Annotated in this window: 57 protein-coding genes (1 of these 57 running past the window's edge); 30 read left to right on the top strand and 27 right to left on the bottom strand. The window is 66.9% G+C overall.

From position 1 onward, the window contains the following. Window positions 1-678 carry the 3' portion of an acetyl-CoA C-acetyltransferase gene (locus B146_RS0113900; protein WP_019997059.1) on the top strand. Its footprint begins 606 nt before the window's first position, so 678 of the gene's 1,284 nt are visible here — the last part of the coding sequence; its start codon lies off the left edge, out of view; the stop codon is at window positions 676-678. Between the two features lie 14 nt (window positions 679-692). Continuing rightward, window positions 693-2,786 carry a 3-hydroxyacyl-CoA dehydrogenase NAD-binding domain-containing protein gene (locus tag B146_RS0113895; protein WP_019997058.1) on the top strand — a complete coding sequence of 698 codons (2,094 nt, stop codon included), beginning with the start codon at window positions 693-695 and terminating at the stop codon, window positions 2,784-2,786. Window positions 2,787-2,831: 45 nt separating this feature from the next. Here the strand turns inward: B146_RS0113895 and B146_RS0113890 are convergent, their stop codons facing one another. Continuing rightward, window positions 2,832-3,674 (bottom strand): fumarylacetoacetate hydrolase family protein, encoded by an 843-nt coding sequence (locus B146_RS0113890; protein ID WP_019997057.1) that lies wholly within the window; start codon window positions 3,672-3,674, stop codon window positions 2,832-2,834. Window positions 3,675-3,817: 143 nt separating this feature from the next. Here B146_RS0113890 and B146_RS0113885 point away from each other — a divergent pair, with 143 nt between their 5' ends. Next, window positions 3,818-5,614, top strand: a complete 1,797-nt coding sequence (locus tag B146_RS0113885) for an acyl-CoA dehydrogenase (protein WP_019997056.1) — start codon at window positions 3,818-3,820, stop codon at window positions 5,612-5,614. Next, window positions 5,614-6,360: a crotonase/enoyl-CoA hydratase family protein gene (locus B146_RS0113880; protein WP_019997055.1), complete on the top strand. Its 747-nt coding sequence runs from the start codon at window positions 5,614-5,616 to the stop codon at window positions 6,358-6,360. The genes B146_RS0113885 and B146_RS0113880 overlap by 1 nt, the downstream gene beginning before the upstream one ends. Here the strand turns inward: B146_RS0113880 and B146_RS26125 are convergent. The 7 genes from B146_RS26125 to aroC form a co-directional block, all read right to left on the bottom strand. Further along, entirely contained in the window at window positions 6,310-6,972 is a 663-nt protein-coding gene (locus tag B146_RS26125; RefSeq protein ID WP_019997054.1) for a DedA family protein, read from the bottom strand. The two genes, B146_RS0113880 and B146_RS26125, sit on opposite strands and share 51 nt — an antisense overlap. A gap of 1 nt (window position 6,973) precedes the next feature. After that, a complete protein-coding gene (locus B146_RS0113870; RefSeq protein WP_019997053.1) occupies window positions 6,974-8,200 on the bottom strand; it encodes a class I SAM-dependent RNA methyltransferase in 1,227 nt (408 codons plus the stop codon). Next, entirely contained in the window at window positions 8,197-8,955 is a 759-nt protein-coding gene (locus tag B146_RS0113865; RefSeq protein WP_019997052.1) for a TlyA family RNA methyltransferase, read from the bottom strand. The genes B146_RS0113870 and B146_RS0113865 overlap by 4 nt, the downstream gene beginning before the upstream one ends. A 22-nt stretch (window positions 8,956-8,977) precedes the next feature. Continuing rightward, window positions 8,978-10,894 (bottom strand): 1-deoxy-D-xylulose-5-phosphate synthase, encoded by a 1,917-nt coding sequence (dxs, locus tag B146_RS0113860; RefSeq protein WP_019997051.1) that lies wholly within the window; start codon window positions 10,892-10,894, stop codon window positions 8,978-8,980. A 161-nt stretch (window positions 10,895-11,055) separates the two neighbouring features. Next, on the bottom strand, window positions 11,056-11,325 hold the full coding sequence (locus tag B146_RS0113855; protein WP_019997050.1) for an exodeoxyribonuclease VII small subunit: 270 nt from the start codon (window positions 11,323-11,325) through the stop codon (window positions 11,056-11,058). A gap of 26 nt (window positions 11,326-11,351) precedes the next feature. Beyond that, complete coding sequence (locus B146_RS0113850; protein ID WP_019997049.1) at window positions 11,352-12,278, bottom strand: histone deacetylase family protein; 927 nt, start codon at window positions 12,276-12,278, stop codon at window positions 11,352-11,354. 44 nt (window positions 12,279-12,322) lie between these two features. Then, on the bottom strand, window positions 12,323-13,417 hold the full coding sequence (gene aroC / locus B146_RS0113845; RefSeq protein ID WP_019997048.1) for a chorismate synthase: 1,095 nt from the start codon (window positions 13,415-13,417) through the stop codon (window positions 12,323-12,325). Between the two features lie 174 nt (window positions 13,418-13,591). Here aroC and B146_RS0113840 point away from each other — a divergent pair, with 174 nt between their 5' ends. Continuing rightward, entirely contained in the window at window positions 13,592-13,816 is a 225-nt protein-coding gene (locus B146_RS0113840; RefSeq protein WP_019997047.1) for a DUF1344 domain-containing protein, read from the top strand. A gap of 12 nt (window positions 13,817-13,828) precedes the next feature. On the opposite strand, the gene B146_RS0113835 is transcribed toward B146_RS0113840, so the two are convergent. The 4 genes from B146_RS0113835 to B146_RS0113820 form a co-directional block, all read right to left on the bottom strand. Further along, window positions 13,829-14,422 carry a histidine phosphatase family protein gene (locus tag B146_RS0113835; RefSeq protein WP_019997046.1) on the bottom strand — a complete coding sequence of 198 codons (594 nt, stop codon included), beginning with the start codon at window positions 14,420-14,422 and terminating at the stop codon, window positions 13,829-13,831. 10 nt (window positions 14,423-14,432) lie between these two features. Continuing rightward, window positions 14,433-15,251 carry an enoyl-ACP reductase FabI gene (gene fabI, locus B146_RS0113830; protein ID WP_019997045.1) on the bottom strand — a complete coding sequence of 273 codons (819 nt, stop codon included), beginning with the start codon at window positions 15,249-15,251 and terminating at the stop codon, window positions 14,433-14,435. Between the two features lie 121 nt (window positions 15,252-15,372). After that, window positions 15,373-16,320: a DnaJ C-terminal domain-containing protein gene (locus tag B146_RS0113825; protein ID WP_019997044.1), complete on the bottom strand. Its 948-nt coding sequence runs from the start codon at window positions 16,318-16,320 to the stop codon at window positions 15,373-15,375. 179 nt (window positions 16,321-16,499) lie between these two features. Beyond that, a complete protein-coding gene (locus B146_RS0113820) occupies window positions 16,500-16,925 on the bottom strand; it encodes an RT0821/Lpp0805 family surface protein (protein WP_019997043.1) in 426 nt (141 codons plus the stop codon). 75 nt (window positions 16,926-17,000) lie between these two features. Between B146_RS0113820 and pdxH the strand changes: the two genes are divergently transcribed. Beyond that, window positions 17,001-17,618, top strand: coding sequence for a pyridoxamine 5'-phosphate oxidase (gene pdxH, locus B146_RS0113815; protein WP_026358599.1), 618 nt, complete (start codon window positions 17,001-17,003; stop codon window positions 17,616-17,618). 48 nt (window positions 17,619-17,666) lie between these two features. On the opposite strand, the gene tldD is transcribed toward pdxH, so the two are convergent. Then, on the bottom strand, window positions 17,667-19,082 hold the full coding sequence (gene tldD, locus B146_RS0113810) for a metalloprotease TldD (protein ID WP_019997041.1): 1,416 nt from the start codon (window positions 19,080-19,082) through the stop codon (window positions 17,667-17,669). A 106-nt stretch (window positions 19,083-19,188) separates the two neighbouring features. After that, window positions 19,189-19,683, bottom strand: a complete 495-nt coding sequence (locus B146_RS0113805) for an invasion associated locus B family protein (protein WP_019997040.1) — start codon at window positions 19,681-19,683, stop codon at window positions 19,189-19,191. A 308-nt stretch (window positions 19,684-19,991) separates the two neighbouring features. Between B146_RS0113805 and coxB the strand changes: the two genes are divergently transcribed. From coxB to rnhA, 11 genes are all read left to right on the top strand, one after another. Next, complete coding sequence (gene coxB / locus B146_RS0113800) at window positions 19,992-20,936, top strand: cytochrome c oxidase subunit II (protein ID WP_019997039.1); 945 nt, start codon at window positions 19,992-19,994, stop codon at window positions 20,934-20,936. 20 nt (window positions 20,937-20,956) lie between these two features. Beyond that, window positions 20,957-22,564, top strand: coding sequence for a cytochrome c oxidase subunit I (gene ctaD / locus B146_RS0113795; protein ID WP_019997038.1), 1,608 nt, complete (start codon window positions 20,957-20,959; stop codon window positions 22,562-22,564). 117 nt (window positions 22,565-22,681) lie between these two features. Then, the gene (locus tag B146_RS0113790; RefSeq protein ID WP_026358597.1) at window positions 22,682-23,614 is read left to right on the top strand and encodes a heme o synthase; all 933 of its coding nucleotides are present in this window, start codon (window positions 22,682-22,684) and stop codon (window positions 23,612-23,614) included. Window positions 23,615-23,616: 2 nt separating this feature from the next. Then, window positions 23,617-23,772, top strand: a complete 156-nt coding sequence (locus B146_RS0113785; protein WP_026358596.1) for a hypothetical protein — start codon at window positions 23,617-23,619, stop codon at window positions 23,770-23,772. Beyond that, on the top strand, window positions 23,765-24,373 hold the full coding sequence (locus tag B146_RS0113780; RefSeq protein WP_019997035.1) for a cytochrome c oxidase assembly protein: 609 nt from the start codon (window positions 23,765-23,767) through the stop codon (window positions 24,371-24,373). The genes B146_RS0113785 and B146_RS0113780 overlap by 8 nt, the downstream gene beginning before the upstream one ends. Before the next feature lie 77 nt (window positions 24,374-24,450). Beyond that, window positions 24,451-25,332: a cytochrome c oxidase subunit 3 gene (locus B146_RS0113775; protein WP_019997034.1), complete on the top strand. Its 882-nt coding sequence runs from the start codon at window positions 24,451-24,453 to the stop codon at window positions 25,330-25,332. Window positions 25,333-25,421: 89 nt separating this feature from the next. Further along, a complete protein-coding gene (locus B146_RS0113770) occupies window positions 25,422-25,817 on the top strand; it encodes a DUF983 domain-containing protein (protein WP_019997033.1) in 396 nt (131 codons plus the stop codon). Then, on the top strand, window positions 25,801-26,589 hold the full coding sequence (locus B146_RS0113765) for an SURF1 family protein (RefSeq protein ID WP_081630992.1): 789 nt from the start codon (window positions 25,801-25,803) through the stop codon (window positions 26,587-26,589). Before B146_RS0113770 ends, B146_RS0113765 begins: the two co-directional genes overlap by 17 nt. A 54-nt stretch (window positions 26,590-26,643) precedes the next feature. Further along, window positions 26,644-27,672, top strand: coding sequence for a 4-hydroxy-3-methylbut-2-enyl diphosphate reductase (gene ispH / locus B146_RS0113760; protein WP_019997031.1), 1,029 nt, complete (start codon window positions 26,644-26,646; stop codon window positions 27,670-27,672). A gap of 1 nt (window position 27,673) precedes the next feature. Beyond that, window positions 27,674-28,645 (top strand): homoserine kinase, encoded by a 972-nt coding sequence (locus tag B146_RS0113755; RefSeq protein ID WP_019997030.1) that lies wholly within the window; start codon window positions 27,674-27,676, stop codon window positions 28,643-28,645. Between the two features lie 13 nt (window positions 28,646-28,658). Continuing rightward, on the top strand, window positions 28,659-29,123 hold the full coding sequence (rnhA, locus tag B146_RS0113750; RefSeq protein WP_026358595.1) for a ribonuclease HI: 465 nt from the start codon (window positions 28,659-28,661) through the stop codon (window positions 29,121-29,123). Between the two features lie 8 nt (window positions 29,124-29,131). Here rnhA and B146_RS0113745 read toward each other — a convergent pair whose 3' ends face one another. Together B146_RS0113745 and B146_RS27830 are read right to left on the bottom strand one after the other, a co-directional pair. After that, a complete protein-coding gene (locus B146_RS0113745) occupies window positions 29,132-29,617 on the bottom strand; it encodes a peroxiredoxin (protein ID WP_019997028.1) in 486 nt (161 codons plus the stop codon). A 15-nt stretch (window positions 29,618-29,632) separates the two neighbouring features. Continuing rightward, window positions 29,633-30,322, bottom strand: coding sequence for a protein-disulfide reductase DsbD domain-containing protein (locus B146_RS27830; protein WP_019997027.1), 690 nt, complete (start codon window positions 30,320-30,322; stop codon window positions 29,633-29,635). A 214-nt stretch (window positions 30,323-30,536) separates the two neighbouring features. On the opposite strand from B146_RS27830, the gene B146_RS0113735 reads away from it, so the two are divergent. Then, a complete protein-coding gene (locus B146_RS0113735) occupies window positions 30,537-31,145 on the top strand; it encodes a YqgE/AlgH family protein (protein WP_019997026.1) in 609 nt (202 codons plus the stop codon). Window positions 31,146-31,188: 43 nt separating this feature from the next. On the opposite strand, the gene B146_RS0113730 is transcribed toward B146_RS0113735, so the two are convergent. From B146_RS0113730 to thrC, 4 genes are read right to left on the bottom strand one after another with little or no spacing between them, the layout of a single operon-like run. Further along, window positions 31,189-34,065, bottom strand: a complete 2,877-nt coding sequence (locus B146_RS0113730; protein WP_019997025.1) for an EAL domain-containing protein — start codon at window positions 34,063-34,065, stop codon at window positions 31,189-31,191. 32 nt (window positions 34,066-34,097) lie between these two features. Further along, on the bottom strand, window positions 34,098-34,739 hold the full coding sequence (locus B146_RS0113725; protein WP_019997024.1) for a GNAT family N-acetyltransferase: 642 nt from the start codon (window positions 34,737-34,739) through the stop codon (window positions 34,098-34,100). Window positions 34,740-34,749: 10 nt separating this feature from the next. After that, entirely contained in the window at window positions 34,750-36,057 is a 1,308-nt protein-coding gene (locus B146_RS0113720; protein ID WP_019997023.1) for a M16 family metallopeptidase, read from the bottom strand. Next, complete coding sequence (gene thrC / locus B146_RS0113715) at window positions 36,054-37,463, bottom strand: threonine synthase (RefSeq protein ID WP_026358593.1); 1,410 nt, start codon at window positions 37,461-37,463, stop codon at window positions 36,054-36,056. The genes B146_RS0113720 and thrC overlap by 4 nt, the downstream gene beginning before the upstream one ends. Before the next feature lie 143 nt (window positions 37,464-37,606). Between thrC and B146_RS26115 the strand changes: the two genes are divergently transcribed. Further along, window positions 37,607-38,188 (top strand): PQQ-binding-like beta-propeller repeat protein, encoded by a 582-nt coding sequence (locus tag B146_RS26115; protein ID WP_155897506.1) that lies wholly within the window; start codon window positions 37,607-37,609, stop codon window positions 38,186-38,188. Window positions 38,189-38,206: 18 nt separating this feature from the next. On the opposite strand, the gene B146_RS0113705 is transcribed toward B146_RS26115, so the two are convergent. Then, complete coding sequence (locus B146_RS0113705) at window positions 38,207-38,890, bottom strand: HAD family hydrolase (protein WP_019997020.1); 684 nt, start codon at window positions 38,888-38,890, stop codon at window positions 38,207-38,209. A gap of 330 nt (window positions 38,891-39,220) precedes the next feature. Here B146_RS0113705 and B146_RS0113700 point away from each other — a divergent pair, with 330 nt between their 5' ends. Continuing rightward, entirely contained in the window at window positions 39,221-40,354 is a 1,134-nt protein-coding gene (locus B146_RS0113700; protein WP_019997019.1) for a site-specific DNA-methyltransferase, read from the top strand. A 12-nt stretch (window positions 40,355-40,366) separates the two neighbouring features. Here B146_RS0113700 and mutY read toward each other — a convergent pair whose 3' ends face one another. After that, window positions 40,367-41,446 (bottom strand): A/G-specific adenine glycosylase, encoded by a 1,080-nt coding sequence (gene mutY / locus B146_RS0113695; protein WP_019997018.1) that lies wholly within the window; start codon window positions 41,444-41,446, stop codon window positions 40,367-40,369. Window positions 41,447-41,548: 102 nt separating this feature from the next. Here mutY and B146_RS0113690 point away from each other — a divergent pair, with 102 nt between their 5' ends. The 7 genes from B146_RS0113690 (at window position 41,549) to B146_RS0113660 (ending at window position 50,493) form a co-directional block, all read left to right on the top strand. After that, window positions 41,549-42,301 carry a glycosyltransferase family 25 protein gene (locus tag B146_RS0113690; protein ID WP_026358592.1) on the top strand — a complete coding sequence of 251 codons (753 nt, stop codon included), beginning with the start codon at window positions 41,549-41,551 and terminating at the stop codon, window positions 42,299-42,301. Beyond that, a complete protein-coding gene (locus B146_RS0113685) occupies window positions 42,298-43,518 on the top strand; it encodes an O-antigen ligase family protein (protein ID WP_019997016.1) in 1,221 nt (406 codons plus the stop codon). Before B146_RS0113690 ends, B146_RS0113685 begins: the two co-directional genes overlap by 4 nt. After that, window positions 43,515-44,063, top strand: a complete 549-nt coding sequence (locus B146_RS0113680) for a DUF721 domain-containing protein (protein ID WP_019997015.1) — start codon at window positions 43,515-43,517, stop codon at window positions 44,061-44,063. Before B146_RS0113685 ends, B146_RS0113680 begins: the two co-directional genes overlap by 4 nt. 127 nt (window positions 44,064-44,190) lie before the next feature. Further along, complete coding sequence (locus B146_RS26110) at window positions 44,191-44,976, top strand: DsbA family protein (RefSeq protein ID WP_019997014.1); 786 nt, start codon at window positions 44,191-44,193, stop codon at window positions 44,974-44,976. A 153-nt stretch (window positions 44,977-45,129) separates the two neighbouring features. Further along, on the top strand, window positions 45,130-47,805 hold the full coding sequence (ppdK, locus tag B146_RS0113670) for a pyruvate, phosphate dikinase (protein ID WP_019997013.1): 2,676 nt from the start codon (window positions 45,130-45,132) through the stop codon (window positions 47,803-47,805). Between the two features lie 116 nt (window positions 47,806-47,921). After that, the gene (locus B146_RS0113665; protein ID WP_019997012.1) at window positions 47,922-49,559 is read left to right on the top strand and encodes a long-chain-fatty-acid--CoA ligase; all 1,638 of its coding nucleotides are present in this window, start codon (window positions 47,922-47,924) and stop codon (window positions 49,557-49,559) included. A gap of 64 nt (window positions 49,560-49,623) precedes the next feature. Continuing rightward, complete coding sequence (locus B146_RS0113660) at window positions 49,624-50,493, top strand: DUF1499 domain-containing protein (RefSeq protein WP_019997011.1); 870 nt, start codon at window positions 49,624-49,626, stop codon at window positions 50,491-50,493. Between the two features lie 9 nt (window positions 50,494-50,502). On the opposite strand, the gene B146_RS0113655 is transcribed toward B146_RS0113660, so the two are convergent. After that, the gene (locus B146_RS0113655) at window positions 50,503-51,408 is read right to left on the bottom strand and encodes an MBL fold metallo-hydrolase (RefSeq protein ID WP_019997010.1); all 906 of its coding nucleotides are present in this window, start codon (window positions 51,406-51,408) and stop codon (window positions 50,503-50,505) included. Between the two features lie 78 nt (window positions 51,409-51,486). Here B146_RS0113655 and trhO point away from each other — a divergent pair, with 78 nt between their 5' ends. Then, complete coding sequence (trhO, locus tag B146_RS0113650) at window positions 51,487-52,398, top strand: oxygen-dependent tRNA uridine(34) hydroxylase TrhO (RefSeq protein ID WP_019997009.1); 912 nt, start codon at window positions 51,487-51,489, stop codon at window positions 52,396-52,398. A gap of 108 nt (window positions 52,399-52,506) precedes the next feature. Continuing rightward, window positions 52,507-52,881: a hypothetical protein gene (locus tag B146_RS0113645; RefSeq protein WP_019997008.1), complete on the top strand. Its 375-nt coding sequence runs from the start codon at window positions 52,507-52,509 to the stop codon at window positions 52,879-52,881. A 53-nt stretch (window positions 52,882-52,934) separates the two neighbouring features. Here the strand turns inward: B146_RS0113645 and B146_RS0113640 are convergent, their stop codons facing one another. From B146_RS0113640 to B146_RS29025, 4 genes are read right to left on the bottom strand one after another with little or no spacing between them, the layout of a single operon-like run. Next, entirely contained in the window at window positions 52,935-53,921 is a 987-nt protein-coding gene (locus B146_RS0113640) for a metal ABC transporter substrate-binding protein (protein WP_026358591.1), read from the bottom strand. 29 nt (window positions 53,922-53,950) lie between these two features. Further along, entirely contained in the window at window positions 53,951-54,820 is an 870-nt protein-coding gene (locus B146_RS0113635) for a metal ABC transporter permease (protein WP_019997006.1), read from the bottom strand. Then, window positions 54,817-55,551 carry a metal ABC transporter ATP-binding protein gene (locus B146_RS0113630; protein ID WP_019997005.1) on the bottom strand — a complete coding sequence of 245 codons (735 nt, stop codon included), beginning with the start codon at window positions 55,549-55,551 and terminating at the stop codon, window positions 54,817-54,819. The genes B146_RS0113635 and B146_RS0113630 overlap by 4 nt, the downstream gene beginning before the upstream one ends. A gap of 5 nt (window positions 55,552-55,556) precedes the next feature. Then, window positions 55,557-55,709, bottom strand: a complete 153-nt coding sequence (locus B146_RS29025; protein ID WP_155897505.1) for a hypothetical protein — start codon at window positions 55,707-55,709, stop codon at window positions 55,557-55,559. 130 nt (window positions 55,710-55,839) lie between these two features. Between B146_RS29025 and B146_RS28350 the strand changes: the two genes are divergently transcribed. Further along, window positions 55,840-56,015: helix-turn-helix domain-containing protein (locus tag B146_RS28350; RefSeq protein WP_155897504.1), on the top strand; the 176-nt coding region annotated here is incomplete at its 3' end.

Below are 56,015 nucleotides of genomic sequence, written 5' to 3'. Positions count from 1 at the left end.
CATCGCCGTCTGGCCAAAGCGCAGAGCGAAGGCACCCTGGTCGGCGAAGTTCTGCCCGCCTTCGCACGGGACGGGCGCGTCTACGATCACGATGACGGCGTGCGACCCGATTCGACGGCCAAGGCCCTGTCCGGTTTGAAGCCCGTTTTCGAGCGGCCCTATGGCAATGTCACGGCCGGCAACTCCTCGCAGATCACCGATGGCGCGAGCTGGACGATCCTCGCCAACGAGGACGCCGTGCGCGAGCATGGGCTGGAGCCGATCGCGCGGATCGTGGACGCGCACTGGGCGGGGCTCGATCCCTCGATCATGGGTCTCGGTCCGGTCGTGTCGATGGCCGGCCTTCTGCGCAAGCGCGGCCTGACGCTCGGCGATATCGATCTGTTCGAGATCAACGAGGCCTTCGCGGCGCAGGTCCTCGCCTGCCTTCGCGCCTTCGAAAGCGACAAGGTCGGCCGCGAGGTGCTCGGCTTCGACGGCGCGCTCGGCACGATCTCGCGCGATCGCCTGAATGTCGATGGCGGCGCCATCGCGCTCGGCCACCCGGTCGGCACCAGTGGAAACCGCATCACGCTGCATCTCGCCCGCGCCATGCGCAAGCGCGGCGCGCGCCTCGGCCTCGCCTCGCAATGCATCGGCGGCGGCCTCGGCGGTGCCATGCTCCTCGAAGCGGCGTGAAGGGAGAACGTCCCATGGATACGATGCTGAACGTGCTCGAGGATCGCGCCCTCGAACCGTCGGTCGCGCGCGATGCCGCGCCAGAGGGCAATTGGCGCATCGCCCGCGACGACGAGAACATCGCCTGGCTGGTGCTCGACCGGCCGGGCAAGTCGGTCAACACGATCGATCGCAGCGTTCTCGAAGAACTGGACCTGCATCTCGCCGCGCTCGAAGCCGACCGGCCGCGTGGCCTCGTGATCCGATCCGCCAAGCCCGGCGGGTTCGCGGCGGGCGCCGACATCAACGGCTTCGTCGGCGCCTCGCGCCAGGCGGTTCGCGAAATGCTGGGCGAGGGGCATCGCGTTCTCGACCGGCTCGCCGCACTGCCCTTCGCGAGCGTCGCGGTGGTGCATGGCCATTGCCTCGGCGCGGGGCTCGAACTCGCGCTCGCCTGCCGGATGCGGATTGCCGTGTCGAACGCGACGCTCGGCTTCCCGGAAGTGATGCTCGGTCTCCATCCCGGGCTCGGCGGAACCTTCCGCTCCATCGCGCTGGCCGACCCGGTGGAGGCGATGAGCCTCATGCTGACCGGCAAGTCCGCGCCCGCCCGCAAGGCCAGGAAGATCGGTCTGGTGGATGCCGTGGTGGAAGAACGGCATGTGAATAACGCCGTTCACGCCGCGATCTTCGGCGATCTCGTCCGGCCCGATCCGAGCCTTCGCTCCAAGGCCTTCTCGCTCAAACCCGCTCGGGCCTTCGCGGCCCGGCAGATGCGCGCAAAGGCCCGAGAGAAAGCCCGACCCGAGACCTATCCCGCCCCCTTCGCCCTGATCGACCTTTGGGAAGAGCATGGCGGGCGCCCCGATCGGATGCGCGAGGCCGAGCTGGAAAGCTTCGCCAAGCTCATCGAAACGCCGACGGCGCAGAATCTCGTGCGCGTCTTCTTCCTGCGCGAGACGATGCGCGGTCTGCGCCGGGGCAAAAGCGGCATCCGGCGTGTGCATGTGATCGGCGCGGGCGCGATGGGCGGCGACATCGCCGCCTGGGCCGCTCGGGAAGGCTTCGCGGTCACGCTGCAGGATATCGCGCTGGAGCCGATCGGCCGGGCCGTGAAGTCCGCGTCGAAAATGCTGGAAGCGACGCTCAAGGACCCGCTAAAGGTTCGCGACGCGTTGGATCGGCTCGTGCCCGATCCGGAAGGGCAGGGCGTTCTCGGCGCCGATCTCGTGATCGAGGCCGCGCCGGAAAAGATCGATCTCAAGCGAAAGATTCTGCAGGACGCCGAATCGCGCATGAAGCCCGGCGCGATCCTGGCGACGAACACGTCGGCCCTGCCGCTGCCTGACCTGGCCGAAACCTTGGCGGACCCGTCCCGCTTCGTCGGCATCCACTTCTTCAATCCGGTGTCGCGGATGCAGCTCGTGGAAATCGTGCGCCACGAGGCCGTCTCGGACGAGACGCTGCGCCGCGCGACGGGCTTCGTCGTGGAGCTTTCGCGCCTTCCGGCTCCCGTGCGCCCGAGCGCTGGCTTCCTCGTGAACCGCGCGCTGACGCCCTATATCGCCGAAGCGCTGAAAATGGTGGACGAGGGCATTCCGAAAGAGCGCATCGACGCGCGCGCCGAGGAATTCGGCATGCCCATGGGGCCGATCGAACTCGCCGATCAGGTCGGGCTCGACATCGCCGTCGAGGTTGCCGACACGCTGCGCGAGCGGCTTCACATGCCGCTGCCCGAAACGCCCGGCTGGATGCACGAGATGATCCGCGAGGGTCGGCTCGGCCGCAAGACCGGGCGCGGGCTCTACGACTACGACGCGGACGGCAAGCCCAAGAAGGCCAAGCTCGAAGCGCTGCCGGACGGCTCGCCCGACGACGCGGCGCTGATCGACCGGCTGATCCTGCCGATGCTCAACACCCTGGTCGCGGCCTTGCGCGAGGGCGTCGCCGAAAGCGAGGAGATCGTGGACGGTGCCATGGTGTTCGGCACGGGGTTCGCGCCCTTCCGGGGCGGGCCGATGCGCTATGCGCGCGAGCGGGGCGTCGACCAGATCGTCGCGCGGCTGACCGAACTCGAAACCTCGCACGGGACGCGGTTCCGGCCCGACAAGGGTTGGGATCGTCTCTGATCCCTCCGATCGGCCCTCCCATCGCGCGGGCCGATCCTTCGCGGCTTATCCCTGGATGCAGACATAGTCCTGCTGGCCAAGGCCGTCGCAGCCCAGGATCATCCGGTCGCCCGGCGCCAGAAAGCGGGGCGGATCGTGCGAGAGACCAACCCCCGCCGGCGTGCCGGTCATGATCACGTCGCCCGGCTCCAGTCGCAGAAAGCGCGACAGATAGGAGATGAGATAGGGGACCTTGAAGATCATCCGGCTCGTTTCGCCCTCCTGCATCCGCTCGCCGTTCACGTCGAGCCAGACGGTGAGGTCGTGATAGTTCGGGAGTTCGTCCGGCGTCACGAGCCACGGGCCGATCGGCGCGAACGTGTCGTGCGACTTGCCCTTGAACCACTGCCCGCCGCGCTGCAGCTGGAAATTGCGCTCGGTCAGATCGTTGGAGAGGGTGAAGCCGGCCACATGCTGCATGGCGGCTTCGACGCTGATATATTTGGCGGTGCGACCGATCACCACGGCGAGTTCCACGCCCCAGTCGGTCCGCGTGGACAGGCGCGGAATCTCGATCGGATCGTTCGGACCGCTGACGGCGGTCGCCGCCTTCATGAAGAGGGTCGGCTCCGGATTGACCTTGAAGCCGGCGAGCCGCGCGCTCTCATGATAGTTCGGGCCGACGCCGATGATCTTCCTGACGTCGCTGACCGGCGGCCCCAGACGGCTTCCGGCCGGGGCTTCGGGGAAACGCGTGATATCGAGCGAACGCAGCTTTTCCAAGGCCACGGGATCGATGAAGCCGTCCCGCCAGTCCTCGACCTCGGAAGACAGATCTCGGATGCGTCCTTCGCTGTCCAGAGCCCCTGGCTTCTCGGCGCCTCTCGCGCCGAACCGCACCAGCCGCATTCTCGCTACTCCCACGCTGCCTTGGGGCGGGAAATGGAACAGGCGGCGGGTTCTTCCAACCTTTTGTTTTGACGTTTACGTTCAAGTCCTGAATTGGTTCTTCAGCCGGCATCGGACCCGGCGCGCCTTGGGAGGAAAACTCGGTGTACCAAGCCCCGATCGACGACATCGCCTTCACCCTTCGCCACATCGTCGGCCTGGATCGGGCCATGGCGGAGGGCCGCGCGGGCGACCTCAGCGACGATCTCCTCGACGCGATCCTGGCCGAGGCGGCGCGCTTCGCAGAAGGCGAGATCGCGCCGCTGGCAGCTGGCGGAGACCGCGAGGGTGCGCGCTTCGCGGACGGGCGCGTGACCATGCCCGCCGGCTGGAAGGCGCTCTACCACGCATGGCGCGATGGCGGCTGGAACGGGCTTTCGGCGCCGGTGGATCATGGCGGGCAGGGCCTTCCGCTGTCCCTCGCGGTCGCGGCCTCGGAAATGTGGAACGGCGCTTCCATGGCCTTCGGCATCGGTCCGACGCTGACCATGGGCGCGATCGAGGCGCTGGAAGCGCACGGTTCGGACGAGTTGAAGGACCGCTACCTGTCGAAGCTCGTGTCCGGCGAATGGATGGGCACGATGAACCTCACCGAGCCGCAGGCCGGCTCGGACCTGTCCACCCTGCGCACCCGCGCCGAACGCAGCGGCGACGGCACCTACCGGATCTTCGGCCAGAAGATCTACATCACCTATGGCGAGCACGATCTGACGGAGAATATCGTTCATCTCGTCCTCGCCCGCCTGCCGGACGCGCCGGAGGGCGTGAAGGGCATCTCGCTGTTTCTCGTGCCGAAGTTCCTGCCGGGCGAGGACGGCGCGCTCGGCGCCCGCAATGACGCTTTCTGCCACGCGATCGAGCACAAGCTCGGCATCCACGCCTCGCCGACCTGCACGATGATCTTCGGCGACGGACGCGGCGACAGCGGCGAGCCGGGTGCGGTCGGCTGGCTCGTCGGGGAGGAGAATCGTGGCCTTGCCTGCATGTTCACGATGATGAACTCGGCGCGGCTCTTCGTCGGCACGCAAGGGTTGGGCGTCGCCGAGGCGGCCTATGGCAAGGCGCTCGCCTATGCGCGCGAGCGCCGGCAGGGCCGCTCCACGCTTCTCGCTAGGGATAGGGCCGAACCGGCCTCGCGCGACATGTCGCCGATCATCGAGCACCCCGACGTCGCGCGCACGCTGCTGACCATGAAGGCGCTGGTCGGCGCGGCCCGCGCCATCGCCTATAGCTGCGGCCATGCGCTCGATCAGGCCGCTCAGGCGACGAGCGAGGACGAAGCGCGCTTCTGGCGCGAGCGCGCCAATCTCCTGACACCGCTCGCCAAATCCTTCCCGACCGATGTCGGCGTCGACGTCGCCTCCATGGGCATCCAGATCCATGGCGGCATGGGCTATGTCGAGGAGACGGGCGCGGCCCGACTTCTGCGCGATGCGCGCATCGCGCCGATCTACGAAGGCACGAACGGCATCCAGGCGATCGATCTGGTGACCCGCAAGCTCCCGCAATCGGGGGGCGAGGCGGTGCGCGCCTATCTCTCCGAACTGCGCGATATCGCCTCTGACGCCGGCGGGCGCAACGAGCCGGGCTTCGCGGCGCTGGCGCAGCGGCTGAACGAGAGCCTTTCCGACCTCACCGAGGCGACCGACCAGCTTCTCGTCTGGCTCGGCGAAGGCCGTACGGGGGACGCGCTGGCCTATGCCACGCCCTACCAGCGGCTCTTCTCGCTGGTCGCCGGCAATTGCTATCTCGCCAAGGGCGCGCTGGCCGAGACCGAGGGCACCGCCCGCCTGTCGCTCGCGCGCTTCATGGCCGATACGCTCCTCAGCGAAACGGGCGGGCTGAAGCGTCAGGTCCTCACCGGTGTCGAAGGTCTGAACGCAGCCAGGGAGGCCCTGTGATGAGCGAGACCGATCTCATCCAGCGCGACGTTCGCGACGGCGTCCTGTCGCTGCGCATGAACCGCCCGGACAAGAAGAACGCGCTGAACCGGGCCATGTATGCCGGTCTGTCGGACGCGCTGGAAGCGGCCAATGGGGACGAGACGATCCGTGCCGTCCTCCTTCTCGGCGGCGCTGGCGCCTTCTCCTCGGGCAACGACATCGCGGATTTCGCCGGTTTCGATGCCAAGGCGGGTCTCGGCGAGGTGATGCGCTTCCTGCGGGCGCTGACGGCGCTCGAAAAGCCGCTCGTCGCGGCCGTGGACGGGCTGGCGGTCGGGATCGGCACGACGGTCCTGTTCCATTGCGACCTCGCCTATGCGACCCCGCGCTCCACCTTCCGCACGCCGTTTCTCGACCTCGGTTTGGTGCCAGAAGCCGGTTCCAGCCTCCTGGCGCCGGCGACCATGGGCTATCAGCGCGCCTTCGCGCTCCTGGTGCTCGGCGATGCCCTTTCGGCAGAACAGGCGCGAGAGGCGGGCCTTGTCCTGGCGGTCAGCGATGCGGCGGAAGACGAATCGCGCCGTGCCGCCGCTCGCCTTGCGGCCAAGCCGCCCGAGGCGCTTCGCATCGCGCGTCGGTTGATGCGCGGGGATGGTGCCGCCCTGAACGAGCGGATCGAAGCGGAGGCTCGCGCCTTTGCCGAGCGCCTGACCTCAGCCGAGGCGCGGGCCGCCTTCGCCGCCTTCCTGGGGCGAAGAGGCTGACGAATCAGGCGCTTCCTGAAGTTTCCTGACGCTCTTGCGGAACTTGAAGATCGTCGCGGCCGTGAAGAACAGGAACACGGCCGCGAGCGCTGCATAGGCCCAGGGGCTGCCATGAAGATAGGTGTTGATCCGGTCGCCTAGAATATACGAGCCGAACCCGTAGGCGCTCGACCAGAGCGCGGCGCCGAGCGCGTTGTAGAGCAGGAACTCCCAGCAGGGGAAACGCAGCGTGCCCGAGACGAAGCCCGCGAGCTGACGCAGGATCAGGACGAAGCGCGCGATCAGAACGATCGGCGGCCCGACGGTGCGGAAGCGATCTTCCACGAGCTTGAACTTCTCGGGCGTGACCCGGAAGCGCGCGCCGTAGCGATCCACGAAGCGGCGCCCGAAGCGATGGCCGATATAATAGCCGAGATTGTCGCCCATCGTGCCGCCGAACCAGGCGGAGAACACGACGCCCCAGACATTCAACTCGCCATGGCCGGCCATGATGCCGGCCGCGATCAGGATGCTTTCACCGGGAAAGGGCAGACCTGTCGATTCCAGGAAAATCGACACGAAGACGGCGACATAGCCGTAAGTCTGCAGAAACCCGGTGAGCGTTTCCAGCATTTCAGCGCTCGAACAGGGCGACCGCTTCGACGTGGTGCGACCAGAGAAACTGGTCGATCGGCGTCACCGACAGAAGCTTGTAGCCGCCCTCCACGAGGATCGCCGCGTCGCGCGCCAGCGTCGTCGGATTGCAGGATACGGCGGCGACGCGCTTGACGGTCGAGCGCGCGAGTTCCCGGCACTGGGCCTCCGCGCCCGCGCGCGGCGGGTCGAACAGGACGCCATCGAACCGCGACAGGTCCCTGGTGGTCAGAGGGCGGCGGTAGAGATCGCGGCGTTCCGTGGTGATCGGCTTCAGGCCCGGCACGCCGCGATGCGCGGCATCGAGCGCGGCGAGGGCCGGCGTGTCGAATTCGACGCCGTGAACGGCCTGACGCCGCGCCAGCCGCAGCGTGAAAGTTCCGACACCGCAGAAGAGATCGGCCACGCGCTTGGCTTTCGCCAGATGCGCCAGCGCCACCTCGGCCATCGCGCGCTCGGCCTGCGCCACCGCCTGAAGAAACGCGCCGGGCGGCAGCGAAACGCCGAGCCCGTCCACGTCGAGGCGCGGGGCTTGCGGCTCGACGATCGTCTCGCCGTCCACCGACAGCCGGGCGATGCCGGGCGCCAGCGCGAGTTCGAGGACGCGCTGGCGCAGCCGCCCATCGACCTTCGCCGCGTCGGAGACGGCGATGTCGAGCCCGGCGGCGGTGTGCGTCACCACCATGCGAAGCTCGCGCTTGCGATCGATCAGCGCGACGGCCAGCTTTTCCAGAAAGGCGAGGCGCGTCGCGATCTCCGGCACCACGACGAGACAGGTGTGGATCGAGACGATGCGGTGGCTGAGCGCCTCGTGAAAGCCGAAGAGAACGCGGTTGTCTATGCGCAGCGCCGAGAACACGGCGCGGCGGCGCGAGGCGGGCGCACAGGGCACGAGGTCCGCCACTTGTGCGTCCAGGCCGGCGCGACGGAAGGCCTCCGTCACGGTGCCGCGCTTGAAGCTGCGATAGGCGTCCTCGCTCATATGCTGCAGCTCGCAGCCGCCGCAGACGCCGAAATGCGGGCAGGGCGCGGGCACCCGCTCGGGCGACGGCGTCTCGACACTCAGCAGCCGGGCCCGCGCGCCGTCGCGACTGACGGTGACCGTCTCGCCCGGTAGCGTGAAGGGGACGAAGATCGCGGCGCCGCCTTCATGGGCGATGCCGTCGCCCTTCTGGCCGAGCGTTTCGATGGTGATGCGATCGCTCATGCCTTGCGTCCTACGAGGAGATATTCGCGGTTGCCGTCTCCGCCGTCGATCGGCGAGGGAACGGGGGGATGGGCGTTCCAGCCCTCGGTCTCGCGCAGCCAGAGGGCCATGTCCTCGGCGATCCGCTGCCCCAGCGCTGCGTCGCGCAGAAGACCGTTCTTGCCGATCGCGTCGCGCCCGGCTTCAAATTGCGGTTTCACCAGAAACACGCCGTCCGCGCCCGCTCGCGCCAGCGCCAAGGCGGGCGGAAGCGCGAGACGCATGGAGATGAAGGATACGTCGCAGACGACGAGATCGATGGCGTGGCCGCCGAGATGCTCGGCCGTCAGCTCTCGCGCGTTCAACCCTTCGAGGCAGGACACACGCGGGTCATCCTTCAGGCTCGGGTGCATCTGGTCGTGGCCGACATCGATCGCCACCACATGCGCCGCTCCGCGCCGGAGCAGGACTTCGGTGAAGCCGCCCGTGGAGGCGCCGACATCGAGCGCGGTGCGCCCCTCCACCGCGATCCCGAACGCATCGAGCCCCGCCGCGAGCTTCAACGCCGCGCGCGACACATAGTCCGCCGCCGGGTCGGTGAGGGTGATCGAAGCATCGGAGCGGACGAGCTGTCCCGGCTTGGTCACGGGCTCTCCGTCCACCCGCACATGACCGCGCAAGATCGAGTCGCGCGCGCGGGCGCGGCTCGGCGAGCGGCCCGTCTCGGCCAGGAGCAGGTCGAGACGAACGCGCGTGTCGGCGGAGGGCGAGGCCATCAGAGGAGGCGAGACCGGGGCATCAGGCCTGCAGCACGCGCCGCGCGCCATCGCCCAGCGCACGGAACACGGCGTCGACGATGCCGGCCTTGTCGAGACCCGAGCCCTTCACCATCGCCTCGGGCGCGGCATGGTCGACGAACCGATCGGGCATGGTGAGCGGGCGCACCTTGAGGCCATGATCGAGAAGGCCATTGCGGGCGAGATGCTCCAGCACCTGCGCCGCGAAGCCGCCCGAGGCGCCTTCCTCGATCAGCACGAGAACCTCGTGATGGCGCGCGAGCTGAGCGATCAGCTCGCCGTCGAGCGGCTTGGCGAAGCGCGCGTCGGCCACCGTCGTGGAAAGGCCGAAGCCCTCCAGATCCTCGGCCGCCGCGACGGCGTCGGCCAGGCGCGAGCCGAAGGACAGAAGCGCGACCTTGGTGCCCTCCCTGACGATGCGGCCCTTGCCGATCGGCAAGATCGAGCCCCGCTCCGGCAGATCGACGCCGGTGCCATTGCCGCGCGGATAGCGGAAGGAGATCGGGCCGTCGTCATAAGCCGCCGCCGTGCGGATCATGTGCCGCAGCTCGGCCTCGTCCGAGGCGGCCATCACCACCATGTCCGGCAAGGGGCACAGGAAGCCGGTGTCGAACGAGCCCGCATGGGTCGGGCCGTCCGCGCCCACGAAGCCGGCGCGGTCGATGGCGAAGCGCACGGGCAGATGCTGGATCGCGACATCGTGGACGATCTGATCGTAGGCGCGCTGCAGGAAGGTCGAGTAGATCGCGACGAACGGCTTGTAGCCTTCGGTCGCCAGACCCGCCGCGAAGGTGACGGCGTGCTGTTCGGCGATGCCGACATCGAAGGTGCGCTTGGGAAAGGCCTGCTCGAACAGATCGAGGCCCGTGCCGTCCGGCATGGCCGCGTGGATCGCGATGATCTTCTCGTCCTCGCGCGCTTCCTGCACGAGGCTTTCGGCGAAGATCTTGGTGTAGGTCGGCGCGTTCGCCTTGGGCTTCGACTGCGCGCCGGTCACCACGTCGAATTTCGACACGCCATGATATTTGTCGGCGCTGGCTTCTGCGGGCGGGTAGCCCTTGCCCTTCTTGGTCACGACGTGAACCAGAACCGGACCGTTGCTCGTGTCGCGCACGTTCTTCAGAACGGGGAGCAGGTGGTCGAGATCGTGCCCGTCGATCGGCCCGACATAGAAGAAGCCGAGCTCCTCGAAGAGCGTGCCGCCGGTGAGCAGGCCGCGCGTATATTCCTCGGTGCGCCGCGCACCCTCGCGCATGAATTCGGGGAGATGCCGGGTGAAGGCCTTGGCCCGCTCGCGCAGCGAGCGATAGGCCTTGCCGGACACGAGCCGCGCCAGATAGGCGCTCATCGCGCCGGTCGGCGGGGCGATCGACATGTCGTTGTCGTTGAGGATGACGACGAGCCGCGCGTCGAGCGCGCCGGCATTGTTCATCGCCTCATAGGCCATGCCGGCGCTCATCGCGCCGTCGCCGATCACCGCGATCACATTGTTGCGACGCCCGTCCAGCTCGCTCGCCACGGCCATGCCGAGGCCTGCGGAGATCGAGGTCGAGGAATGGCCCGCGCCGAACGGGTCGAACTCGCTTTCCGTGCGCTTGGCGAAGCCCGACAGGCCGCCTTCCTGGCGCACGGTGCGCATCGCCTCGCGCCGCCCGGTCAGGATCTTGTGCGGATAGGCCTGATGGCCGACATCCCAGATCAGGCGGTCGCGCGGCGTGTCGAACACGGCGTGGATCGCGACCGTCAGTTCCACGACGCCGAGCCCGGCGCCCAGATGCCCGCCCGTCTTCGACACGGCGTCGATCAGATCGGCGCGCAGCTCGTCCGCCACCTGCCGCAGTTCGGAGTGCGGCAGCTGGCGAAGGTCCTCGGGCGAGGCGATCCGATCGAGAAGCGGCGTCGAGAGGGTGGGGGACAAAAACGGTCTCCTGAAGAGCGAACGCCTCGCGCGGGCCGGTCACGAACGAGTTGCGGGCACGAATTGCGGGCGGCGTCGGAGCATTCGAAGAAATGCCCTTAGAGCCGTTTCAAATAGGGTTGTCCATCCGCGCCTTCCAGCGGCTTCGCGGCTTGGCCCGATCAGGCGGGGTCGAGGGGCTCCGTGCCGCTCGGCTTGCCGGCGCGCGAAAGCTTGATCTTCTCCACCTTGTCCTCGGCTGCCGAAAGGAGCCGGTCGCAATGGCTCTTCAGCTTCTCGCCGCGCTCATAGATGCGAATCGACATTTCCAGCGGCACGTCGCCGCGCTCCAGGTCCGAGACGATGCGCTCCAGGGCCGCGAGCGCTTCCTCGAAGCTCATGCGCTTGATGTCGGAATCGTCGGCGGGAATCGCGTGGGCGGTGTCGGACATGGGATTTCCTTCGAGATGCGGGCGGGTCAGCCGACCATCAGGCGCTTCACATGGGCCGCCACCGACTGAGACAAGCCCTGAAGGTCGTAGCCGCCCTCCAGAATGCTGACGAGCCGGTGATTTCCATGGCGCCCGGCGATGTCGAGCAGCTTGCCCGTCGCCCAGTCGAAATCGGCTTCGGTGAGGTTCAGGCCGCCGAGCGGATCGCGATGATGGGCGTCGAAGCCCGCCGAGATGATGACGAGATCGGGTCGGAAGTTTTCGAGCGCGGGCAGAACCACGTCCGAGAAGGCGGCACGGAACTCGTCGGTGCCGTCGTCGTCGCGCAGCGGCACGTTGACGATGTTGCCCGCGCCCGTCTCGTCGCGTGCGCCCGTGCCGGGAAAGAGCGGCATCTGATGGGTGGAGACGTAGAGGACACTCGGATCGCTCCAGAAAATGTCCTGCGTGCCGTTGCCGTGATGGACGTCCCAATCGACGATCGCGACGCGCTCCAGCCCATGCGCGGCCTGGGCATGACGCGCCGCGACGGCGGCCTGGTTGAACAGGCAGAAGCCCATCGCGGTTTCGCGCTCGGCATGATGGCCGGGCGGCCGGGCGGCGACGAAGACGTTGCGCGCTTCGCCGCTCATCACGTCGTCCACGCCCGCGCAGGCCGCGCCGACCCCATGCAGCGCCGCCGCGAAGCTGCGGGGGCTCACCACCGTGTCGCCGTCGATCCGTGCGATGCCCTCTTCGGGAATGGTGCGGGCGATGCGCCGGACGTAATCGACGCCATGACAGCGATAGACCGCCTCGACCGCGCCTTCGGGCGCCAGAACGCGGTCGAGATTCTGGAAGGCCTCCGCCTCCAGCGCCGCTTCCACGGCCACGATCCGCTCGGGCCGCTCCGGGTGCCCCGGCGTCGTCAGATGCTCCCGAAAGACCGGATGGTGATAAAGGCGCGTCAACATGGGCAAGTCCCCGGCGGGAGGGAAGGCGGCGCGAAGAGATGGGATCAGATGCGGCCGGTCTGGCCGCGATGACGCAGGAAATGGTCCGCGATGGCACAGGCGACCATGGCCTCGCCGATCGGGACCGCGCGAATGCCGACGCAGGGATCGTGCCGGCCCTTGGTCATCACATCGACTTCCTGCCCGTCCGCATCGACCGAGCGGCGCGGGGTCAGGATGGAGGAGGTGGGCTTCACCACGAAACGCGCGACGATCGGCTGCCCCGTGCTGATGCCGCCGAGAATGCCGCCTGCGTGGTTCGTCAGGAACACCGGCTTGCCGTCGTTGCCGATGCGGATTTCATCGGCGTTCTCCTCGCCCGACAAGGCGGCGGAGGCGAAGCCGTCGCCGATCTCGACGCCCTTCACGGCGTTGATCGACATGAGATTGGCGGCGATATCCGCGTCGAGCTTGCCGTAGATCGGCGCGCCGAGGCCCGCCGGCATGCCTTCGGCGACGATCTCGACCACGGCGCCGATCGACGAGCCGGCCTTGCGAACGGTGTCGAGGAGCGCGGCCCAGCGCTCGGCCGTCTGGGCGTCCGGGCAGAAGAACGGGTTGCGGCGCGTTTCATCCCAGTCGAAGCGCGAGCGGTCGATGGCGATGTCGCCGATCTGCACGAGGGCGCCGCGCACGACGAGGCCGGGCACGACCTGACGCGCGATGGCGCCCGCCGCGACGCGCATCGCGGTTTCGCGCGCCGAGGATCGCCCGCCGCCGCGATAGTCGCGCAAGCCGTATTTGATGTCGTAGGTGATATCGGCATGGCCCGGCCGGTAGCGCCGCGCGATGTCGCCGTAATCCTTGGAGCGCTGGTCGACATTCTGGATTTCCAGCGCGATGGGCGTGCCCGTCGCGATCAGCTCGCCCTCGGTCTCGCCGGGCATGGTGCCGGAGAGAACGCGCACCTGATCGGGCTCCTGGCGCTGGGTCGTGTAGCGCGACTGGCCGGGGCGGCGCTCGTCCAGGAAATGCTGGATCATGGCTTCCGACAGCTTGGTTCCGGGCGGCGTGCCGTCCACCACGCAGCCGATCGCCGGACCATGGCTCTCGCCCCAGGTCGTGACGCGGAACAGGTGGCCGAAGCTGTTGTGAGACATGATGCGACAGGTCCGATGGAAAGGCGGTGGGCTCGTTTACGACCTGCTAACCGGGCGCGTCAAATCGGACCTCGCTTCGCTGCGTTCGGGCCGATAAAAACCACAATCGGGATCGAATTCTTCTAAATTGTCCGACGAATCGCCCCGCACCGTCCGTCCGAGAGATCCGCGCCCATGACCCGACGTATCGTCGCCTTCTTCGCCTGCTCCGTGCTTTCCGTTTCCATGAGCATTTCGGCGCAGGCCGAGGAAACGGGCGGAGTGGTGGACAAGGTCGATCACGAAGGGGAGGTGCTGAAGCTCAGCGACGGTCAGGTCTATCTTCTGCCGAAGGATCTCGGTGTCGAGGCGATCCGACCGGGGATGGAAGTCCACATCATCCACGAACCGCTCGCCTGAGACGGGGACACCTCAGACCCAGGCGAACTCGCCCCGGTCGAAGCGCAGGATGCGATCCTGCGGAATATCCAGCGTTTCCGCCTCGCTGCGCGACAGGCCGACGAAGCGCTGAAGGAAGGCGCGCGTCACGCCGCCATGGGCCGTGACGATGGACGGCCGCTCCAAGCTCTCGAAGACGGGCGCGACCCGCTCCGCCAGAGCTTCGTAGGTTTCCGCGCCCGCACCGGGCGGCAGGAAGTTCCACTTGTCCGCGTGCCGAATTTCCACGAGGGCCGGTTCCGAGGCTGCAAGCTCCTTGAGCGTGTAGCCCTGCCAATCCCCGAAATGGATTTCCCGAAGCCGCTCGTCGGTCGCGAAGGCCTCCGGGTCGAGACCCATCTCGCGACGGATGATGCGCATCGTGTCGGCCGCGCGCTGCATCGGGCTCGACAGGAAGTCGAACTCGAAGCCCGAGGCGCCGAGCACGTTGCGCAGATAGCGTCCGTTGCGGCGAGCCTGACCCTGCCCATAGCTGTTCAGCGGAATGTCGCTCTGGCCCTGAAGGCGGCGTTCGGCATTCCAGTCGGTCTGACCGTGGCGGCAGAGATAAAGAAGCGGCAGCGTCACGGGGAAGGGATCAGTCCTTGACGACGGAAATGTCGGGCGCGTCCACAGCCTTCATGCCGACGACATGGTAGCCGGAATCGGCGTGATGCACCTCGCCGGTGACGGACCGCGAGAGGTCGGACAGGAGGTACAGGCCGACATCGCCCACTTCCTCGATCGTCACCGTGCGACGGAGCGGCGCGTTGTACTCGTTCCACTTCAGAATGTAGCGGAAGTCGCCGATGCCGGAGGCGGCCAGCGTCTTGATCGGACCGGCCGAGATGGCGTTGACGCGGATGTTCTTCGGGCCGAGATCGACCGCCAGATACTTCACGCTCGCCTCGAGCGCGGCCTTCGCGACGCCCATGACGTTGTAGTTCGGCATGACCTTCTCGGCGCCGTAATAGGTCAGCGTCAGCATCGAGCCGCCGTCGGTCATCAACTTCTCGGCGCGCTGGGCGACCGCCGTGAAGGAATAGACCGAGATGTTCATGGTCTTGTTGAAATTGGCTTCGCTCGTATCGACGTAGCGGCCGGTCAGCTCGTCCTTGTCGGAGAAGCCGATGGCGTGGACGAGGAAGTCGATCTTGCCCCACTTCTCTTCGAGCGCCTTGAAGCAGGCGTCGATCGTGGCGGCGTCGCCGACATCGCAGTGACCGCAGACGAAGGCGCCAAGTTCGGCCGCCAGCGGCTCGACGCGCTTGCGCAGCGCGTCGCCCTGATAGGTGAGGGCGATTTCGGCGCCCTGGTCGGCCAAGGCCTTGGCGATGCCATAGGCGATCGAGCGATTGTTCGCGACGCCCATGATGAGGCCGCGCTTGCCCTTCATGAGGCCGACCGATTCAACCATGGTGCCGCTCCTGTTCGATTCCGACAGACCTTATTGCGGCGGCGGTATGGCATAGGCAACCCAGACCAGCAAGCTTGCCTGACGCTTCCTTCACCCGCCGCGTCGCAAACGCGTGGCCCGATCAGCCCCTCGCGTCGCGATGCTTTTGCATGAGCGCGACCAGATCCGGGTCGGGTGAGGCGGGAAGCGACACGACCAGCGAGACGAGAATATCGCCGCGCCCGCCATCTTTCCGCGTCAGGCCTTTTCCTTTCAACCGCAACGTCTTGCCGGTGTTGGTCCAGGGTTGGATCTTCGTCGCGACCCGGCCTTCCAGCGTGTCGATCGTGATTCGCCCGCCCAGAACCGCGTCTTCCAACTCGACGGTCTGTTCGGCCACGAGGTCGCGGCCTTCGACGCTGAAGCGGGCGTGATCGACGAACTGGATCGTCACCAGCGCATCGCCCGGCTGGCCGCCCGCGACCGGCGCCGGCTGGCCCTGGCCGCGCAGGCGGATCACTTGCCCATCCTCGACGCCTTCCGGCAGCCGGATGGCGAGTCGCTTGCCGGTCGGAAACACCGCCTCGACCTTTTCGTCCGACACGACGTCTTCGAGGCGCACGCGCAGCGTCGCGTTGATGTCCTCGCCCTTGGTGGCGCCGTTGCGCGCCGAGGAGAACCCCCCGCCGGCCCGGCCCGCCTTGCGGCCGCCGAAGGCCTGGTCGAAGAAGTCCGAGAAGATGCCCTCGCCGAACTCGGCGCCGCCGTTCCGGAAGTCGAACCCGCCGCCCGTGCCCCGCGTCTGGCCGAACGGATTACCGCCCGCGCCCGCGCCGCCACCGAACCCGCCGAAGCCCTGAAACTTCGGCTTGCCCTCCGCGTCGATCTCGCCGTTGTCGAACTTCTCGCGCTTTTCCTTGTCGCCGAGAATCTCGTAGGCCTGATTGGCCTCGTTGAAGCGGGAGGCGGCGGAGGGGTCGTCCGCATTGGCGTCGGGATGGTATTTCTTGGCGAGCTTGCGGAAGGCGGATTTGATCTCGCTTTCCGTGGCGGTCTTGGCGACGCCGAGAACGGTATAGGGGTCGCGCATGGAGTGTCGGAATCCTGTCTGATGCTTGGGCGCGCGAAGCCATCCGGCTCGGCGCAACCGGCTTTCGATTGGCGTTGACCGCTATATGGCGAGAGTCGGAAAAGAAATGAAGTCCCGCATTTTTCGCGATTTACGCGCCGAAATGCCGTGCGGATGCGCGCTGAGTCGGCCGAAACGGCTCAGCCGCCCTCGTTGAAGCGGGTCAGCGTCCATTCCCCGCTGCCGCGCGTGCAGGCCTCGCCATTGTAGACGGCGACGCCGTCGAATCGCTGGCGCGAGGTCTTGAAGCTGCGGCAGATCTGGTCGCCGGCGCGCGTTTCCTGAATGCCGGTGATCGTGCCGGTCGCGCCCGTATCGGTGTTGCTCCAGGCCAGAGGCTCGGCCGAAGCGCGATCGAGATTGGCCGCCGACACGGCGTTGCGCACGGTCAGCCCGTCGGACTGCGTCTCCGGCGACGGAAGGGACTCGTCCGGCTTCACGGATGCCGTGTGGAGCGAGTGATCGACCTTGGCCGCTTCCTCCAGCGCCGCACCCGATATCACGGTGCAGCCGCCCAGAAGCGTCAGAGCGCAAGTCGCCGCCAGGGCCTTCCAAATCCCGTGCATGTCGCCGTTTAACCTTTACCGTTCGGTTCGTTCGGTTCTACGAAGCCGAAACGGGAACAGGAGAGTGCGGGAATGATGCTCAAAACGGCCTTAACGTTTGGTGAAACCGAGTTGCCGGCCGATCCGTTCGCGGCCTTCGAGATCTGGCTCCGCGAGGCGGAAAGCACCGAACTCAACGATCCCAACGCCATGTCGTTGGCGAGCGTGGACGCGGATGGATTGCCCGATGTGAGAACGGTGCTCCTGAAGGGCGTCGATGCCCGTGGCTTCGTGTTCTACACGAATTTCGAGAGTCGGAAAGGGGAGGAACTGCTCGGCCAGCGCAAGGCGGCACTCCTCTTCCATTGGAAGTCCCGGCGCCGTCAGGTGCGGGTGCGCGGCACGGTCGAGACCGTCAGCGATGCGGAGGCCGACGCTTATTTCCAGACCCGCGCGCGGGTCAGCCGTCTTGGCGCCTGGGCCTCGCAGCAATCCCGGCCGCTCGCCTCGCGCGAGGAGCTGGAACAGCGCGTCGCGGAACTCGATCGCCGCTTTCCCGGCGATGACATTCCGCGCCCGCCGCACTGGTCCGGCTTGCGCGTCATTCCCGTCCAGTTCGAGTTCTGGCAGGACGGCGCCTTCCGTCTTCATGACAGCTATCGTCTCCTGAAGGACGAGAGCGGGGAGTGGGCCGCGACGCGGCTCAACCCTTAAAGAAAGAGGGGAGGGAGGAAGGCCTCGCTTCCGCCCGGTCGGCGCCGTTCAGGCTTCCGTTCCGCCCACGGTGATCTGATCCATGCGCAGATGCGGCTGGCCGACGCCGACCGGCACCCATTGGCCGGCCTTGCCGCAATTGCCGATCCCGGCGTCGAGTTCGAGATCGTTGCCGACCATGGACACGCGGTGCATCGCGTCCGGCCCGTTGCCGATGAGCATGACGCCCTTCAGGGGCTCGCCGACCTTCCCGTCGCGCAGGCGGTAGGCTTCGGTGCAGTTGAAGACGAACTTGCCCGAGGTAATGTCCACCTGACCGCCGTTGAAGGAAACGCAGTAGATGCCGTCCTTCACGGATTCCAGGATTTCCGCCGGCGCGTGCGAGCCGGCCAGCATCATCGTGTTGGTCATGCGCGGCATCGGCGCATGGGCGTAGGACTGCCTCCGTCCGTTGCCGGTCGCCTCCATGCCCATCAGGCGCGCGTTCTGGCGGTCCTGCATATAGTTGACGAGCTTGCCGTCCTCGATCAGCACGGTGCGGTTGGTCGGCGTGCCCTCGTCGTCGATCGTCAGCGATCCGCGACGCTCGGTGATCGTGCCGTCGTCCACGACGGTCACGCCCTTGGCGGCGACGTTCTCGCCGAGAAGGCCGGAGAAGGCGGACGTCTTCTTGCGGTTGAAGTCGCCCTCCAGCCCGTGGCCCACGGCTTCATGCAGCATGACGCCCGGCCAGCCGGCGGCGAGGACGATGTCGAAGGTTCCGGCGGGCGCGGCGACCGCTTCCAGATTGACCTTCGCGCAGCGCAGCGCCTCGTCGGCCAGAGCCTGCCAGCGATCGACCGCGATGAACCCGTCGAAGCCGAGCCGTCCGCCCGCTCCCGCCGATCCGGTCTCCTGCCGGTTGCCGCGCCCGGCGACGACCGCGATGTTCACGCGCACCATGGGGCGGGTGTCCTGCATCCACTGCCCGTCGGCGCGCAGGATCTCGACCACCTGCCATTGCGCGGCGACGGACACGCTGACCTGCCGCACCTCTTCGTCCTTCGTGCGAAGATAGCTGTCAATGTCCTGGAGAAGTTTGACCTTCGCTTCGAAGCTCGGCGTGGGGATCGGGTTCTCGTCGCCATACAGACGACGATTCGTGCCGCGCGGCGCTTCGGCCGCGACACCCTCATGGCCGGTTCGCACGGCCGTCACGGTGCTGGCCGCGCGGCGAAGCGCCGCGTCGGACAGGTCGCCCGCATGCGCGTAGCCGATCGCTTCGCCCGCCACGCAGCGCAGGCCGAAGCCCTGGTCGGTGGAAAAGTCGCCGGCCTTCAGACGGCCATTGTCGAACACGAGCGATTCCTGCTCGCGATATTCCAGAAACAGCTCGCCATCGTCGGCGCCCCGCAACGTGTCGGAAACGAGCGCTTCGAGCTGCGCGCGGGACATGTCGAAGCGATCGACGAGGGAAAGGGACATGGCAAGGCTCCGCAGGGGATGACGTGGCTTCCAGATAGGGACGCCGCCGCCGCCTGTCATCCGCGTTTCACGCCGGAGCCGTCAAAGAGAGCCGCTCAGGGAACGGTCAGGGGAGGGCGGCGAAGCCTTCCGCAAAGCCGTTCAGCTCGACCGGAATGCCGATGCCCTCTTCCGGCGTCTGGAACACGATGAAGGTGGCGGCCTTGCCGGTAGACAGGGTCTGGCGCAGCGTGTCGTCGAGAATGACCTCGGCGTAGCACCCGTCCTCGAAGCAGCGCACGAACTGTGCGCGGCCGATATCCTTGCCGTCCACATAAAGACCGAGGCCGTTGGGCAGGAGAATGCCGAGCGGCGCGAGAACCCGCAGGATCTGCGCCTTGCCGTCGGCGGTCTTCAGCGCAAGGACCGACAGCCCGACCTCGGGCCGGTCTTCGGCCACGACGTTCTGCAGGAGCGCGCATTGCTCGCCCGCAGCGCCCGCCGGCTGGTCGCACACCACAGCCCAGGCGCCATGCTGCGATTTCACCGTTCCGGTTTGTGCCTTCGCCGCCATGGGCATCATGAACAGGAGGGCGGCGGCCGAGGCGAGGAGGGTCTTCATTGGGTCTTCCCGGTGCGACGCCATCCGGAATCAGCGTCAGAATGAAAGCAAAGGTTAAAGCATGACGGCGCGCGGCGTCGAGACGGCGCGCGCCGACGACGCCTCAAGGGAGGCAACGCGGCCACAGACCCGCTTATGTCGCAACGGCGCGTGGCGCCGTCTTGTTGCGAAGGCGGCGGTTTCATGGTTGAACCAAGCTCTAGCTGCACATTAGCGGCATTCGAATTCCTGGGAGGTTTCACCGGGATTCGGGTGCCGATGATTCGTTCGGCAGATCGGGTTCATATGCTTCCACGAGGGGGAGATTCGTGAAGAGAACAGCCCTTGCCGCCCTGTTTCTGGCCACAGCGCCGGTGGCCGCGTCGGCGCAGGATTCCGCGATTCATCCCGGACAGCCGCATCCCTGGCAGATGGGCCTTCAGGAGGCCTTGTCGCCTATCGAAGCGCAGATTCACTGGTTCAGTGATTATACGCTCTGGTTCATCGTACCGATTACGATCTTCGTCGCGGCGCTGCTGGCCTATGTCAGCGTGCGCTACGCCGAGGCGCGCAATCCGAACCCGTCGCGCACGAGCCACAACACCACGATCGAGATCATCTGGACCGTCGCTCCGGTTCTGATTCTCCTGTGCCTCGCCATTCCCTCGTTTCAGCTTCTGACGTCGCAATACAATCCGCCCCGCGAGCCGGAACTGACCGTGAAGGCGACGGGCTACCAGTGGTACTGGGGCTACGAGTATCAGCCGGCGCAGACGAACCCGGCCGCGGCCTCCGCCGCAGCCGGCACGGCGGCGAACCCGGCCGCGCCCGAGGCTCAGCCCGTGTCCTTCCTGTCCTATCCGCTCGCGGAGGACGCGCGCGACGGCGCCGGCAAGCAGGACAAGGGCCTCTACCCGCGCCTTCTCGCCGTGGACAACGAGATGGTGATTCCGGTCGATACCGTGGTGCGCCTTCTCTCGACGGCCGGTGACGTCATCCATTCCTTCGCTCTGCCTTCGCTCGGCGTGAAAGTGGACGCGGTTCCCGGTCGCCTGAACGAATACTGGTTCGAGGCGAACCGCGAGGGGATCTTCTACGGCCAGTGCTCGGAACTCTGCGGCGCCAGCCATTACAATATGCCGATCGCCGTGCGCGTGGTCAGTCGGGCCCAGTTCGACACCTGGCTCGCCAATGCCGCGACGAATGTACAGAACGCCAACGCCCAGCTTTCGGCCGAGATCGCCCAACAGGCGCCGGTCGTGGCGGCGCGCTGAGAAAGCCGGGGGAAGCACCGATGGATCACGCCACTCCGCACCATCACGCTCATGACGACCACGCCCATCCGAAAGGCTGGGTTCGCTGGGTCTATTCGACCAACAACAAGGACATCGGCATCCTCTATCTGATCTTCGCGATCGTCGCGGGGATTATCGGTGCCAGCCTGTCGATCGCGATCCGCGCCGAGCTCCAGCAGCCCGGCCTCCAGATCTTCGGCAATCCGCAGGTCTTCAACGTCTTCACCACGGCGCATGGTCTGGTGATGGTGTTCTTCCTCGTCATGCCCGCGCTGATCGGCGGCTTCGGAAACTATTTCGTGCCGATCATGATCGGCGCGCCGGACACGGCCTTCCCGCGCATCAACAACATCGCCTTCTGGATGCTGCCGCCCTCGCTGCTGCTTCTGATCCTGTCGATGTTCGTGGAAGGTGCCCCCGGCGCGAACGGCGCGGGAACGGGTTGGACGCTCTACCCGCCTCTGTCCACCGCCGGTCATCCCGGGCCGGCCGTCGATCTCGCGATCTTCGCGCTGCATCTCTCGGGCGCTTCATCGATCCTCGGCGCGATCAACATGATCACGACGATCCTCAACATGCGCGCTCCCGGCATGACGCTGCACAAGATGCCGCTCTTCGCCTGGTCGCAGCTCGTGACCGCCTTCCTGCTGCTGCTCTCGCTCCCGGTTCTCGCCGGTGCGATCACCATGCTTCTGACGGACCGCAATTTCGGCACGACCTTCTTCGCGCCGGAAGGCGGCGGCGACCCGATCCTCTACCAGCATCTGTTCTGGTTCTTCGGTCACCCCGAAGTCTACATCATGATCCTGCCGGCCTTCGGCATCGTCAGCCACATCATCTCGACCTTCTCGCGCAAGCCGGTCTTCGGTTATCTCGGCATGGCCTACGCCATGGTCGCGATCGGCGTCGTCGGCTTCGTCGTGTGGGCGCACCACATGTACACGACGGGCATCTCGCTCAACACGCAGCGCTATTTCGTGTTCGCGACGATGGTCATCGCCATTCCCACGGGCATCAAGATCTTCTCCTGGATCGCGACCATGTGGGGCGGCTCGCTGCGCTTCACGACGCCGATGCTCTGGTCGATCGGCTTCATCTTCCTGTTCACGGTCGGCGGCGTGACGGGCGTCAAGCTCGCCAATGCCGGCATGGACCGCGTGCTCCACGACACCTACTACGTCGTCGCGCACTTCCATTACGTGCTGTCGCTTGGCGCCGTGTTTGCCATCTTCGCCGGCTGGTATTATTGGCTGCCGAAAATGAGCGGCTACATGTATGACGAGCGGATCGGGAAGATCCACTTCTGGGTCATGTTCGTGGGCGTGAACCTCGTGTTCTTCCCGCAGCATTTCCTCGGCGCCGCCGGCATGCCGCGCCGCTACGCAGACTATCCGGATGCGTTCGCCGGCTGGAACTTCGTGTCCTCGATGGGCTCCTATGTCTCGGGTGTCTCGGTGCTGATCTTCCTCTATGGTGTCTACGACACCTTCGCGAAGAAACGGCTGGCAGGGGCCAATCCCTGGGGTCCGGGCGCGACCACGCTGGAATGGCAGCTGTCTTCGCCGCCGCCCTTCCACCAGTGGGAAGAGCTGCCGCGCATTCGCTGACGGCGCGGCCACAAGGTCGATCCCGCTTCCGGGCGGGATCGCTCGCCGGAATGAGGCCGGCGATCGGACGGATCGAGGCGCGGCTTGTCGCGCTTCGCCAATGAACAGGAACGTTTCATGAGTGCGATCGACGCGACGGCCATTCGGACCGCTCGTCCGGGGATCAGTCTCGCCGAACCGGGCGACTTCCTGGAGCTTCTGAAGCCACGCGTGATGTCGCTCGTGGTGCTGACCGCCGTCACCGGCTTTCTCGCCGCCCCAGGCCACATGCACCCCGTTCTCGGCTTCGTGTCGCTCCTGGCCATCGCGCTCGGCGCCGGTGGCTCGGGCGCCCTGAACATGTGGTACGACGCCGATATCGATCGCATCATGAAGCGCACCGCCGGGCGGCCCGTGCCCTCGGGTCGGATCACGCCGGGGGGCGCTCTGGCCTTCGGCCTGTCTCTTTCGGTTCTGTCGGTGATGCTTCTCGGCCTCGCGTCGAACTGGTTCGCCGCCGCGTTTCTCGCCTTCACCATCGCCTTCTACGCCGTGTTCTACACGATGGGTCTGAAGCGCCGCACGGCGCAGAACATCGTGATCGGCGGGGCCGCCGGCGCCTTCCCTCCGATGGTCGCCTGGGCGGCGGTCACGGGTGGCGTCTCGGTCGAGAGTTTCGTCCTCTTCCTCATCATCTTCCTCTGGACGCCTCCCCATTTCTGGGCGCTGGCGCTGTTCAAGATGAAGGACTACGGCGCGGCGGGCATTCCGATGCTGCCGAATGTCGCCGGCGAGCGGTCCACCCGCCGGCATATCTTCGCCTATTCGCTGATCCTCGTCCCCGTCGGCGTCCTGCCCTGGGCGCTCGGCTTCGCTGGTCCGGTCTATGGCGTCGCCTCGGTGCTGCTGGGCCTGGAATTCGTGCGCCGCGCCGCGCTCGTGCTGCGGATGCAGGACGGCGATGCAGCCATGGTGCCGGCCAAGAAGCTCTTCGCCTTCTCGATCCTCTATCTCTTCGCGCTCTTCGCCCTTCTGCTCGGCGAAAGCGTCGTCGCCCTGTGGGTCGCCTGACCATGGGTGACGAGGGGGAGAAGGATCACATGCGCCTGACGCAGGAAGAACGCCAGTCTCAGCGTCGTCGGTCGGTGGCGATCGCCATCACGCTGACGGCTCTCGTCGTGCTCTTCTACATCGTGACGCTGTTCAAGATGGCGGGTAACCATGCGTGAGACCGGGGTCGATAAGGGCGGCAAGCTTCGGCGCTACCGCGTCACGGCATTCGGCTGTGCGGCCTTCGTGTGCGGCATGCTCGGTGCCGCCTATGCGTCCGTTCCGCTCTACCAGCTGTTCTGTCAGGTCACGGGCTACGGCGGCACGACGCAGCGCAGCGAAGTCGGCGCGTCGCACGTATCGGACCAGATAGTGAAGGTGCGTTTCGACAGCAACGCCGTCTCGAGCGTGCCTTGGGCCTTCCAGCCGAACGAGCGCGAGATCACGCTGCGGCTCGGCGAAACGCGCCAGACCTCCTACCGGGTGCGGAACACGTCCGCCCATGAGGTCACGGCTCGTGCGACCTTCAACGTGACCCCGCTGCTGGCGGGAGCGTATTTCAACAAGATCCAGTGCTTCTGCTTCACGGATCAGACACTGAAGTCGGGCGAAGAGGTCGACATGCCCGTCGTCTTCTTCGTCGATCCGGCGATCCTGGACGACGCCGATGTCGGCACCTTGCCGACGATCACCTTGTCCTACACCTTCTTTCCGGTCGAGCCGAAGAAGACGCCGGTGGCGGACGCGGCAAGCGAAACGAAGCCGAGCGGGCGCCTCTAGCGCACACCCGGCAAATCGAAGACAGTGAAGTCCCGGCCGCCAGGGACGGTTCGAGGGCGGCAGCGAGGGGGAGAGCGATGGCCGACACGGCACATACGAAGCATCACGACTATCACATGGTCGATCCGAGCCCGTGGCCGGCTCTGGCTTCGCTGGGCGCGTTCTTTCTCCTGTTCGGCGCCGTCGGCCTGTTCCGCTTTCACGCGGGCACGCCCTTCCTCCTGTTCGGCCTGAACTTCGCGACGCCCTGGATCTTTTATGTCGGTCTCGCGATCGTCCTCTACACGATGTACGCGTGGTGGTCCGATACGATCCGCGAAAGCCGGCAGGGCGCCCATACGCCCGTCGTGTCCATGCACCTGCGCTACGGCATGATCATGTTCATCGCCTCGGAGGTGATGTTCTTCGTGGCGTGGTTCTGGGCTTTCTTCGACGCCAGCCTGTTCCCGGGCGAGGCGATCCAGGCGGCGCGCACGCAGGCGCTGGGGGGCGTCTGGCCGCCGAAGGGGATCGAGGTTCTCGACCCGCTCCATCTGCCGCTCTTCAACACGATCACGCTGCTCCTGTCCGGCACGACCGTGACCTGGGCGCACCACGCGATGCTGGAGGACGACCGCAAGTCGCTGATCACCGGCCTCGCGCTCACGGTGGCGCTCGGCGCGATCTTCTCCTTCGTCCAGTACATCGAATACGCTCATGCGCCCTTCGCGTTCAGCGGCTCGATCTATGGCGCGACCTTCTTCATGGCGACCGGCTTCCACGGGTTCCACGTCTTCGTCGGCGTGATCTTCCTCGCCGTCTGCCTTCTGCGGGCCGTGCGGGGGCACTTCACGCCGCACAAGCATTTCGGCTTCGAAGCCGCCGCCTGGTACTGGCATTTCGTGGACGTCGTCTGGCTCTTCCTCTTCTTCGCCGTCTATGTCTGGGGCGGCTGGGGCGGTCAGATCCACGGAGCCTGATCGGACCGAGGTCCGCGACATCTTGAGCGAGAAAGGCGGCCTGGCCGCCTTTTTCATTTCCGCCTTCAAGCCTCGAGGGAAGGGTCCCCATGGACGAGCCCAACCAGCCTTATCCCGGCGTCGATCCGCCTCGGGCCGGTCTTGCGGGGCGCTGCCCGCGCTGTGGCAAGGGGCGGCTTTTCGCGGGCTATCTCCGGCTCGAACCCGTCTGCTCGCGATGCGGCCTCGATCTCGCGCCGCTCGACCAGGCCGATGGCCCGGCCTTCTTCGTCATGTCGATCGTCAGCTTCGTCGTGGTGGGGCTCGCGCTTTACACCGAAGTGACCTTCAGCCCGCCGCTCACCGTGCATCTCCTTCTCTGGATTCCGCTGGCCTTCATCCTGGCGGCGCCGCTGATGCGGCTGGCCAAGGGCTTGATGGTCGGCCTGCAGTTCCGCTCCAGCGCGGCCGAAGGCCGGTGGCACGCGCATGACGACGAGCGCTGACGGCGAGGGCGCGCGGCCTGCCCTGCGCCTCGGGCGAGGGCGAGTCGTGGCGATCTTCGTCACCGGCTTCTGCGCACTCGCGGTGCTGATCGCGCTCGGCGCTTGGCAGGTCGAGCGCATGGGGTGGAAGGATTCGCTTCTCGCCACGATCGACCACCGCATTCACCAGCCGCCCCGTTCGATCGACGCGCTGCTCGCCGGCGAAGCGGCAGGGGAACCCATCGACTACGTGCCTGTGAGCTTGAGCGGCACGTTCGACCATGCGGGCGAGCGCTATTTTCTGGCCACACGCGAGGGTCAGGCGGGCTGGCATGTCTATACGCCGCTTCACCTCCTGGGCTCGGAGCGTTGGCTCTTCGTCAATCGCGGCTTCGTTCCCTATGCGATGAAGGATGTGGCGACACGGTCTGCGGGCAATCCGGCCGGGCTGGTGGACATTACCGGCCTTGCCAGAACCGCGCCGACGGAAAAGCCGGGCTCCTTCCTGCCCGACAACGATCCGAAGCAGAACGTCTTCTTCTGGCGCAACGTCGCGGACATGGAGCAAGGCCTGTCCCTGCCTGCCGACGCGGCCTTGCCGTTCTTCGTGGATGCCGGTTCGGCTTCGTCCACGCCGGGCGGGCCGGTCGGCGGCGTGACGGTGGTCGATCTTCCGAACAACCATCTTCAATATGCGATCACCTGGTTCAGCCTCGCCGCGGCGCTCTTCGTGATGCTCGCGCTCTTCGTGCGGCATCTCCTCACGCGGCCGCGCGACGCGCGGATGGGTTGACAGGACGGGGTGCGATCCCCTCATTCGGGACGAAACCTCCGACCGGAGATCGCCTTGTCCGCGCTCGAAACCAAGCCCCCCCTGACCATCCGCCTGTGCGAACCGCGAGGCTTCTGCGCCGGGGTGGATCGTGCCATCCAGATCGTCGTCCTGGCGCTGAAGCGCTACGGCGCTCCGGTCTATGTGCGGCATGAGATCGTCCACAACAAATATGTCGTGGACGGCCTGCGCCAGATGGGCGCGGTCTTCGTGAAGGAACTCGACGCCATTCCCGACGACGGTCAGCCAGTCGTGTTCTCGGCCCATGGCGTGCCGAAGACCGTGCCGGCCGAGGCCGAGCGCCGCGAGATGCTCTATCTCGACGCGACCTGCCCATTGGTCTCCAAGGTTCACAAGCAGGCCATGCGCCATATGCGGCTCGGGCGGCAGGTGCTCCTGATCGGCCATCGCGGCCACCCGGAGGTCATTGGCACGATGGGCCAGTTGCCCGAAGGCGCCGTGGTGCTGATCGAGACGGAAGAGGATGTCGCGGCCTTCGAACCGGCCGACACGTCCGCGCTCGGCTTCGTGACGCAGACGACGCTGTCGGTGGACGACACGGCTGGAATTCTGGCCGCTCTCCAGGCGAAATTCCCCGAGCTTCATGCACCGGCGTCCGAATCGATCTGCTACGCGACGACCAACCGGCAGGATGCGGTGAAGGCGTCGGCGCCGGGCACCGATCTCTTTTTGATCGTCGGCGCTCCGAATTCTAGCAATTCGCGCCGTTTGGTCGAGGTTGCCGAGAAGGCCGGCTCGCGGCGCGGGCTTCTGGTACAGGGTCCCTCCGAGCTTCCGCTGGACGACTTGAAGCCTGGGCAGATGATCGGCATGTCGGCGGGGGCCTCCGCGCCGGAGGTGCTGACGGACGGCATTCTTGACGCACTGCGCGAGCGGTTCGACGTGCGGATCGAGATCGTGCAGACAGCGATCGAGAACGAGAACTTTCCGGTGATGCGGTCCTTGCGCGACGTGCCACTGACCTCGGCCGACATGGCCTTCGTCAACGGCAACCGCCCGCTGCCCGGCGAAAGGACGAACTGACATGGCCGTCTACACCGAAGTCGGCGAAGCCGAACTCTCCGCGTTCCTGGCCCGCTACGACGTGGGGCGGCTCCTGTCCTACAAGGGCATCGCGGAAGGCGTGGAGAATTCGAACTTTCTCCTGCGGTCCGAAGGCGGCACCTTCATTCTGACGCTCTATGAGAAGCGGGTAAACCGGGCGGACCTGCCGTTTTTCGTCGGCCTGATGGAGCATCTGGCGGGCAAGGGCCTGTCCTGTCCGCTGCCGGTTCAGCCGCGCGAAGGCGACGCGCTCGGCGAACTCGCCGGTCGCCCGGCGGCGCTCTTCACCTTTCTGGAAGGCATGTGGTCGCGCCGCCCGACGGCCGATCAGTGCGGCGCGCTCGGCAAGGCTTTGGCGGGCATGCATCTCGCCGCGAGCGACTTTGCGCTCCGCCGCGAGAACAGCCTGTCCGTCGGCGCCTGGCGCCCGCTGCTCGACGCTTGCGGCGTGGATGCCGACCGGGTGGAGGAGGGGCTCCGGGCCGAGATCGAAGCCGAGCTGAGCGAGCTTGAAGAAGCTTGGCCGAAGGATCTGCCGAGCGGCGTCATCCATGCGGACCTTTTTCCCGACAACGTCTTCTTCCTTCAGGGCGAGCTCTCGGGGCTGATCGACTTCTACTTCGCCTGCAACGACATCCTCGCCTACGATCTGGCGATCTGCCTTTGCGCGTGGTGTTTCGAGCTGGACGGCGCGTTCAACGTCACCAAGGGCCGAGCCCTGATCGAAGGCTACGAGAGCGTTCGCCCCCTGAGCGAGGCGGAACGCACGGCTCTGCCGCTTCTGGCACGGGGCGCGTCGGTGCGGTTTCTCCTGACGCGGTTGTTCGACTGGATCAACACGCCGGCCGATTCCTTCGTGACCAAGAAGGACCCGAAGGAATATCTCCGCAAGTCCCGCTTCCATCGGCAGGTTCAGAGCCTCGCCGATTACGGCGTTTCCACCAAGGCCTGACCGCATGACCGAAATGACCCGAGTCGATATCTTCACCGACGGCGCCTGCTCCGGCAATCCTGGGCCGGGCGGCTGGGGCGCGATCCTGCGGCATGGCGACACCGAGCGCGAGCTTTCGGGCGGGGAGGCGCACACGACCAACAATCGCATGGAGCTTCTGGCGGCCATCGAAGGGCTGGCGGCGCTGAAGCGCGGCTGCGCCGTGCATCTTCATTCCGACTCGCAATATCTGCGCGACGGCATCACGAAATGGATTCACGGCTGGAAGCGCAATGGCTGGCGCACGGCCGACAAGAAGCCGGTGAAGAATGCCGAACTCTGGCAGCGGCTGGACGAGGAGCGCAACCGCCACGAGGTGACGTTCCACTGGGTCAAGGGCCATGCCGGCCATGCCGAGAACGAGCGCGCGGACGAACTGGCGCGCGCCGGCATGGAGCCCTTCAAGCGCAAGCCGGCGAGAATGGCCTCGCCGGCCTGATCGCCGTCTCAGAGCTGCGCCAGAAGCGCCGAGGCCGAAGAGGTCTCGGCCTGTCCGGGCGAGGCTTCGATATTGAGGGCTGCGACCACGCCGTCCCGAACGATCATCGAATAGCGCTTGGAGCGAAGGCCGAGACCGCCGCCCGACAGGTCCGCCTCGAGACCTGCGGCCCGCGTGAAATCGGCGCTGCCGTCCGCGAGGAACAGGATGTGGTCGCCCGCCTCGGTCGCCTTCGCCCAAGCCTTCATGACGAAGACGTCGTTGACCGACACGACCGCGATCGTATCGACACCCTTGGCCTTGAACGCGTCGGCCTGTTCCAGGAAGCCGGGCAGATGGTTCATGGTGCAGGTCGGCGTGAAGGCGCCGGGAACCGCGAAGAGCACCACCGTCTTGCCGGCGAAAATGTCGTTGGTCGTGACGACCTTGGGGCCGTCCTCGCCCGGCGTGCGGAAGTTGGCCTCTGGTAGGCGATCACCGATCGAAAGGGTCATGATGGTCCTTTGCCGTCATTGAGTCGGTCCGTTTCGACCGACCGGAAGCGCGCGGATTAGCTCGCTCTTCTCCCCATCCGTCAACACGAGATCGACCCGATCGAGGCGCGGCGCGGAAGCGGGAGCCGCGAGAACCGGGACGTTCGCGACCGCTTGGCCACCGTCCCGATCGAATTCGGGTGGTCCGAAGGCCCAACTCTCCGGTGCGGCGACGAAGAGGTCGCGCGCGCGGTCGAGCGCAGCCGGAGCACCCTCGATGACCAACCTCTTCTCGTCGCTGGATAGATCGGCTTTCCAGCCGGCGCCGCTCTCGCTCTCGATGGGCAGGGCGTCGAAGGCGCGGCGCACGGCGGCGCGGGTTCCGAGCGAGGCGTCGGGCTCGGCCTCCAGCTGCAACTGAACGGGGACGCAGATGTCGCGGCAGAGCCCGATCAGGAGGCTCGCGCGCAGGATCGGCCGGGCCCCCGCCTGAGGGCTCGCCTCGATCGCGAAGCCGACGGGTTCGGTGTAGCCGAGGCTCTCGATCTCGCCTTCGCGAAAACGCGTGGGGGCGGGGTAGACGAGCTGCGGCGACGCGATGCCCTCGCTCGCACTGAAATCGATCCGGGGCGCGAGGCCGACCGGGCCGGGCGAGACCCAATAGGTCTTCCAGCCCGGCTTCAGATCGATCTCGAGGACGCCGCGCAGCGTCGCCCCGTTGGCCAAGACATGAAGGCTGACACGAGCGCCGTCGACCTCCGCCTCGGATGCGGCCCTAGCGGGGGATGTGAAGGCGCTTGTCGTCAGATAGAAAACCGTGAGGAGGGCGAACGGGAGCCGTCCGCGCCCACCGGACCGGTGCGGAGAATTTTTACGGGACGACACGACTTCTCTCCTGCCGCAGGTGCAAAACGCCTCGGACATCTTTATCTTAGGTCGCATGGACTTCCAGCACATCCGCAGCCAATCCGACGAAGCCTCTTCCCTCGAAGGGCATTTCCTGATCGCCATGCCGGGCATGGAAGATGAGCGCTTCGCGCGATCCGTCGTCTATGTCTGCGCGCATTCGGCGAGCGGGGCGATGGGCTTCATCGTCAACAAGGCCCAGCCATTGAGCTTCGGGACGCTGTTGACGCAGCTCGAAATCGTCAGCGACCCCGACGAAATCCGCCTGCCCGCCAAGGGCGACGAGGTTCCGGTCTGCAATGGCGGCCCGGTGGAGCGGGGGCGCGGTTTCGTTTTGCATTCGGCCGATTACGATTCCGAATCCACGGTCAATGTGGACGAGGGCATCGCGCTGACGCCGACGCTCGATATCCTCAAGGCCATGTCGAATGGCGTCGGTCCGTCCACCGCGATCATGGTTCTCGGCTATGCCGGCTGGGGCGCGGGTCAGTTGGAGGCCGAGATCGCGGCCAATGGCTGGCTCACCTGCCGCGCCGAACTGGACATCGTCTTCGACGCCGAACTCGACAACAAATACACCCGGGCACTCGGCCTTCTCGGCATCAATCCGGCCTTCCTGACGAGCGAAGCCGGCCACGCCTGAGGCGGCCGGTTTCGAGAGGCCTGCGGCGCGGATCGGCTGAAGATCAGCCGACCGCGAGCTTGCGGCCCTGGCGCTCCTGCAACCGCCGGCGCGCTTCCTCCGCCGTCAAGGGCGGCGAGAACATGTAGCTCTGGACATATTCGCAGTTGAGCTGACGAAGGCGCTGCGCGTCGGTTTCGTTGTCGACGCCCTCCGCCACGACCGCGAGCCCGAGCTCGTGCGCCATGGTGACGATCGACTGCACGATGATCGGCTTTTGCGGATGCGCATCGCCCCGCAGGAAGGACTGGTCGATCTTCAGCGTATCGAACGGGAAGCGCATCAGATAGGAGAGGGCGGAATAGCCCGTCCCGAAATCGTCCAGCGACAGGCCGACGCCGATTTCCTTCAACCGCTCCAGAAGCTTGGCCGAGCGCTCGGGATTGTCCATCACGAGCGATTCCGTCAGCTCCAGCTTCAGCGTCTCGGGCGGCAGGGCGTAGCGCTTCAGGATGTGGCGGATGTCGGTCAGGAGATCCTGCCGGATCAGCTGGCGGCTGGAGATGTTGACCGAGCAGAAGAGCTTGGACTGGCCCGGCAGCTTCTGCCAGTCGGACAGGCGCCGCGTCGCCTCGTCGAGCGCGAACTGCCCGAGCTGCACGATGAGGCCCGTGCTTTCCGCCATCGGAATGAACTCGACCGGCGAGACCGGGCCGCGCTTGGCGTGGTTCCAGCGCAGGAGCGCTTCGAAACCGACAATGTCGCCCGTCGAGAGCTTCACGATCGGCTGGAACATCAGCGACAATTCGTTGCGCCCGAAGGCGCGGCGCAGATCGGACTCGAGTTCCACGCGGCCCGTCGAATGCGTCTTGTAGGCCGGGCGGAAGGGCTCGATCCGGTCGCCGCCCAATCGCTTGGCCTGATACATGGCAAGCTCGGCGTCGCGCAGGACCTCGTCGGCGCTGGCGCCGTCCGTCCAGCCCGTCAGGCCGACCGAACAGGTCAGGATGATGTCGCGCTCGCCGAAGGCGATCGGCGCGCGCACGACCTCCCGCAGCGTTTCGGCGAAGGTGCCGACCGCGCCGATTTCGGTCTCCGACATGAGGATCAGGCCGAACTGGTCGCCCGTCAGGCGCGCCAGCGAATCCTGCGGCTTCAGGACGCGCTTCAGGCGGCGGCCGACCGTCAGGAGGATCGTGTCGCCGGTCGCCATGCCGAAATCGTCGTTCACCTGCTTGAAGCGATCGAGATCGATGACGAACAGGGTCGGCCGCACGTCGGGATGGCTCGTGGCGAGCGCCGCGATGGAGTTCAGGCGGTCAATGAAGAGTTCGCGATTGGGCAGGCCCGTGAGCTGGTCGTGGAGCGCATCATGCAGCAGGCGCTCTTCGGCCTTCTTGCGATCCGTGACGTCCTTCAGCGTGCCGACGCAGCGCACCACTTCGCCGTTGGAGCCGAGCACCGGGCGCGCCTGGAGGTTCATCCAGTGGTAATGGCCATCATCGCTGCGGATGCGGAAGTCCTGCGCGATGCGTCCGCGTCGATGCTCCAGGATCGTGTCCAGCGTCACCTTGAACCGGTCGCGGTCGTCCGGGTGCAGGATCGGGAGCCAGTCGCGCGCCGGCCCGTTCATCGCCGCGACCGGCATCCCTGCCAGCCCGTCCGTGTCGGACCCGGCGAAGATGCGGTCCCGCGCGACGTCCCAGTCCCAGATCGCATCGCCCGTGCCGGCCAGCGCCAGGGCGCGGCGCTCCATGTCGGACAGGAGCCCGCTGCCGAAACTGCCATTGCCGGCAAAGGCATGCTGCATCACCGTGAAGCCGATCAGGAGAACGATCAGCACGAGACCGCCGCCGAGCGCGGGCTGGATGATGTCGTTGCGCACCTCGCCCGAGATCGTCAGCCAACCGGTCGCGAGCCAGGCGATGATGAGGAGCCAGGTCGGGATCAGCATGATCGCGCGGTCGTAGCGCACGAAGGAGAGATAGAGGATCAGAAGAAGCCCGACGCCCGCCGTGGTCGCGATCGACATGCGCGCGATGCCGGACGCCATGGGCGGATCGAAGGCGGCCAGACCGCCGAGGCCGAGAAGGCCGACCAGCCAGAGCGCGGTGAAGGCCGACAGAATGCCGTGCCAGCGGTTCAGGTTGAGATAGGCGTAGAGGAAGACGACGAGCGTGAAGGCGAGCGCGACTTCCGTGCCGGCGCGCCAGATGCGCTCCTCGCCCGGCACGATCGGCACGAGCTTCTGCCAGAAGTCGAAGTCGATGCAGATATAGGCCAGCACCGCCCAGGCGAGGGCGGCGGTCGCCGGGAACATCGGCGAGCCCTTCACCACGAAGAGGATGGTGAGGAACACCGCCAGGAGGCCAGCGATGCCGAGCACGATGCCGCGATAGAGCGTGAAGGCGTTGACCGTGTCCTTGTAGGCGTTCGGCTCCCATAGGCGGATTTCGGGCAGCTTGTCGCTGGCGAGTTCCGCGACGAAGGTGATGACCGAGCCGGGGTCGAGCGTGACCAGAAAGACGTCGGCCTCGGGGCTTTCCTGCCGGTCGAGCGCGAAGCCTTCAGACGGCGTGATGGCCACGATGCGCTGCGAGCCGAGATCGGGCCAGATCAGGCCTGACCCGGACAGCCGGAAATGGGGCGCGACGACGAGCCGGTCGATCTGCTCGTCCGTGTTGTTGGAGAGGGCGAAGACGGCCCAGTTGCCGGAGGGCTTGGGCGAACTGGATTCCACCTCGATGCGGCGGACAATGCCGTCCGGCCCTGGAATGGTCGAGACCTGGAAGTTCGCGCCGCGGCCGCGATGGATTTCCACGGCGGGCGCCAGATCGATCGCGACATCCTCGCGCCCGATGCTGACCGGCGAGAAGGCCTGGGCCGGCAGGGCGCCGGCAAGGGCGACGAGCAACCATCCGAACAGCGCGAGAAGCAGCACCGAGGGACGAGCGATTGGGGGCGTGGAGAGCGTCAAAGCTTTGTCCCGGCGAGCGAAAGGTCTGGCTGCGATTCGGCACGATAGCCAGCACTGGCTGCCCAGTCTTCAGCCAGCAAAGAATACAGAAGATGATCCTCCCAGACACCGGCGATTTTCAGGTAGCGCCGCAGATGACCCTCCCGGCGGAACCCGCAGGATTCCAGAAGCGCGATCGACCGAGCATTGCTCGGCACGCAGGCCGCCTCGATGCGGTGCAGCCCTTCGATCTCGAACGCGAAAATCGAGATCGTCCGAACCGCGCGGCTCATGATGCCGCGCCCGGCATGGCGCTCGCCCATCCAATAGCCGAGCGTTCCCGCCTGTGCCACCCCCCGTTGGATGCGTCCGAGGGTGAGGCCCCCATAGAGCGTTTCTCCGGACGGATCGAACACGAAGAAGGTGAAGCTCGACCTCTCGCGGGCATCTCGTCGGTAGCGGCTCAGCCGAAGGCGAAACGCGGTCCGGCTGAGTTCGCTTCCGCTCCAGCTCGGCTCCCAGGGGGTGAGAAAGGCGCGGCTTGCGTCCCGGAGCTCGCGCCAGCGCTCGTAGTCGCCCCGCCGCGGCATCCGCAGGAGGATGCCGGGACCGCTGAGAACAGGCTGCGAGGAAGCCTGGACCCAATCCAGCCAACCCATGTGGTGAGAGTCAGCGGTTGGTGTTGGCCGTCCGCGCCAGGGCGGACGGAACGGGCGCGGCGCCCTGCATCAGCGCTTCGACGGGCGGCAGGCGCGACACCGGGCCGATGGCGGCCAGCGTCGGGACGGCGTCGATGAAGGTCGCCCCCGCGAGGCTCGCCAGTCGCTCGGCGGAAATCGCGTCGAGCCGATCCAGAAGCTCGGTGTTGGAGATGATCGCGCCGTTGAACATGAGCTGACGGGCGATCTGGCCCGCGCGCGAGGCGGGGCTTTCCTGGCTCATGAGAAGGCTGGAGCGCATCTGCGCGCGGGCGCGCACGACCTCCTTCTCGGTGATGCCTTCGGCGGCGCGCACGAGCTGCTCCACGATGACGGGCGCGAGCTCGGCCAGCTCTTCCTCGCCGGTCGCGGCATGGACGCCGAAAATGCCGCTGTCGGAGAAGCTCCAGTGGAAGGCCGAGATCGCGTAGCAGAGACCGCGCGTTTCACGGACTTCCTGGAACAGGCGCGAGGACATGCCGCCGCCCAGGATGATGGACAGGACCTGCGCCGCGTAGAAATCGCGCTGGTAATAGGGCCGGCCCTTGAAGCCGAGCACCATCTGCGCGTCCGACAGGTCGCGCTCTTCGCGGAACTCGCCGCCCGTGTAGAGCGCGGGCGCGCGCTCGATCGGGGAGACGCCGGAGGCGCTTTCGGTGCCGAAGGCGGCCGACACGCGATCCACGATGTCCTGATGCGACACCGCGCCGGCGGCCGAGACCACCATCCGGTCCGGCCCGTAATGGCGCTTCAGATAGGTGCGCAGATCGTCCGGCGTGAAGGAGCGCACGCTTTCGCGGGTTCCGAGGATCGGACGGCCGATCACCTGATCGGCGAAGGCGCATTGCTGGAAATGATCGAAGACGATGTCGTCCGGCGTGTCCTCGGCGGCGCCGAGTTCCTGCAGGACGACCTGCTGCTCGCGCTCCAGCTCTTCCTCGTCGAAGCGCGAATCGAGAAGGATGTCGGAGAGAATGTCGAGCGCCAGCGGCACGTCGTTCTTCATGACGCGGGCGTAGAAGGCCGTGGTCTCGACGCTGGTCGAGGCGTTCAGCTCGCCGCCGACATCCTCGATCTCCTCGGCGATCTGCCGCGCCGAGCGGCGCGACGTGCCCTTGAAGGCCATGTGCTCAAGAAGATGCGCGATGCCGTGCTCGCGCTCGGTCTCGTCACGCGCCCCGGCCTTGACCCAGATGCCCAGCGCCGCGCTTTCCAGCGTCGGCATGGTTTCGGTCGCGACCGTCAGTCCGTTGGAAAGGCGCGTGATTTCGACGCTCATGCGGCGGCCCCGTGACGAACGGCGCGGCTGCGCTCGCGAATATAGGTCTTCAGCGCGTCGAGATCGTTCGGCAGAACGTCGAAGCGCTCGTCGCGGCTCATGAGATCGGCATGGCTCGGCGGCAGCGGCGGCTCGAAGCCGCAGGCCGCCTTCACGGAGGCCGGGAACTTCGCGGGATGCGCGGTGCCGAGCGTGATCATCGCGACATCGCCCATGAAGCGATCGGCCACCGACACGCCGACCGCCGTGTGCGGGTCGAGAAGATAGGCCGTCGTGCCGAGATAGGATCGGATCGTCTCGGCCGTTCCGGTCTCGTCGGTGCGACCGGCGTCGAACTCGGAACGGATCGCGGCGATCATTTCCTCGGGGAGGGTGAAGGCGCGCGACTGCTGGAGCTGCTGCATCAGACGGCGGACGGTGGCCGCGTCGCGTCCGCTCGTCTCGAACAGGAGGCGCTCGAAATTCGAGGAGATCTCGATGTCCATGGACGGGGACATCGTGGCGTGGACGCCTTCCATCTCGTAGCGGCCGGTCTGGAGCGTGCGCTCCAGAATGTCGTTCTGGTTGGTCGCGATCACCAGACGCTCGACCGGCAGGCCCATGCGCTTGGCGGCATAGCCGGCGAAGATGTCGCCGAAATTGCCGGTGGGCACGGTGAAGGACACCGGCCGACGCGGCGCGCCGACGCTGGCGGCGGCGGTGAAGTAATAGACGATCTGGGCCATGATGCGGGCCCAGTTGATCGAATTGACGCCCGACAGCGCGGATTCGGCGCGGAAGGGCGCGTCGTTGAACATCGCCTTCACGAGCGCCTGGCAGTCGTCGAACGTGCCCTCGACCGCGACGGCATGGACATTGTCCATGCCCGCCGTCGTCATCTGCCGCTGCTGGACAGGCGACACGCGGCCCTTGGGGAAGAGAATGAACATGTCCGTGCGCGAGCTGCCGGCGAAGGCCGCGATCGCCGCGCCGCCCGTGTCGCCCGAGGTCGCGCCGACGATCGTCGCGCGCCGCTCGCGCTTGGCGAGGACATGGTCCATCAGCCGCGACAGGAGCTGCATGGCGACGTCCTTGAAGGCGAGCGTCGGACCATGGAAGAGTTCGAGCACGAAATGCCGGTCGCCGATCTGAACCAGCGGCGCCACCGCCGGGTGGCGGAAGGTCGCATAGGCCTCGCGCACCATGCGCTCGAGATCGGCCGGAGCGATGTCGTCGCCCACGAAGGGCGAGAGGATGTCCAGCGCGACGTCGGCATAGGGACGACCGGCGAAGGAGGCGATCGTCTCGGGCGAAAGCGTCGGCCAGGTTTCCGGAACGTAGAGGCCGCCATCCGTCGCGAGGCCTGCCAGGAGGACATCCGCAAAACCAAGGGTCGGAGCGTCGCCCCGCGAACTCACATATCTCAAAGATGACTCCCGTCGGCCCTTTCGGGCCACTCGTTCCGGCAGGTCGGGACGCGCGCCCGTTCCATGCCGAGATTGGTCGCAACTCGGCTGGGTGCCTGATATAGACCGAGCGACCATCCTATGGGAAGAACCGGCCGATGCATATGTCGACACGCAGACCCGTCCCTCATCTGCTTCTCGTTTCGTTGGCGGCCTTCGGCGTCGCCGGCTGCTCCACGTCCGGCGGTGGACTGGCCCCTGCGCCGGCCGCCAATGTCAGCCTTCCGGCCTCGCCCTCGCAGGTCGCCAGCGCGGGCAAGGTTCCCGATTATTGCCCGCAGGTGGCACTACGTGAGGGAACGGCGATCCTGCGCAAGGGCGCCGGGGATTCGATCGACTATGTCGCCTCGATCACCGGCACGACGCGTTCCTGCCGCGAGCGCGACGGCGAGTATCTGATGGAAGTCGGCGTGTCCGGCCGCGTCGTGCCGGGGCCGGTCTCGAAGGGTGGAACGGTCAATCTGCCGGTGCGCGTCGCGATCGTGGACAATGGCAAGGTGGTCTACAGCCAGCTCGGGCAGCAGGGCGTGCTTCTGGATTCCAACGGCGGCGCGATCAACTTCTCCTATGTCGATCGGGCCATCCGCTTCGCGGTCCCCGTGGGGCGCAATCTCACGATTTATGCCGGGTTCGACGAAGGGCCGGCCCCCACGGGCGGCGCGGCCAAGACGGCCAGCCGCCGCTAGAGGCCGGGGAGGCGGCCCTCAGGCCTCCTCCCAGCTCGACAGCGCCTCCACGACGGCGGGAAATTCCGACAATTTGCGGATGACCGTTTCCGCGCCGGCTTCGGCGAGGGCATGACCGTGCCCAGCATAGCTGTGCTGGCCGCCGGTGAAGCCGACCACGCGGCAACCGGCGGCGACGGCCGCCGCGACGCCATGGACCGAATCCTCCAGAACCACGGTCTGGCGCGGTTCGGCGTCGAACTGGCGGCACCCGTAGAGATAGACGTCCGGCGCGGGCTTCGGCCGCTTGGTGCCGACCTCGCGCGACGCATAGACATAGGGGCGGAACCGGTCCCAGAGGCGGGTCGGTTCGAGAACGATCTTCAGCCGTTCGGACGAGGAGTTCGAGCAGATAGCGCGCGGCAGGTCGAGCCGGTCCAGCATGTCGTGGACGCCTGGAATCTCGGTGATCTCGGCGGCAAGACGCCGGTCGAGTTCGACCTTCTGGCGCTCGGCATAATCTTCCGGAAAGCGGATCCCGGCCTCCGCCGTCAGAAGCTCCAGGATGCGATCCTGCGTCAGGCCGGCGAAGCGCTCGGCGACCTCGCCGGCCGAAATCTCGTAGCCGAGTTCCTTCAGAAGCGCCGCGTCGACCTTGGCGGAAATGATTTCCGAATCGACGAGAACGCCGTCGCAATCGAACAGGATCAGGGAAAGAGCCATCGAGACTGCCTTTCAGGAGCGTGCCGGGCACCGGGAGAAACGCCGTCGGCATCGAAGGCGCCGTGCGTCGTTGGGACCATCCCGCCGAACGCTCGGCTCGGCTGCGTCGGACGGTCGTCGAACGTCCGGCGGACCTAGCATGGCGGGCGCCGGATGGCCAATCCGCCCGGCGCTTCACCCGCTATTAACCCTCTTCGGTAACCATGTTGGGGAAAGGTCGCGGCTTGGGTTCGCGGCTTGTGTTGGGTGTTTGAGTGGGTGTGCGCCATGGCTGGAGCTGCAGCGGTCCGGGTCTCTCGTTCGGTGGCGGGCGGAGCGGGAAGCGCGTCAGTGCCGCTCGTCGCCCCTGGGGCTCCTGGCGAGGCGCAGGCCAAGCCCGAATGGCTCGACACGATTATCAAGGGCGACTGCGTGTCCCGCATGGCGATGCTGCCCGCCGGCAGCGTCGACGCGATCTTCGCCGACCCGCCCTATAACCTCCAGCTCGGCGGCGATCTGACCCGGCCCGACCAGTCGCGCGTCGATGCCGTCAACGAGGACTGGGACCGCTTCGAGAGCTTCGAGGCCTATGACGCCTTCACGCGGGCCTGGCTGCTGGCGGCCCGTCGGCTCCTGAAGCCCAATGGCACGATCTGGGTGATCGGCTCCTACCACAACATCTTCCGCGTCGGCGCGATCATGCAGGATCTCGGCTTCTGGATGCTGAACGACATCGTCTGGCGCAAGACCAACCCGATGCCGAACTTCCGGGGCCGTCGCTTCCAGAACGCGCACGAGACGATGATCTGGGCGTCCCGCTCGTCCGAGGCCAAGAGCTACACGTTCAACTACGATGCCATGAAGGCGGCCAATGACGACACGCAGATGCGGTCCGACTGGCTGTTTCCGATCTGCTCGGGCTCGGAGCGGCTGCGCGACGAGGACGGCGGCAAGGTGCACCCCACCCAGAAGCCCGAGGCGCTTCTGGCGCGGGTGATCCTGTCCTCCACCAAGCCCGGCGACACGATCCTCGACCCGTTCTTCGGCACCGGCACGACCGGCGCGGTGGCCAAGCGCCTCGGCCGCCACTTCGTCGGCATCGAGCGCGAGGACAGCTATATCGAGGCGGCGGCCGAGCGCATTCTGGAAGTGGAGCCCCTGTCGGCGGCGGCGCTGGCGTCCAACGGCGGCAAGCGGGCCGAGCCGCGCGTGCCTTTCGCCGCCCTTCTCGACATGGGCCTCGTGCAGCCGGGCGCGGAGCTGACCTGCGCCAAGGGCCGGCATGTGGCGCATGTGCAGGCGGACGGGACGATCCGGTCGGGCGAGGGCGAGCCGGCCTCGATCCACAAGATCGGCGCGCGGGTGCAGGGGCTCGATGCCTGCAACGGCTGGACCTTCTGGTATCTGCGCGAGGGCGCGCGCCTCACCCCGATCGACGCTTTCCGCCAAACCGTGCGCGAGGCGATCGCCAAAGCCGGGCTCTGAGGGGGCGGGGTTTTACCCCGTCTGTTTCTCCATGCCGCGCAGGGCGGTTTCCACCGCCTTGCGCATCAACGTCGGAAGCCCCGCCTCGTCCAGCCGGTCGGCGCGAACCCAGAGGCCGAAACCGTCCGGGGCGTCCGCCACATCCGCCCGCCAGACCTCCAGCACGAGGTCGAAATGGGTGAAGCCGTGGGCGACGGCGCCCGCTTCCCGCCAGTCGGCCCGGAAGGGCGCGGCACCCGCGCCCGTCGCGCCGTCGGCCTTGGCGCTCCACTCGGTTGTGAAGGGCTCGGCCATGCCGCCGAGCATCCCGGAGGCCGGGCGGCGACGCAGCAGCACCGCGCCGTCGCTCTGTCGGACCGCCACGAAGGCGGCGCCGCGCCGGGCGCGTTTGGGCTTCTTGGCGGCTTTCTTCGGAAACTCTTCCTGCCGCCGCTCGATCCGCGCGGCGCAATCCTCCGATACCGGGCACAGGATGCAGGAGGGCGAACGCGGCGTGCAGATCGTCGCGCCGAGATCCATCATCGCCTGCGCGAAGTCGCCCGCGCGCCGGAGCGGCGTCATCGCCGCGACGTGCACGCGGATCGCCTTGCGCGCGGCCGGCAGCGGCGTCTCGATCGCATGGCGCCGGGTCGTGACGCGCTCGATATTGCCGTCCACCACCGGCGCCGGCTCGTCGAAGGCGATGGACGCGATGGCGGCGGACGTGTAGTCGCCGATGCCCGGCAGGTCGCGAAGCGCTGCCGCCGTTTCGGGGAAGCGGCCGTTGCGATGGCGGGTCACCTCGCGCGCGCAGGCCAGAAGGTTTCGCGCCCTCGCATAATAGCCAAGGCCTGCCCAGGCGCCCATGACCTCCTCGTCCTCGGCGCCCGCCAAGGCCTGCACCGTCGGCCAGCGCGTGGTGAAGGCCGCGAAATAGCTCTTCACCGCCGCGACCGTGGTCTGCTGCAGCATGACCTCCGAGAGCCAAACGCGATACGGGTCCGGCCGGACGCCGCGCGCGCGATCCGCCGGCGACACGCGCCAGGGAAGCGTGCGGGCGTGCCGATCGTACCAGTCGAGAAGCCGATCGGACACCGGGGGCAGGGCGCTCATGCCGCGTGCCTCGCTTGACTTCGGGCGGTGGGGCGTCCATCCGACCCCACCAACTGCCGGGTCCGATGACGTCCTGCGGCCCATGCCAAACGGGAATTGTGCGTGAAGATCGACTTCTTCGTCATCAACCTCGACCGATCGCCCGAACGCCTTGCCGCCATCCAGAGCGAGGCGGCGGCGCTCGGCGTCGATCTGATACGGGTCCCGGCCGTGGATGGAAAGACCGTCGCGGAGGCCGATCAAACGGCGCTCGATCGGCCGGGCTTCCTGCGCGATCACGGAAAACGCCCGATGCCCGGCGAATATGGCTGCTATGTCAGCCATGTCGCGGCGCTACGTCGCATCGCGGCGGGCGAGGCCGAAGCCGGCGTCGTGTTCGAGGACGACGTTCGCCCGCTTCCCGACCTTCTGCCGGTTCTGGATTCGCTCGGCGAGGCCGACGACTGGGATCTGGTGCGCTTCGCCCATCATCGGCAGGTGAAGCGCAAGACCTTGCGCCAGCTGGCGCATGGGCGCGAACTCTGCGCCACCTATCTCGGCCCGACCGGCAGCGCGGCGGCCTATATCGTCCGGCGCGAGGCGGCGGGGCGGCTGGCGGACGCGATGCTGCCGATGCGCCTGCCCTACGATGTCGCGCTGGAGCGCGGCTGGGCGACGGGCGTGCGCGCGCTCGACATCTGGCCCGATCTCGTCGCCTTCGGCGTCCTTTCGAAAACCAGCCTCACGCAGGAAAGCCGTCGCTACGGCGCGATGAAGCTGCCTGCCTGGCGGCGTTGGCCGACGCTTCTCTTCCGGGCCGGCGATCTCGCGCGGCGCATCGCCCGCACGGCGCGTCTGCCGAGGACCGGCGCGTGACCTCGCTTCGCTCCCTTCTCCTCAAGCGTCGGCGGATCGATCCGCTGGTCTTGAGCGCGGGCATCCTGCTCCTCGGTCTGATGATCGGGGTCGGCAAGGTCGTCTTTCTCCTGTTCGCACTCTGCGGGCTGTATCTGGCGCTCGCGCGTCATCGCGCGGCGCGGCGAAGCTGGACGCTCTATGGCACGATGCTCGTCGCCTGGGCGCTCTGGCAGATCGGCCTCAGCCTCCTGCGCGGCGAGCCTTTGGCGGGAAACCGCGTCCTGTCCTATGCAGCGATCGAACTCGGCATGGCCTTCGTGCCGGCGGGCCTGTGCCTGGTGCGCCGCCCCCTCGACGCTCTGGCGATCGGCGCGCGGCTCGCGCTCCTGGCCCTGCTCGTCGCCGCCCCGATCGACTCCGTCTTGTCGGACGGGCGCGTCGGCCTTGGCGCGAACGAGGCGCTTTTCGCCTTCGTCGCCGGCGTGATCGGCATCGCTGCGCGCCTGCCCGCGCGCAGCCCACCACGCTGGCTGCCGAACGGCGCGGCCTGGACCTATCTCAGCGCCGTCCCGATCCTCCTGTCCGGCACGCGCGCGGCCTTCGTGGTGATCGCGCTCGCCGCGCTGGTCGATCTCCTTCGCCTGTTCGGCCGAGGGGTGGGGCGACCGTCGAAACGCGTGATCGCGCTTTCGCTCCTCGGGCTTGCCGTGATCGCCTATCCGACCGCGCAGATCATCGGCCAGCGCTATGAGAGCGGCGTCAACGAGCTGCGGAACTTCGAGGCGACGGGCCGGGCCGCCGGCTCGGTGGATGCGCGGCTGGTCATGTGGACATCGGCATGGGCGGTGATCCGCGAGCATTCGCTCCTCGGCGTCGGCGGCACGCACAAGATGGAAGCGGCGGGCGAGAAGGCGGGCGCCAACGGCTTCATGGTCACCTACTACCAGCACCTCCACAATTTCATTCTGGACGAGACGATCTCGAGCGGCGTCATCGGGCTCGCGCTGATGCTCTCGGTTTTCGTCGCCTTCCTCGCCACCGTGTTTCGCCGCACGCGGGAGCGGACGCTTCGCGAAGCCGCGCTGCTTCTCGTCGGCTTTCTTCTCACCTTCGGCTCCTTCCATGGCGTCCTTCTGAACGAGTGGACGCTGATCGCGTTGTTCGGCACGATGGGCGGGCTCGTCGCCTCGCTTTGCAGAGCGGGCACGGGCGCAGGAGCAAGGGCGCGCGGATGAGCGAGGACAGAAGCGACGACAAGCCACAGGGCCGTAAACCCCCGCGCGGACCGCGCCCGCTCAGCGATCTCGTATCCGATCTGGTCGATCCGATCGTCGCGCGAAAGGCGGGCATGACCTCCGGCCTCCTGTCCTCCTGGCCGGAAATCGCGGGCCTGCGCCTTCAGGAAGGCTCCCGCCCGGAAAAGCTGATCTGGCCGCCTCGGCGCAGCGAGAACGATCCGTTCGATCAGGCGACGCTCGTGGTCGCCTGCGAGGGCGCTTTCGTGCTTCGCTTGCAGCACGAGTCGCGCGAGCTGATCGGCCGGGTGAACGCCTATTTCGGCTATCCTGCCGTCGCCCGGTTGAAGATCGTCCAACGCCCGGTTCAAACCGTTCGGCCGACGCGCAAGGTGCCGGTGAAGCCCCTGACGCCGCGCGACCGACGGGCGATTTCCGAAGCGACCTCGCGAATCGAGAGCCCGCGCCTGCGCGCCGCCCTGGAGCGGTTCGGTGAGGCCGTGCTCGGGCGCAACGCCGCAGAGCGCGAGCGAAACGGCGGCTAATTCGCGATTCTGACGCGCTTTTGCGGGTTCCGACCCGTTGAAGTGTTGGATTTGCCACATTCGCTACGCTAGGTCGGGCTCGGTTGAAGCCATCGGGGCTTCCTGCGCAAAGGGCCGAGTTCAGACCATGACCCATCCGAACGACACGAACCGCCTGTCCGCCAGCGGTGCGAAGCTGCGCCGGGGCACGGCCCTTCTCGCCGCAACGGCGCTTCTGGCGATCGGTGCGACGGGCGCGGCCTGGAGCCAGACCGCAACGCCGGCCGAGACCGCTCCGGCCGCGACCTCCGCCCCGGCCACGAGCGAGCCGGCCGCGCGCGCCACCAACCCGTCCGCCGCCACGGTGCCCGCGCCGGAAGGCACGGTCGACGTGTCGAAGCTCATGAGCCCGCAAGCGCTGCCCGACGTCATCGTCGGCAAGGCCGACGCGCCGGTGACGATCGTCGAGTACGCCTCGATGACCTGCTCGCATTGCCGGGACTTCCACTCGGAAAGCTATCCGGCGATCAAGAAGGACTATCTCGACACCGGAAAGGCCAAGCTGATCCTGCGTGAGTTTCCGTTCGATCCGCGCGCGATGGCCGCTTTCATGCTGGCGCGCTGCGTGGGCGACGAGCGCCGCACGGCCATGGTGGACGTCCTCTTCGATCAGCAGCGCGATTGGGCCGGTGCCGAGAACGCCTCCGTCGCGCTTCTCAAGATCGCCCAGCTCGCCGGCATGAGCGAGGACCAGTTCCGCGCCTGCCTGCAGAACACCGAGCTTCAGGGCAAGGTCGTCGCCGTACAGAAGGCGGGGCAGGAGGAGTTCGGCGTCTCCGCCACGCCGACCTTCTTCATCAATGGCGAGAAATATGCCGGCGCGATGTCCGCCGACGAGATGGCCGCCATCATCGAAAAGCACCTGCCGAAGTAGGAAACGGCGTTTTCGCGCCGGAATCGAACGCCGGTTGCGGGAATCGAGACAGGATGCCGCGTTGCAGCATTGGCGCGGCGTCCGCATTTGCGTAAGGTCGGCGTTCCGTAGCGATCGCGGCGACCGTGCCGCGCCGGGGTGCCAAGATATCCGATGGCCAAGAGACTGTTCACCTTCCGAAAGGGCGCAGCCGATCGCACGGCCGATGCGACGGAGGCGCTTGGCCTGAAGGGCGCCAATCTCGCGCTCCTGGCGTCGTTGGATCTGCCCGTGCCGCCGGGCTTCACCATCTCCACCACCGCCTGGCGCGAGGCGGTCGCCGGCCCGGACCTGCCGCCCGCGCTGCGCAACGAGACGCTGGCCGCGATCGAATGGCTGGAAGGGGTGACCGGCCGTCTCTTCGACGGAGCCGACAAGCCGCTGCTTCTGGCGGTTCGTACGAGCGCTCGCGCCATCATGCCGGGTCTTGCCGACACCGTTCTCGACATCGGCCTGAACAACCGGACCGTGGAGCGTCTTGCCGGTGAACTCGGCGATCTCGGCTTCGCCTTCCGCTGCTACCGGCGCTTCATCGAGAGCTATTGCGCGCTCGTCTACAGCATGGACCCCGGCGAGTTCGACGATGTCGCCGATGCCGAGCGCGAACGCGCCGGCTGGCAGGGCGCGGAGCCGCACTCCCTGGTTGACTGGCGGGCGCTGATCGCCGCTTATCTTGCCTTCGTCGAGGACGAAGTGGGCGAGGCCATGCCCCAATCGCCGCTCGAACAGCTTTACCGCGTCGTCGAGGCGAGCTTCGCCAGCTGGCGCGGGCCCGTCGCGCGGGCCTTCCGCATGGTGCATGGGATCGGCGAGAACGCCGGCCTTGCCGTCACCGTCCATGCGATGATCTTCAACGAGCGCGGCGAGAAATCGGGCACGGGCCGCGCCCTGTCGCGCGACGTCAAGACCGGCGAGCCGCGCCTCACCGGCGAGTTCGTGCTCGGCGGGCGGGGCGGGGACGAGATCGGGCCGCAGGTGCCGTCGATCGATCTCGGCGCCAGCACGGCAACGGATCTCTTTCCGGCCGATCTCGGCGCCTTGGCCCAGCATGCCCGCCGGATCGAGGAGCATATGGGCGATGCCTGCGAGCTCGACTTCATGGTCGGCGACGGCGAGCTGTTCCTGCTCCAATCGCGCATACTGAAGCGCAGCGTGGCCGAGGGGATTCGCATCGCCGTCGCCATGACGCGCGAGGGGATGATCGGCGAGCAGGACGCGCTTCTGCGCATCGAGCCCTCGGCGCTCGACCAGCTTCTCCATCCGACGATCGAGCGCGGCGAGGAAATCACCGTGATCGGCAAGGGCATGCCGGCCTCGCCGGGTGCTGCGAGCGGGCAGATCGTCTTTTCCTCCGAACAGGCCATCGCGCTGGCGGCGGAGGGCAAGAAATCCATTCTCGTGCGCAACGAGACGCTGCCGGAGGACGTGCATGGAATGCATGTCACCGAAGGCGTTCTCACCGTGCGCGGCGGCACGACGAGCCATGCGGCCGTGGTCGCACGCGGCATCGGCAAGCCTTGCGTCACGGGCGCCGGCGCGCTGCGCGTCAATGCCGAAGCGGGGACGCTGACGGCGGCTGGCCGCGTTCTCCAGCATGGCGACTGGCTGACCATCGACGGAACGACGGGCGAGGTGATCGCCGGCGCGCCGAAGCTCAAACGCCCCTCGCTGACCGGCGATTTCGCGACCTTGATGGAATTTTCCGACCGGGCGCGGCGGATGCGCGTGCGCACCAATGCCGAAACGCCCGCCGAGGCCCGCGCGGCGCGCGCCTTCGGCGCGGAGGGCATCGGATTGTGCCGCACCGAGCACATGTTCTTCGAGGGCGAGCGCATTTCCATGATGCGCGAGATGATCCTTGCCCGCGACGAAGCCGGTCGCCGCGCCGCGCTGGAAAAGCTCCTGCCGATCCAGCGCTCCGACTTCATCGAACTGTTCGAGATCATGGCCGGAATGCCCGTCATGATCCGCCTTCTCGACCCGCCCTTGCACGAGTTTCTGCCGAAGGGCGATCAGGAGATCGCCGAAACGGCGTCCTCGCTCGGCATCAGCATCGCGGTCGTCAACGAGCGGATCGACGCCCTGCACGAGTTCAACCCGATGCTCGGCCATCGCGGCTGCCGCCTCGCCATCTCGCATCCCGAGATCGTCGAGATGCAGGCGCGCGCGATCTTCGAGGCGGCGATCGAGGCCGGCGAGCGCAAGGGCAAGGCGGTCGTTCCCGAGATCATGGTGCCGCTGGTCGGCCTGCGCAAGGAACTCGACTTCGTGAAGGCGCGGGTGGACGAGGTCGCCCAACTCGTCATGGCCGAGCGCAAGCGCGAGATCACCTATCTGGTCGGCACGATGATCGAACTGCCGCGCGCCATCGTGCGCGCCGACACGATCGCCGAAGTGGCCGACTTCTTTTCCTTCGGCACCAACGATCTGACGCAGACCGTCTACGGCATCTCGCGCGACGACGCCGCGAACTTCCTGTCCTCCTATGAGCGGCAGGGAATCATCGAGCGCGACCCGTTCCAGACGCTCGATATCGAGGGTGTCGGCGAGCTCATCGCGCTCGGCGTCGAGAAGGCGCGTCGCACCCGGCCCGACATTCCGCTCGGCGTCTGCGGCGAGCAGGGGGGCGATCCGAATTCCATCGCCTTCTTCGAGCGCACCGGGCTCGATTACGTGTCCTGCTCGCCCTACCGCGTACCGATCGCCCGGCTCGCCGCCGCGCAGGCCGCGATCCGCTTCGAGCGCGCGCTGCGCACGGCTGCGACACCGAAGACCCGCACCCGGCTCTAGATACGCTCACGGCTCCGTCATGAGACGCGGGCTTGGAGGCGCTGGACAAGCCCGCCGAACTTCTCAACTCTACCTCCCAGACGCCGGCCAACGGCGCGAGTGGGAGGAGAGTTCGGATGCTCGGATTGATGCAGGAATGGCCGCTTCTGTGCACGAAGGTCATCGACCATGCGGCGCGCAACCACGGCATGCGCGAGGTCGTGTCGCGCTCGGTGGAAGGCCCGATCCATCGGACCACCTATGCGGATATCCGCCAGCGCTCGCTGCGTCTCGCCAAGCGTCTTCAGGCTGACGGCGTCCGGCCGGGCGCGCGAATCGGAACGCTCGCCTGGAACACCTGGCGCCATCTCGAATGCTGGTATGGCATTCTCGGCGCTGGCGCGATCTATCACACGCTGAATCCGCGCCTGTTCCCCGATCAGATCGCCTGGATCATGAACGACGCCGAGGACGAGATCGTCTTCGCGGACCTCACCTTCATCCCGCTTCTGGAAGCCATCGCGCCGCGCGTGCCGAGCCTGAAGCGCATCGTCGTCCTGACCGATGCCGCGCATCTGCCGCAGACGACGCTCGATGTCGTGCCCTACGAGGAATGGCTGGCCGAGGCGGACGACGATTTTACCTGGTTGGAGGCGGACGAGCGGGACGCCGCCGGCATGTGCTACACGTCGGGCACGACGGGAATGCCGAAGGGCGTCGTCTACTCCCATCGCTCCAACGTTCTTCATTCCATGATCGCGACGCAGCCTGACGCGATGAACCTGTCCAGTCGCGACCGCGTCATGCCCGTCGTGCCGCTGTTCCACGCCAATGGCTGGGGCATCGCCTTTTCCTGCCCGATGGTCGGCGCGGCGATGATCATGCCCGGTCCCAAGATGGACGGCGCGTCGATCCACGAACTCCTGAGCGCCGAGCGCGTGAGCTTCAGCGCGGCGGTGCCCACCGTCTGGATGATGCTTCTCCAGCATCTCCAGTCGAGCGGCGCGACGGTGCCCGATCTCAAGCGCGTCGTGATCGGCGGGGCGGCCTGTCCGCGCGTCGTCTGCGAGGCCTTCGAGAAGCGCTACGGCGTGGAGGTGGTCCATGCCTGGGGCATGACCGAGATGAGCCCGCTCGGCACGCTGAACGTGCCGACGCCCGATTGGGACGGGCTGGACGACGACGCGCTCTATCGCCTCAAGGAGAAGCAGGGCCGCGTTCCCTTCGGCGTCGAGATGAAGGTGACCGACGACGAGAACCGGGAACTGCCGGGCGACGGACGCAGCTTCGGCCGGCTGAAGGTGCGCGGCCCGGCCGTGTCCTCGGCCTATTACAAGGGCGCCGGCGCGGAAGCGTTCGGGCCGGAGGGCTGGTTCGACACGGGTGATGTCGCCCATATCGACCCTCAAGGCACGATGCAGATCACCGACAGGGCGAAGGACGTCATCAAGTCGGGCGGCGAATGGATTTCGACCATCGAGCTGGAAAATCTCGCGGTCGGACATCCCGACGTGGCCGAGGCGGCGGTGATCGGCGTGCCCCATCCCAAATGGGACGAACGGCCGCTTCTCGTCGTCGTGCCGCGCGAAGGGGCGTCGCTGACCCGCGAGGCGATGCTGACCTATCTCGAAGGGCGTGTCGCGCGCTGGTGGATGCCCGATGACGTCGCCTTCGTGGAGGCGATCCCACACACCGCGACGGGCAAGATCCAGAAGATGGAACTGCGCAAGAGCTTTGCGAACTATCGTCTGCCGAGTGCCGAAGCGCTGACTTGAACTGTCGCCTCTGTCCCGCATCTGCTAGCACTTGCGGGACAGAGCAGCGCACAGGGGCGGCGAGGTGGCGGGACATTATCTGACGCGGCGAAGCCGAAGCGCGACCTGGGCCTGGAACCTGTCGATCTTCGCGCTGGCGCTGCTGCCGATTTCCGTCGCCTTCTTCCGGCTTCACGTGCTCGATCAGGCGGCCTTGTCGCTGTCGCTGCTTCTGGCCGGCGGCATCGCCGCGCTCGGCCTTCTCCTGGCGCTCTTTGCCATTCTCCTGATCTGGCGGGGCGGCGCGCGGGGCGGGGGCCGGGCCGTCGCCGCCTTGATGGCGGGCTGCATCGCCGCCATTCCGTTTCTGGGCGCGGCCTATCTCTTCTCGAAATATCCGAACGGCCATTTCGCCGAGACGACCGGGATGCGGCAGGCCCTCGCCGAAACCGCTGCGCCCGTTGCGCCGATCTCGACGCTCGACGGAGTCCTCGTCGGCCGCAATTTCCAGGCGACCGCCTCGACCGTTTATCAGGCGGCCCGCGCGGCCCTCGAAAAGAGCGGCATGACGCTGGTCGATGTGCAGACGCCCGAGATGCTGCGCCCGCAGGGGCCGGATCTCGGCGTCTCCGGCACGGTCACGGTTCCGATCCCAACGCTGCGCGACTCGCTGAATCTCGACGAGGACGAAGACGAGACGAGCGACGATCCCTATGCCGATCTCGACTCCGACGACTATACCATTCGGGCCGTCGGCTACGTTCCGCTCTTCGGTTTTCCGAGCGACGCGACGATCCGCATCGTTGAAACGGACGGCACGACCTATGTCGACATGCGCTCGGTCTCGCGCAATCTGGAGCGCGATCTCGGCCAAAACCGGCGGCTCATCCAGGGCTTCCTGAACCGGCTGGACGAGGCGATGAAGATCGAGGAAGGCATCACGCCGGACAGCTGAGCGCCGGCGTCAGGCCGGCTCGAAGCGGGTCTCGAGATCGACGCCCTGCGGCGCGCGGAGGAACCCGCGTTCGCACAGGTCTTCCAGATGCGCCAGAACCGACAGGGCCGCCGCGCCGTGCAGGGCTTTGGGCGTCGTGCGATAGATCGCCGCGACCATCTCCGAGACGAGCCGATCCCCGGCGCGGACGCGCTCCAGGATGGCCTGTTCGCGCATCCGCCGATGCGTGCGCATCGCTCGCAGGAAGGCGGCCGGCCGCTCCACCGGGCCGCCATGGCCGGGAAGGTAGAGCGTTTCCGTGCGTCCCATGAGCTTGTCGAGCGAGACCATGTAATCGGCCATGCGGCCGTCCGGCGGGGCGACGATCGTGGTCGACCACGCCATGACATGATCGCCCGAGAAGAGGACGCCCTGTCCTTCCAGCGCATAGGCCATGTGATTGGCCGTGTGTCCGGGCGTCGCGATGCCGAGGATGCGACCCGCCGCCGTCTCCAGCGCCTCGCCGTCGCCGAGCACGATGTCGGGCTGGAACGCATGGTCGGCGGCGGCGTCGAGCAGATTGACCTCGCCGGGCGCCAGAGGCCGCGAGGTTCGGTGCGGCCCTTCGGCGACGAGCGGCGCGCCGGTGGCGCGCTTCAGCGCGGCGCAAAGGCCCGTGTGGTCGAGATGGGTGTGCGTCGCGAGAATGGCCTCGACCGGCCGCCCGCCGATGGCGCGCAGGATCGCCTCGAGATGGCGCTCGTCCTCCGGACCGGGGTCGATGACGACGACACGATCCTTCCCAAGGAGATAGGTGTTGGTGCCGGTGAAGGTCATCGGACCGCTGTTCGAAGCGGTCAATCGGAAGACGCCCGGCGCGACTTCGTCGGGTTGCTCGGGTTCGGGCCGGAAGGTCGTGTCGAGATCGAGGCTCATGGCGTCAGGAGTTCGGTCGTTCCCGAAGCCAAGTCAAGCCGCGTTTGATACGCGCCGGCCCAGGCGGTATAGGGCAGCATGACCTGGACCATCGTCGCCCTCTACCGTTTCGTCGCCATTCCCGATCTGGCCGCGCTGCGCGCCCATCTGTTCGAATTTGCCGAGACGCGCGGCATCTTCGGCACGCTGCTTCTGGCGAGCGAGGGCATCAACGGCACCGTCGCCGGGCCGGACGCGGCGATCGGCGAGCTGGTGGACGAGCTCGACCGGACGCTGAACGTGCGCAAGGGCGAGGTGAAGTTCTCGACCGCGCGCGAGCGGCCTTTCGCGCGGTTGAAGGTCCGCATTCGCCCCGAGATCATCACGATGCGCGCGCCGGAAGCGGACCCGACGCGGCAGGTCGGGACCTATGTCGAGCCGAAGGACTGGAACGCCCTTCTGGCGGACCCCGACGTTCTCGTCATCGACACGCGCAATCGCTACGAGACCCGTGTCGGCACGTTCGAGAACGCCGTCGATCCGGAGATCGACAGCTTCACCGAGTTCAAGGACTTCGTGAAGGAGCGCCTCGATCCGGCGCGTCAGCCCAAGGTCGCGATGTTCTGCACCGGCGGCATTCGCTGCGAGAAGGCGTCGAGCTTCATGCTCGCGCATGGGTTCGAGGAGGTGTTTCATCTGAAGGGCGGCATTCTCCAATATCTCGAGGATGTGCCGGCCGAGGAGAGCCGCTGGTCGGGCGAATGCTACGTCTTCGACGGACGCACCGCCGTCGGCCACGAACTCAAGCAGACGGCGGAGTGGGGGCGGTGCTTTGGCTGCGGCTCGCCCGTGACGGTGGAGGAGCAGGCTGATTCGGCTTTCGAGCCCGGCGTCTCCTGCCCGCACTGCATCGATCGGCTGACGCCCGAGCGCGCCAGCGCCTTGCGGATGCGCCAAACGCAGATGAGCCGGGCCGGCGCGCAGAAATCGGTGGAAGACCCGCTTCCGTAGCGGCGACGCGAAAGGTTTTTTCACCGCGCTGCAACAATCCCGAAGTAAAAGCCTTCGATCCCTGGCAGGTGAGCGGAGGCGTCGATGCAAGCGTTTCGTGACCGTAGAATGCAAATTGCCGGCGTCGCCGGTCTCTGTGGGACAGCGGCGCTGCTTCTGTCGGACCGGATCGACGTGATCCCCTTCGCGCGTGGCGCGACCGATATCCAGCATCGGATTTCGGCTCTTCAGGAAACATTGCCCGCCGACCAGGGCGACGGCAGCCTTCTGGAAGAAGTGACCTTCGACGGCCGCGTCGTCACGCTCCAGCTTCTGGCGGACGCGCGGGTCGGCATGGATGCCTGGCGCAATCGCAAGGACGCGACGCGCTGCCAGATGTGGAAGAGCGCGCTGCGCTCGCGTCAGGTCTCGGCGGTGGAATATCGCTACCGCGTGGCGGGCAGCGTGTCCTCGGTCTTCATCGACCGCGGCGTCTGCGGCTGATTTCGTTTCGCGATCCGGCTGAGCCAAGGCCCGGCCGGATCGCTCGGCTGACCTCAGCTCGTCTTCAAAGCCTTGACGATCTCGTCGGCATTGTTGCGGAACATGTCCAGATAGGTGGGCGCCGGGCCACCGGCGGGTGACAGCGCGTCCGAGAACAGGGCGCCGCCGACCTTGGCGTCGGTTTCGCGGCTGATCTGGTCGATCAGGCGGGGATCGGAGATGTTTTCCACGAAGACGGCACGGATGTTCTGCTTGCGGATCTGGTCGATGATCTCGGCGACATCCCGTGCCGAGGCTTCCGACTCCGTCGAGACGCCCTGCGGGGCGATGAAGCGGATGCCGTAGGCCTGGCCGAAATAGCCGAAGGCGTCGTGCGAGGTGACGATCAAGCGCTGCTGCTCCGGCACCTGATCGATCTCGGCGCGGATCTTCGTGTCCAGAGCCTTCATCTCGGCGATATAGGCGTCGCCGCGCTCGCGGTATTCCTTCGCATGGGCCGGGTCCGCCTTGGCGAGCCCGTCGGCGATGTTCCTGGCGTAGATCTCTCCGTTCGGCAGGCTCTGCCAGGCGTGCGGATCGACCGCGCCATGATCGTGGCCGTGATCGTGGTCGTGGTCATGATCGGCCTCGGCGTGACCTTCGGCCTTGTGATCGTGGGCTTCCTCGGCCTCTTCCATCGCCAGCTCCTCCGGCGTGAGGTCGCGCGGCTTCACGCCGGTGGAGGCGGTGATGGTCTCGCCGGAAAACCCGGACGCCTTCACGAGGCGGGGCATCCAGCCTTCGAAATCGAGGCCGTTCTCGACCAGGACCTTGGCCTCGCCGAGCGCTTTGGCATCCTTGGGCGTCGGCTCGAAGACATGGGCGTCGCCGTCCGGCCCGACCAAAGTGGTGACGGCGACGTCGTCGCCGCCGATCTGCTTCACCATGTCGCCGAGGATCGAGAAGGACGCCACGACCTTCAGGGGCTCGGCCATGGCCGGCGAGAAGGCGAGGGTGGAGGCGGCAAGCGCCAAGGCGAGGGAAAGAGAGCGAGTTACCATCGAAGTGTCCTCGAAGGGGACGGCCTTGTTCAGTGATGGTGGCGGAGCTGCACGCTGCGCGCCGCGACGCTGTCGATCCGGCCGACGATGACCGACAGCGCGTAGATGACGCTGGCCGAAAGGATGATGGCCGGCGATGCGGGCAGGTTCTGATGGTAGGAGATCAGAAGCCCGACATAGGAGGAAACGAGGCCGATCGCCGCCGCGACGATCATCTGGCCGGTGACGCTGGCGGACCAGAAGCGGCTGGCGGTGGCAGGCAGCATCATGATGCCGACCACCATGAGCGTTCCGAGCGCCTGGAACCCGCCCACGAGATTGAGCACGACCAGCGCCACGAAGGCCATGTGGACGAAGCCGCCGCCGCCGCCGACGGCCCGCAGGAATTGCGGGTCGAGGCATTCCACGACGAGTGGTCGATAAAGGAAGGCGAGAAGCACCAGCGTGACCGTCGCGATCGCGGCGATCAGAAGGATCGCGGCATCGTCCAGTCCCAGAACCGTTCCGAAGAGGACGTGCAGGAGATCGACGCTAGAGCCATGAACCGACACGAGCAGAACACCGATGCCGAGCGAGGCCAGATAGAAGGCCGCAAAGCTCGCGTCTTCGCGCAGGGGCGTGAAGCGCGACACGATGCCGGCGAGCCCCGCGACGAGAAGGCCCGTCAGAATGCCGCCGACCGTCATCGCGAAGAGCGAGAAGCCCGCGATCAGGAAGCCCACCGCCGCGCCGGGCAGGATGGCATGCGACATGGCATCGCCGACGAGGCTCATGCGGCGCAGCACGAGAAGCACGCCGAGCGGGCAGGCGCCGAGCGAGAGCGCGACGCAGCCGACCATGGCCCGGCGCATGAAACCGTAATCCAGAAAGGGGCTGGCGAAGAAATCGAACAGCGTCATGCCGCGGCGCCTTCGAACGGATCGACCCAGCTTTCCGACAGGTTGCGCGCTTCGCGCAAACGCTCCTTGGTGAGAACGTCCGCCGTGCGACCCCAACCGATCAGCTCGCGCGCGATCAGCAGCGTTTGCGGAAAATGCTCGCGCACGAGTTCGATATCGTGGAGCACGGCGACGATCGTGCGCCCCTCGGCGTTCCAGTCGCGCACGAGACGCAGGAGGTCCGCCGTGGTACGCGCGTCGATCGCGGTGAACGGCTCGTCGAGAAGCAGGAGCTTGGCGTCCTGCACCAGCATCCGTGCGAAGAGGGCGCGCTGCAACTGGCCGCCGGACAGCGAGCCGATCGTGCGGCGCTCGAAGCCTTCGAGCCCGACGGCGCGGATCGCCTCGAAGACGCGCTCCAGATGCTTGCCCGTGACCCGCCCAAGGAAGCCGACCTTGCGCCAGGCGCCGAGCGAAACGAGATCCACCACGTCGATCGGAAAGCTGCGGTCGATCTCGGCGCTTTGCGGAAGATAGGCGACGTCGCGCCGGGAAATGCCGTCGAGTTCGATCTTTCCCTCGGACACCGGCACGATGCCCATCAGGCCTTTCAGCAGCGTCGATTTCCCCGCGCCGTTCGGCCCGACGATCGCCGTCAGCGAGCCCGAGGCGAAGCGGCCGGAAACGTGATGGACCGCCGGATGCCGGTGATAGGCAAGGGTCAGGTCGTGAAGGGAAACGGATGCGGTCATCGCCTTCAAGCCCACAGAACGAGAGCCACGAGGCCCCAGAGAACGAGAATGGGAACGGCGACGAAGGCCAGACGCTGCCACGCGGATCGGCGAAGCGCGGACGGGCGAAGGTCTGGCGAAGGGGATGTGGGCTGCAGCATGGGATCGGAACCGGTCATCTGCGGGAACTGTTATAACGTAACATCGCGGATGGCTAGAGCGTTTCGGGTTTTATCGGAATCGACTTGTGGTTCCGATCGCGGCTGATGTGTGATTCAAGATGCTGACTGGATGGGAGGCCGGCATCGGATGACAGCACCTCTTTCGCATGATCTTCGCCAGCGGGTCGTTGGTGCGATCGAAGCCGGCGAGAGCTGCCGATCTGCGGCCACGCGGTTTGGGGTCGCGGTGTCCTCGGCGGTAAAGTGGTCGCAACGTTATCGCACGACGGGCTCGTTGGCTCCGGGCAAGATGGGCGGTCACCG

Origin of the sequence: Aureimonas ureilytica DSM 18598 = NBRC 106430 (assembly GCF_000382705.1) — a bacterium.
In the GTDB taxonomy this organism is placed as follows: domain Bacteria; phylum Pseudomonadota; class Alphaproteobacteria; order Rhizobiales; family Rhizobiaceae; genus Aureimonas; species Aureimonas ureilytica.
This window is presented reverse-complemented; position numbering and strand designations above follow the sequence as displayed.

Bases quoted from the DNA above. Each gene is read 5' to 3' on its own strand.
- B146_RS0113820 (WP_019997043.1), bottom strand. From the start codon at position 16,925: ATGCACGGGATTTGGAAGGCCCTGGCGGCGACTTGCGCTCTGACGCTT.
- B146_RS0113765 (WP_081630992.1), top strand. From the start codon at position 25,801: ATGACGACGAGCGCTGACGGCGAGGGCGCGCGGCCTGCCCTGCGCCTC.
- aroC (WP_019997048.1), bottom strand. From the start codon at position 13,417: ATGTCTCACAACAGCTTCGGCCACCTGTTCCGCGTCACGACCTGGGGC.
- B146_RS0113840 (WP_019997047.1), top strand. From the start codon at position 13,592: ATGACCCGACGTATCGTCGCCTTCTTCGCCTGCTCCGTGCTTTCCGTT.
- B146_RS29025 (WP_155897505.1), bottom strand. From the start codon at position 55,709: ATGACCGGTTCCGATCCCATGCTGCAGCCCACATCCCCTTCGCCAGAC.
- B146_RS0113725 (WP_019997024.1), bottom strand. From the start codon at position 34,739: ATGGGTTGGCTGGATTGGGTCCAGGCTTCCTCGCAGCCTGTTCTCAGC.
- B146_RS0113640 (WP_026358591.1), bottom strand. From the start codon at position 53,921: ATGGTAACTCGCTCTCTTTCCCTCGCCTTGGCGCTTGCCGCCTCCACC.
- fabI (WP_019997045.1), bottom strand. From the start codon at position 15,251: ATGGTTGAATCGGTCGGCCTCATGAAGGGCAAGCGCGGCCTCATCATG.
- rnhA (WP_026358595.1), top strand. From the start codon at position 28,659: ATGACCCGAGTCGATATCTTCACCGACGGCGCCTGCTCCGGCAATCCT.
- B146_RS0113655 (WP_019997010.1), bottom strand. From the start codon at position 51,408: ATGAGCCTCGATCTCGACACGACCTTCCGGCCCGAACCCGAGCAACCC.
- B146_RS0113680 (WP_019997015.1), top strand. From the start codon at position 43,515: ATGAGCGAGGACAGAAGCGACGACAAGCCACAGGGCCGTAAACCCCCG.
- B146_RS0113850 (WP_019997049.1), bottom strand. From the start codon at position 12,278: ATGTTGACGCGCCTTTATCACCATCCGGTCTTTCGGGAGCATCTGACG.
- ppdK (WP_019997013.1), top strand. From the start codon at position 45,130: ATGGCCAAGAGACTGTTCACCTTCCGAAAGGGCGCAGCCGATCGCACG.
- trhO (WP_019997009.1), top strand. From the start codon at position 51,487: ATGACCTGGACCATCGTCGCCCTCTACCGTTTCGTCGCCATTCCCGAT.
- B146_RS0113775 (WP_019997034.1), top strand. From the start codon at position 24,451: ATGGCCGACACGGCACATACGAAGCATCACGACTATCACATGGTCGAT.
- tldD (WP_019997041.1), bottom strand. From the start codon at position 19,082: ATGTCCCTTTCCCTCGTCGATCGCTTCGACATGTCCCGCGCGCAGCTC.
- B146_RS0113745 (WP_019997028.1), bottom strand. From the start codon at position 29,617: ATGACCCTTTCGATCGGTGATCGCCTACCAGAGGCCAACTTCCGCACG.
- B146_RS26115 (WP_155897506.1), top strand. From the start codon at position 37,607: ATGTCGACACGCAGACCCGTCCCTCATCTGCTTCTCGTTTCGTTGGCG.
- B146_RS0113855 (WP_019997050.1), bottom strand. From the start codon at position 11,325: ATGTCCGACACCGCCCACGCGATTCCCGCCGACGATTCCGACATCAAG.
- mutY (WP_019997018.1), bottom strand. From the start codon at position 41,446: ATGAGCGCCCTGCCCCCGGTGTCCGATCGGCTTCTCGACTGGTACGAT.
- B146_RS0113780 (WP_019997035.1), top strand. From the start codon at position 23,765: ATGCGTGAGACCGGGGTCGATAAGGGCGGCAAGCTTCGGCGCTACCGC.
- B146_RS0113735 (WP_019997026.1), top strand. From the start codon at position 30,537: ATGGACTTCCAGCACATCCGCAGCCAATCCGACGAAGCCTCTTCCCTC.
- B146_RS0113635 (WP_019997006.1), bottom strand. From the start codon at position 54,820: ATGACGCTGTTCGATTTCTTCGCCAGCCCCTTTCTGGATTACGGTTTC.
- B146_RS0113705 (WP_019997020.1), bottom strand. From the start codon at position 38,890: ATGGCTCTTTCCCTGATCCTGTTCGATTGCGACGGCGTTCTCGTCGAT.
- B146_RS0113805 (WP_019997040.1), bottom strand. From the start codon at position 19,683: ATGAAGACCCTCCTCGCCTCGGCCGCCGCCCTCCTGTTCATGATGCCC.
- B146_RS0113785 (WP_026358596.1), top strand. From the start codon at position 23,617: ATGGGTGACGAGGGGGAGAAGGATCACATGCGCCTGACGCAGGAAGAA.
- B146_RS0113880 (WP_019997055.1), top strand. From the start codon at position 5,614: ATGAGCGAGACCGATCTCATCCAGCGCGACGTTCGCGACGGCGTCCTG.
- B146_RS0113825 (WP_019997044.1), bottom strand. From the start codon at position 16,320: ATGCGCGACCCCTATACCGTTCTCGGCGTCGCCAAGACCGCCACGGAA.
- B146_RS0113755 (WP_019997030.1), top strand. From the start codon at position 27,674: ATGGCCGTCTACACCGAAGTCGGCGAAGCCGAACTCTCCGCGTTCCTG.
- ctaD (WP_019997038.1), top strand. From the start codon at position 20,957: ATGGATCACGCCACTCCGCACCATCACGCTCATGACGACCACGCCCAT.
- B146_RS0113770 (WP_019997033.1), top strand. From the start codon at position 25,422: ATGGACGAGCCCAACCAGCCTTATCCCGGCGTCGATCCGCCTCGGGCC.
- B146_RS26125 (WP_019997054.1), bottom strand. From the start codon at position 6,972: ATGCTGGAAACGCTCACCGGGTTTCTGCAGACTTACGGCTATGTCGCC.
- B146_RS0113865 (WP_019997052.1), bottom strand. From the start codon at position 8,955: ATGGCCTCGCCCTCCGCCGACACGCGCGTTCGTCTCGACCTGCTCCTG.
- B146_RS0113870 (WP_019997053.1), bottom strand. From the start codon at position 8,200: ATGAGCGATCGCATCACCATCGAAACGCTCGGCCAGAAGGGCGACGGC.
- B146_RS26110 (WP_019997014.1), top strand. From the start codon at position 44,191: ATGACCCATCCGAACGACACGAACCGCCTGTCCGCCAGCGGTGCGAAG.
- pdxH (WP_026358599.1), top strand. From the start codon at position 17,001: ATGCTCAAAACGGCCTTAACGTTTGGTGAAACCGAGTTGCCGGCCGAT.
- B146_RS0113790 (WP_026358597.1), top strand. From the start codon at position 22,682: ATGAGTGCGATCGACGCGACGGCCATTCGGACCGCTCGTCCGGGGATC.
- B146_RS0113720 (WP_019997023.1), bottom strand. From the start codon at position 36,057: ATGAGCGTCGAAATCACGCGCCTTTCCAACGGACTGACGGTCGCGACC.
- B146_RS0113630 (WP_019997005.1), bottom strand. From the start codon at position 55,551: ATGACCGCATCCGTTTCCCTTCACGACCTGACCCTTGCCTATCACCGG.
- B146_RS0113645 (WP_019997008.1), top strand. From the start codon at position 52,507: ATGCAAATTGCCGGCGTCGCCGGTCTCTGTGGGACAGCGGCGCTGCTT.
- B146_RS0113895 (WP_019997058.1), top strand. From the start codon at position 693: ATGGATACGATGCTGAACGTGCTCGAGGATCGCGCCCTCGAACCGTCG.
- B146_RS0113665 (WP_019997012.1), top strand. From the start codon at position 47,922: ATGCTCGGATTGATGCAGGAATGGCCGCTTCTGTGCACGAAGGTCATC.
- B146_RS0113890 (WP_019997057.1), bottom strand. From the start codon at position 3,674: ATGCGGCTGGTGCGGTTCGGCGCGAGAGGCGCCGAGAAGCCAGGGGCT.